At 72.5% G+C, this 56,572-nt stretch carries 51 protein-coding genes (1 of these 51 only partly in view); 25 read left to right on the top strand and 26 right to left on the bottom strand.

Annotated features, from left to right (window positions below):
• The 3 genes from hypF to HD597_RS12000 form a co-directional block, all read right to left on the bottom strand.
• On the bottom strand, positions 1-1,872 hold the 5' portion of the coding sequence (gene hypF / locus HD597_RS12010; RefSeq protein WP_253742094.1) for a carbamoyltransferase HypF. The gene continues 456 nt to the left of window position 1, outside the view; only the first 1,872 of its 2,328 coding nucleotides appear in the window; the start codon lies at positions 1,870-1,872; the stop codon falls past the left edge of the window.
• A gap of 158 nt (positions 1,873-2,030) precedes the next feature.
• Positions 2,031-3,794: a proteasome ATPase gene (arc, locus tag HD597_RS12005; RefSeq protein WP_253742093.1), complete on the bottom strand. Its 1,764-nt coding sequence runs from the start codon at positions 3,792-3,794 to the stop codon at positions 2,031-2,033.
• Between the two features lie 204 nt (positions 3,795-3,998).
• Complete coding sequence (locus tag HD597_RS12000) at positions 3,999-4,850, bottom strand: tRNA (adenine-N1)-methyltransferase (protein ID WP_253742092.1); 852 nt, start codon at positions 4,848-4,850, stop codon at positions 3,999-4,001.
• A 55-nt stretch (positions 4,851-4,905) separates the two neighbouring features.
• Between HD597_RS12000 and HD597_RS11995 the strand changes: the two genes are divergently transcribed.
• The 3 genes from HD597_RS11995 (at position 4,906) to HD597_RS11985 (ending at position 8,100) form a co-directional block, all read left to right on the top strand.
• Positions 4,906-5,997, top strand: coding sequence for a GNAT family N-acetyltransferase (locus tag HD597_RS11995; protein ID WP_253742091.1), 1,092 nt, complete (start codon positions 4,906-4,908; stop codon positions 5,995-5,997).
• A 263-nt stretch (positions 5,998-6,260) separates the two neighbouring features.
• Positions 6,261-6,764 (top strand): hypothetical protein, encoded by a 504-nt coding sequence (locus HD597_RS11990; RefSeq protein WP_253742090.1) that lies wholly within the window; start codon positions 6,261-6,263, stop codon positions 6,762-6,764.
• Between the two features lie 508 nt (positions 6,765-7,272).
• On the top strand, positions 7,273-8,100 hold the full coding sequence (locus tag HD597_RS11985) for an SDR family oxidoreductase (RefSeq protein WP_276083627.1): 828 nt from the start codon (positions 7,273-7,275) through the stop codon (positions 8,098-8,100).
• A gap of 256 nt (positions 8,101-8,356) precedes the next feature.
• On the opposite strand, the gene HD597_RS11980 is transcribed toward HD597_RS11985, so the two are convergent.
• Positions 8,357-9,790, bottom strand: a complete 1,434-nt coding sequence (locus tag HD597_RS11980; RefSeq protein WP_253742088.1) for an FHA domain-containing protein — start codon at positions 9,788-9,790, stop codon at positions 8,357-8,359.
• Positions 9,791-10,131: 341 nt separating this feature from the next.
• Positions 10,132-11,268 carry a site-2 protease family protein gene (locus HD597_RS11975; RefSeq protein ID WP_253742087.1) on the bottom strand — a complete coding sequence of 379 codons (1,137 nt, stop codon included), beginning with the start codon at positions 11,266-11,268 and terminating at the stop codon, positions 10,132-10,134.
• A 115-nt stretch (positions 11,269-11,383) separates the two neighbouring features.
• Between HD597_RS11975 and HD597_RS11970 the strand changes: the two genes are divergently transcribed.
• The 3 genes from HD597_RS11970 to HD597_RS11960 all read left to right on the top strand — a co-directional run bounded on the left by HD597_RS11970 (position 11,384) and on the right by HD597_RS11960 (position 14,293).
• Positions 11,384-12,244 carry a RecB family exonuclease gene (locus HD597_RS11970; protein WP_253742086.1) on the top strand — a complete coding sequence of 287 codons (861 nt, stop codon included), beginning with the start codon at positions 11,384-11,386 and terminating at the stop codon, positions 12,242-12,244.
• A 172-nt stretch (positions 12,245-12,416) separates the two neighbouring features.
• The gene (locus HD597_RS11965; RefSeq protein ID WP_253742085.1) at positions 12,417-13,613 is read left to right on the top strand and encodes a sensor histidine kinase; all 1,197 of its coding nucleotides are present in this window, start codon (positions 12,417-12,419) and stop codon (positions 13,611-13,613) included.
• Positions 13,610-14,293, top strand: a complete 684-nt coding sequence (locus tag HD597_RS11960) for a response regulator (RefSeq protein WP_043627946.1) — start codon at positions 13,610-13,612, stop codon at positions 14,291-14,293. Before HD597_RS11965 ends, HD597_RS11960 begins: the two co-directional genes overlap by 4 nt.
• A 22-nt stretch (positions 14,294-14,315) precedes the next feature.
• Here HD597_RS11960 and HD597_RS11955 read toward each other — a convergent pair whose 3' ends face one another.
• The 8 genes from HD597_RS11955 to metH all read right to left on the bottom strand — a co-directional run bounded on the left by HD597_RS11955 (position 14,316) and on the right by metH (position 25,352).
• A complete protein-coding gene (locus HD597_RS11955; protein ID WP_253759318.1) occupies positions 14,316-15,305 on the bottom strand; it encodes an ABC transporter ATP-binding protein in 990 nt (329 codons plus the stop codon).
• A gap of 32 nt (positions 15,306-15,337) precedes the next feature.
• Positions 15,338-16,363, bottom strand: a complete 1,026-nt coding sequence (locus HD597_RS11950) for an ABC transporter ATP-binding protein (RefSeq protein WP_253742084.1) — start codon at positions 16,361-16,363, stop codon at positions 15,338-15,340.
• A complete protein-coding gene (locus HD597_RS11945; RefSeq protein WP_253742083.1) occupies positions 16,360-17,373 on the bottom strand; it encodes an ABC transporter permease in 1,014 nt (337 codons plus the stop codon). Before HD597_RS11945 ends, HD597_RS11950 begins: the two co-directional genes overlap by 4 nt.
• Before the next feature lie 96 nt (positions 17,374-17,469).
• Entirely contained in the window at positions 17,470-19,236 is a 1,767-nt protein-coding gene (locus tag HD597_RS11940; RefSeq protein WP_253742082.1) for an ABC transporter substrate-binding protein, read from the bottom strand.
• Positions 19,237-19,285: 49 nt separating this feature from the next.
• Complete coding sequence (locus tag HD597_RS11935) at positions 19,286-20,278, bottom strand: ABC transporter permease (protein WP_253742081.1); 993 nt, start codon at positions 20,276-20,278, stop codon at positions 19,286-19,288.
• A gap of 237 nt (positions 20,279-20,515) precedes the next feature.
• Positions 20,516-21,031 carry a cellulose synthase gene (locus HD597_RS11930; RefSeq protein ID WP_253742080.1) on the bottom strand — a complete coding sequence of 172 codons (516 nt, stop codon included), beginning with the start codon at positions 21,029-21,031 and terminating at the stop codon, positions 20,516-20,518.
• A gap of 102 nt (positions 21,032-21,133) precedes the next feature.
• Complete coding sequence (locus HD597_RS11925; protein ID WP_253742079.1) at positions 21,134-21,778, bottom strand: HAD family hydrolase; 645 nt, start codon at positions 21,776-21,778, stop codon at positions 21,134-21,136.
• Positions 21,779-21,887: 109 nt separating this feature from the next.
• Positions 21,888-25,352 (bottom strand): methionine synthase, encoded by a 3,465-nt coding sequence (gene metH / locus HD597_RS11920; RefSeq protein WP_253742078.1) that lies wholly within the window; start codon positions 25,350-25,352, stop codon positions 21,888-21,890.
• Between the two features lie 130 nt (positions 25,353-25,482).
• Here metH and HD597_RS11915 point away from each other — a divergent pair, with 130 nt between their 5' ends.
• The 3 genes from HD597_RS11915 (at position 25,483) to HD597_RS11905 (ending at position 27,981) form a co-directional block, all read left to right on the top strand.
• The gene (locus tag HD597_RS11915) at positions 25,483-25,941 is read left to right on the top strand and encodes a universal stress protein (protein WP_253742077.1); all 459 of its coding nucleotides are present in this window, start codon (positions 25,483-25,485) and stop codon (positions 25,939-25,941) included.
• A gap of 450 nt (positions 25,942-26,391) precedes the next feature.
• Positions 26,392-27,246 (top strand): PAC2 family protein, encoded by an 855-nt coding sequence (locus HD597_RS11910; protein ID WP_253742076.1) that lies wholly within the window; start codon positions 26,392-26,394, stop codon positions 27,244-27,246.
• Between the two features lie 174 nt (positions 27,247-27,420).
• Positions 27,421-27,981 carry a TetR/AcrR family transcriptional regulator C-terminal domain-containing protein gene (locus tag HD597_RS11905; protein ID WP_253742075.1) on the top strand — a complete coding sequence of 187 codons (561 nt, stop codon included), beginning with the start codon at positions 27,421-27,423 and terminating at the stop codon, positions 27,979-27,981.
• 40 nt (positions 27,982-28,021) lie between these two features.
• Here the strand turns inward: HD597_RS11905 and HD597_RS11900 are convergent, their stop codons facing one another.
• Both HD597_RS11900 and HD597_RS11895 read right to left on the bottom strand, forming a co-directional pair.
• Positions 28,022-28,738, bottom strand: coding sequence for a sirohydrochlorin chelatase (locus tag HD597_RS11900; protein WP_253742074.1), 717 nt, complete (start codon positions 28,736-28,738; stop codon positions 28,022-28,024).
• 85 nt (positions 28,739-28,823) lie between these two features.
• Positions 28,824-29,990, bottom strand: a complete 1,167-nt coding sequence (locus HD597_RS11895) for a uroporphyrinogen-III synthase (RefSeq protein ID WP_253742073.1) — start codon at positions 29,988-29,990, stop codon at positions 28,824-28,826.
• 230 nt (positions 29,991-30,220) lie between these two features.
• Here HD597_RS11895 and HD597_RS11890 point away from each other — a divergent pair, with 230 nt between their 5' ends.
• Positions 30,221-30,709, top strand: coding sequence for a peptide deformylase (locus tag HD597_RS11890; protein ID WP_253742072.1), 489 nt, complete (start codon positions 30,221-30,223; stop codon positions 30,707-30,709).
• A gap of 64 nt (positions 30,710-30,773) precedes the next feature.
• On the opposite strand, the gene HD597_RS11885 is transcribed toward HD597_RS11890, so the two are convergent.
• On the bottom strand, positions 30,774-34,382 hold the full coding sequence (locus tag HD597_RS11885) for an nSTAND1 domain-containing NTPase (protein ID WP_253742071.1): 3,609 nt from the start codon (positions 34,380-34,382) through the stop codon (positions 30,774-30,776).
• 161 nt (positions 34,383-34,543) lie between these two features.
• Here HD597_RS11885 and HD597_RS11880 point away from each other — a divergent pair, with 161 nt between their 5' ends.
• Positions 34,544-34,972: a hypothetical protein gene (locus HD597_RS11880; RefSeq protein ID WP_253742070.1), complete on the top strand. Its 429-nt coding sequence runs from the start codon at positions 34,544-34,546 to the stop codon at positions 34,970-34,972.
• A gap of 13 nt (positions 34,973-34,985) precedes the next feature.
• Entirely contained in the window at positions 34,986-35,627 is a 642-nt protein-coding gene (locus HD597_RS11875; RefSeq protein ID WP_253742069.1) for a tetratricopeptide repeat protein, read from the top strand.
• Positions 35,628-35,631: 4 nt separating this feature from the next.
• On the opposite strand, the gene HD597_RS11870 is transcribed toward HD597_RS11875, so the two are convergent.
• Genes HD597_RS11870 through HD597_RS11860 form a run of 3 tightly spaced genes read right to left on the bottom strand, consistent with a single transcriptional unit; the run spans position 35,632 to position 37,427 of the window.
• Positions 35,632-35,889 carry a WhiB family transcriptional regulator gene (locus tag HD597_RS11870; protein WP_253742068.1) on the bottom strand — a complete coding sequence of 86 codons (258 nt, stop codon included), beginning with the start codon at positions 35,887-35,889 and terminating at the stop codon, positions 35,632-35,634.
• 30 nt (positions 35,890-35,919) lie between these two features.
• Positions 35,920-36,840: a glycosyltransferase gene (locus HD597_RS11865; RefSeq protein WP_253742067.1), complete on the bottom strand. Its 921-nt coding sequence runs from the start codon at positions 36,838-36,840 to the stop codon at positions 35,920-35,922.
• A complete protein-coding gene (locus HD597_RS11860) occupies positions 36,837-37,427 on the bottom strand; it encodes a D-glycero-alpha-D-manno-heptose-1,7-bisphosphate 7-phosphatase (protein ID WP_253742066.1) in 591 nt (196 codons plus the stop codon). The genes HD597_RS11865 and HD597_RS11860 overlap by 4 nt, the downstream gene beginning before the upstream one ends.
• Positions 37,428-37,599: 172 nt before the next feature.
• On the opposite strand from HD597_RS11860, the gene HD597_RS11855 reads away from it, so the two are divergent.
• The 9 genes from HD597_RS11855 to HD597_RS11815 are packed head-to-tail and all read left to right on the top strand — an operon-like array spanning position 37,600 to position 46,843.
• A complete protein-coding gene (locus HD597_RS11855) occupies positions 37,600-39,231 on the top strand; it encodes a carbamoyltransferase family protein (protein ID WP_253742065.1) in 1,632 nt (543 codons plus the stop codon).
• On the top strand, positions 39,228-40,172 hold the full coding sequence (locus tag HD597_RS11850; protein WP_253742064.1) for a glycosyltransferase family 2 protein: 945 nt from the start codon (positions 39,228-39,230) through the stop codon (positions 40,170-40,172). Before HD597_RS11855 ends, HD597_RS11850 begins: the two co-directional genes overlap by 4 nt.
• Complete coding sequence (locus tag HD597_RS11845; RefSeq protein ID WP_372513366.1) at positions 40,169-41,248, top strand: glycosyltransferase family 9 protein; 1,080 nt, start codon at positions 40,169-40,171, stop codon at positions 41,246-41,248. Before HD597_RS11850 ends, HD597_RS11845 begins: the two co-directional genes overlap by 4 nt.
• Positions 41,245-42,438 carry a glycosyltransferase gene (locus HD597_RS11840; RefSeq protein WP_253742062.1) on the top strand — a complete coding sequence of 398 codons (1,194 nt, stop codon included), beginning with the start codon at positions 41,245-41,247 and terminating at the stop codon, positions 42,436-42,438. Before HD597_RS11845 ends, HD597_RS11840 begins: the two co-directional genes overlap by 4 nt.
• 2 nt (positions 42,439-42,440) lie before the next feature.
• Entirely contained in the window at positions 42,441-42,986 is a 546-nt protein-coding gene (locus HD597_RS11835; protein WP_253742061.1) for a D-sedoheptulose-7-phosphate isomerase, read from the top strand.
• Positions 42,983-44,335, top strand: a complete 1,353-nt coding sequence (locus tag HD597_RS11830; RefSeq protein ID WP_253742060.1) for a PfkB family carbohydrate kinase — start codon at positions 42,983-42,985, stop codon at positions 44,333-44,335. The genes HD597_RS11835 and HD597_RS11830 overlap by 4 nt, the downstream gene beginning before the upstream one ends.
• Positions 44,332-45,006 (top strand): SDR family oxidoreductase, encoded by a 675-nt coding sequence (locus tag HD597_RS11825; protein WP_253742059.1) that lies wholly within the window; start codon positions 44,332-44,334, stop codon positions 45,004-45,006. The genes HD597_RS11830 and HD597_RS11825 overlap by 4 nt, the downstream gene beginning before the upstream one ends.
• A complete protein-coding gene (locus HD597_RS11820) occupies positions 44,997-45,884 on the top strand; it encodes a glycosyltransferase family 9 protein (RefSeq protein WP_253742058.1) in 888 nt (295 codons plus the stop codon). Before HD597_RS11825 ends, HD597_RS11820 begins: the two co-directional genes overlap by 10 nt.
• Positions 45,881-46,843: a UDP-glucuronic acid decarboxylase family protein gene (locus HD597_RS11815; protein ID WP_253742057.1), complete on the top strand. Its 963-nt coding sequence runs from the start codon at positions 45,881-45,883 to the stop codon at positions 46,841-46,843. The genes HD597_RS11820 and HD597_RS11815 overlap by 4 nt, the downstream gene beginning before the upstream one ends.
• Before the next feature lie 66 nt (positions 46,844-46,909).
• Here HD597_RS11815 and HD597_RS11810 read toward each other — a convergent pair whose 3' ends face one another.
• The 6 genes from HD597_RS11810 to HD597_RS11785 all read right to left on the bottom strand — a co-directional run bounded on the left by HD597_RS11810 (position 46,910) and on the right by HD597_RS11785 (position 51,993).
• Entirely contained in the window at positions 46,910-47,875 is a 966-nt protein-coding gene (locus tag HD597_RS11810; protein ID WP_253742056.1) for an NAD-dependent epimerase/dehydratase family protein, read from the bottom strand.
• Positions 47,876-48,061: 186 nt separating this feature from the next.
• The gene (gene mshC / locus HD597_RS11805; RefSeq protein ID WP_253742055.1) at positions 48,062-49,288 is read right to left on the bottom strand and encodes a cysteine--1-D-myo-inosityl 2-amino-2-deoxy-alpha-D-glucopyranoside ligase; all 1,227 of its coding nucleotides are present in this window, start codon (positions 49,286-49,288) and stop codon (positions 48,062-48,064) included.
• A 10-nt stretch (positions 49,289-49,298) separates the two neighbouring features.
• Positions 49,299-49,952, bottom strand: coding sequence for an NRDE family protein (locus HD597_RS11800; protein WP_253742054.1), 654 nt, complete (start codon positions 49,950-49,952; stop codon positions 49,299-49,301).
• 32 nt (positions 49,953-49,984) lie between these two features.
• Positions 49,985-50,752, bottom strand: a complete 768-nt coding sequence (locus tag HD597_RS11795) for an SCO1664 family protein (RefSeq protein WP_253742053.1) — start codon at positions 50,750-50,752, stop codon at positions 49,985-49,987.
• Complete coding sequence (locus tag HD597_RS11790) at positions 50,749-51,297, bottom strand: DUF3090 domain-containing protein (RefSeq protein WP_253742052.1); 549 nt, start codon at positions 51,295-51,297, stop codon at positions 50,749-50,751. Before HD597_RS11790 ends, HD597_RS11795 begins: the two co-directional genes overlap by 4 nt.
• A gap of 9 nt (positions 51,298-51,306) precedes the next feature.
• On the bottom strand, positions 51,307-51,993 hold the full coding sequence (locus HD597_RS11785) for an MSMEG_4193 family putative phosphomutase (RefSeq protein ID WP_253742051.1): 687 nt from the start codon (positions 51,991-51,993) through the stop codon (positions 51,307-51,309).
• 64 nt (positions 51,994-52,057) lie between these two features.
• Here HD597_RS11785 and HD597_RS11780 point away from each other — a divergent pair, with 64 nt between their 5' ends.
• From HD597_RS11780 to HD597_RS11765, 4 genes are all read left to right on the top strand, one after another.
• On the top strand, positions 52,058-53,005 hold the full coding sequence (locus HD597_RS11780) for an aldo/keto reductase (protein ID WP_253742050.1): 948 nt from the start codon (positions 52,058-52,060) through the stop codon (positions 53,003-53,005).
• 148 nt (positions 53,006-53,153) lie between these two features.
• Positions 53,154-54,002: a hypothetical protein gene (locus HD597_RS11775; RefSeq protein ID WP_253742049.1), complete on the top strand. Its 849-nt coding sequence runs from the start codon at positions 53,154-53,156 to the stop codon at positions 54,000-54,002.
• A gap of 121 nt (positions 54,003-54,123) precedes the next feature.
• On the top strand, positions 54,124-54,540 hold the full coding sequence (locus HD597_RS11770) for a hypothetical protein (RefSeq protein WP_253742048.1): 417 nt from the start codon (positions 54,124-54,126) through the stop codon (positions 54,538-54,540).
• 87 nt (positions 54,541-54,627) lie between these two features.
• Positions 54,628-54,984 carry an STAS domain-containing protein gene (locus tag HD597_RS11765; RefSeq protein ID WP_253742047.1) on the top strand — a complete coding sequence of 119 codons (357 nt, stop codon included), beginning with the start codon at positions 54,628-54,630 and terminating at the stop codon, positions 54,982-54,984.
• Between the two features lie 5 nt (positions 54,985-54,989).
• On the opposite strand, the gene HD597_RS11760 is transcribed toward HD597_RS11765, so the two are convergent.
• A complete protein-coding gene (locus tag HD597_RS11760) occupies positions 54,990-56,303 on the bottom strand; it encodes a cobalamin B12-binding domain-containing protein (RefSeq protein WP_253742046.1) in 1,314 nt (437 codons plus the stop codon).
• Positions 56,304-56,572 lie beyond the last annotated feature (269 nt).

Below are 56,572 nucleotides of genomic sequence, written 5' to 3'. Positions count from 1 at the left end.
GACGGCGTCGAACAGGCGGCCGGCGCTGGAGGTGAGCGGCGAGTCGAGCCCGGTGGCGGCGAGGTGGAGGGCGTCGTCCCAGCGTTCGGCGTTGCGCCGGGCGACGTCGAGCCCGGGGTGGTCGTCGCGCAGGTAGGCGGCGGTCATGCGCCAGGGCTGCCTGATGGCGGCGGCGCCGCCGGGCATGGGCACCTGGGCGAGGTGGCCGAGGCGTTCGTAGCCGGCCAGGTCGGCGCGGAGGAACTCGCCGCCCCACAGGGTGCCGTCGGCGCCGTGGCCGAGCCCGTCGAAGGCGACGCCGATCACGGGCCCCGGGTCACCGTTGTCGGCCAGGCAGGCGGCGATGTGGGCGTGGTGGTGCTGGACGCCGACGTGTTCGACGCCGGTGATCTCCAGGGCGTGCCTGGTGGAGAGGTAGCCGGGGTGCAGGTCGTGGGCGACGATCTCCGGGCGGATGCCGAACAGGCGGCAGTAGTGGTCGATGCTCTCCGCGAAGGCGCGCAGGGTGTCGTGGTTCTCCAGGTCGCCGATGTGCTGGGAGACGAACGCGCGCCGCCCTTGGGCCAGGCAGAAGGTGCTCTTGAGCTCGGCGCCGCAGGCCAGGACGGGTGCGGAGACGGGCCGGCGCAGGGCGAGCGGCTCGGGGGCGTAGCCGCGGGCGCGGCGCAGCATGGTGATGGCGCCGGGCAGGGGGCGGATCACGGAGTCGTCGGTGCGCTGGTGGATGGCGCGGTCGTGGGTGAGGAAGGCGTCGGCGATGCCGCCGAGGCGGGTGAGCGCGTCGTCGTCCTCGTACGCGATGGGTTCGTCGGAGACGTTGCCGCTGGTCAGGACGATCGGTTCGGCGAGCTCGGCGAGCAGGAGGTGGTGCAGGGCGGTGTAGGGCAGCATGAGGCCGAGGCTGCGGTTGCCCGGCGCGACGGACGGGGCGACGGACGGGACGACGGACGGGGCGACGGCGAGCGGGCCCGCGGGAGCGCCTGTGGGGACGCCGGCGGGGGCGGCGTCGCGGCGGGGCAGCAGCACGATGGGGCGGGCGCGGCCGGTGAGGAGCGCGGCGGCGGTGTCGTCGATCTCGGCGAGCAGGCGGGCCTGGGCGAGGTCGGCGGCCATGACGGCGAACGGCTTTTCCTCTCGGTGCTTGCGGCCGCGCAGGGCGGCGGCGGCGCGTTCGTCGGAGGCGGTGACGGCGAGGTGGTAGCCGCCGAGGCCCTTGACGGCGACGACGCGGCCGGCCCGCAGCAGGACGGCGGCGCAGGCGATGGGGTCGCCGCACAGCTCGGTGCCGCGCGGGTCGCGCAGGCTGAGCCGGGGCCCGCAGGCCGGGCAGCAGGTGGGCTGGGCGTGGTAGCGGCGGTCGCCGGGGTCGTGGTACTCGCGGGCGCAGTCGTCGCACATGCCGAAGGCGGCCATGGTGGTCGTGGGCCGGTCGTAGGGAACGCCGCGGACGATGGTGAAGCGGGGGCCGCAGTTGGTGCAGTTGATGAACGGGTAGCGGTGGCGGCGGTCGGCCGGGTCGGCGAGCTCGCGCAGGCAGTCGTCGCAGGTGGCGGTGTCGGCGGAGACGAGGGCACGGCGGGGGCCTGCGGGGTCGCTGGTGGCGATGGTGAAACCGCGGTGGCCGGCGGGCTCGCCGCTGACGACGGTGACGCGTTCGATGGCGGACAGGGCGGGGGCGTCGCGTTCGAGCGCGGTGAGGAACTCCTCGACGCCGGCGAGTGCTCCTTCGACCTCGATGTGGACGCCGTTGACGTCGTTGTGCACGCGTCCGGCGAGGCCGAGCCGGTTGGCGAGCGAGTAGACGAAGGGCCGGAAGCCGACCCCTTGGACGATGCCTTCGACGTGCACGTCTACTCGTTTGAACGTGGTCACAGGGCCAGTGTGCGCCTCATCGGGGAGGTGTGCATGCGTATCGGCCGTGTCGCCGCACGTTCGGCGGGTCCTCGCGGTCGCCGGGCGTGGCGGCGGACGGGCCCGGACAGGCGGCAGGGCCGGGCGGGGAGTCCCGCTCGGCCCTGCCGTCCAGGGGTTTACAGGTACTGGCCGGTGTTGGCGACGGTGTCGATGGACCGGCCGGCTTCGGTGCCCTGCTTGCCGGAGACGAGCGTGCGGATGTAGACGATCCGCTCGCCCTTCTTGCCGGAGATGCGGGCCCAGTCGTCGGGGTTGGTGGTGTTGGGCAGGTCCTCGTTCTCGGAGAACTCGTCCACGCAGGCCGAGAGCAGGTGCTGCACCCGCAGGCCCTTCTGGCCGCTTTCGAGGAACTGCTTGATGGCCATCTTCTTGCCCCGGTCGACGATGTTCTGGATCATCGCGCCGGAGTTGAAGTCCTTGAAGTAGAGGACTTCCTTGTCGCCGTTGGCGTAGGTCACCTCGAGGAAGCGGTTCTCTTCGCTCTCGGTGTACATGCGCTCGACGACGCTCTGGATCATGCCCTGGATGGTGGCCGCGCGGGAGTCGGAGTGCTCCGCGAGGTCATCGGGATGCAGGGGCAGGTCGGAGACGAGGTACTTGGAGAAGATGTCCTTGGCCGCCTCGGCGTCCGGCCGCTCGATCTTGATCTTGACGTCCAGGCGGCCGGGCCGCAGGATCGCCGGGTCGATCATGTCCTCGCGGTTGGAGGCGCCGATGACGATGACGTTCTCCAGGCCCTCGACGCCGTCGATCTCCGAGAGCAGCTGGGGGACGATGGTGTTCTCCACGTCGGAGGACACGCCGGAGCCTCGGGTCCGGAAGATCGAGTCCATCTCGTCGAAGAACACGATCACCGGGGTGCCCTCTGAGGCCTTCTCGCGGGCCCGCTGGAAGACCAGGCGGATGTGCCGCTCGGTCTCGCCGACGTACTTGTTGAGCAGCTCCGGGCCCTTGATGTTGAGGAAGAAGCTCTTGCCGGACTGGCCGGTCTTCTCCGCGACCTGCTTGGCCAGGGAGTTGGCGACGGCCTTGGCGATGAGCGTCTTGCCGCATCCGGGCGGCCCGTACAGCAGCACGCCCTTGGGGGGACGGAGCTTGTGCTCGCGGAACAGGTCGGCGTGCAGGTAGGGCAGCTCGATGGCGTCCCTGATCTGCTCGATCTGCCGCATGAGGCCGCCGATCTCCTCGTAGGAGATGTCGGGGACCTCTTCGAGCACGAGCTCTTCGACTTCGGACTTGGGTATGCGCTCGTAGACGTAGCCGGAGCGAGGTTCGAGCAGGAGCGAGTCTCCTGCCCTGATGGGCTGGCCGACCAGCGACTCGGCCAGTCGCACGACGCGCTCTTCGTCGGCGTGCGAGATCACCAGGGCGCGCTTGCCCTCGTCGAGCAGTTCCTTGAGCATCACGATCTCGCCGACCTCTTCGTAGCCGAGTGCTTCGACCACGTTGAGCGCCTCGTTGAGCATGACCTCCTGGCCACGCCTCAGCGAGTCGACGTCGACGGCCGGGCTGACGTTCACGCGGAGCTTGCGCCCTCCGGTGAACACCTCGATCGTGCCGTCTTCTCTGGCCTCGAGGAAGGTGCCGAAGCCGGATGGCGGCTGCGCCAGCCGGTCGACCTCCTCCTTGAGTGCGACGATTTGGTCCCTGGCCTCCTTGAGGGTTGCCACCAGACGCTCGTTCTGGCCTGTCACGGCCGCGAGATTCGCCTGTGCCTCATGGAGACGCTCTTCGAGGACCCTGGCCTGACGGGGTGACTCGGCCAGCTTCCGCCTCAGCGCGGTGATCTCCTCCTGGAGGAAGGAGACCTGTGTTGAAAGATCAGCGACCTCCCGTTCGCGCTGCGCGGCTCGAGCCTCAGCATCATCGCGAGCTGCCACGCCCCGTCACCTCCTTCCCAGTCGAGGGCGACTACTAAGGACCTTACCTATCTCGGGCCCCTCCGTAACCTGGCCGGGCAGTGTTCGTAGAGTGACATTCAGTATTCGTTGAATAATCCCCAATAGTGCGTTTAATACTCCCAGCATATGAACACGGCGATCTGTTCCCGTGTCACGCACCAACGCACCCTCGTGGCCAAATTGTCATAGTTCTTCAGTGGTCCCCTTCGGTCGACGACGGCGCGGCGGCGGGGTCACGCCGTCGGCCATGCGCCGGGCGATGACGAGGAACCCGGTGTGGCCGATCATCCGGTGATCGGGCCGTACGGCGAGCCCTTCGACATGCCAGTCGCGAACCAGGGTCTCCCACGCATGCGGCTCGGTGAAACACCCGTGATCGCGAATCGCCTCGACCGTCTTGGACATCTGGGTCGTCGTGGCCACGTAACAGCAGATCACGCCGCCGGGCGTGAGCGCCTTCGCGGCCGCGTCGACGCACTCCCAGGGGGCCAGCATGTCGAGGATGACGCGGTCGACGTCCACCTCGTCGATGGAGGCGACCAGGTCGCCGACGACCAGGCGCCAGTTGTCGTCCATGGGCCCGCCGTAGAACTTCTCCACGTTCTTGCGCGCCACGTCGGCGAACTCCTCGCGCCGCTCGTAGGAGGTGACGTGCCCCTCGGGGCCGACGGCGCGCAGCAGGAAGCAGGTCAGGGCGCCGGAGCCGACGCCGGCCTCGATGACGCGGGCGCCGGGGAAGATGTCGGCCATGCCGACGATCATCGAGGCGTCCTTGGGGTAGATGACGGCCGCGCCGCGCGGCATGGCGAGCGTGTAGTCCTGCAGGAGGTGGCGGAAGGCGAGGTACTGGGTGCCGCCGGAGGAGCGCACGACGGAGCCTTCAGGCTGCCCGATCAGGTCGCTGTGGGGGATGGCGCCCTTGTGGGTGTGGAAGACGCCGTCCTCCTTGAGCGTGATCGTGTGGCGCTTGTTCTTGGGGTCGGTGAGCTGCACCTGATCCCCTGCCTGGAATGGCCCATGCCTGCGGAAACCCATGGCGGCAAGGTTATAGGGCTTTCGAGCCCGTCCGGACGCGCGATATCTATGGGGGATGCTCCCGCGTGACGTGATCTCGTCCGGCTCCCTGATCCTCCGGCCTCCGGCGGAGGACGACGCCGAGGCGATCGTGAAGATGTGCGACGACCCGGTGACGGCCAGGTTCGTGCCGTCGTTGCCGCAGCCGTACGAGGCGGGTCACGCCCTCGACCACGTACGCCGCTCGGCGGGCGCCTGGCAGGACGGCGGTGCGCGGTACGCCGTCACGGAGGGCGGCCGGTTCGCCGGGCTCGTCTGGCTGGAGCCGCCGGACCGCTGGGACGTCTCGGGCGTGGGCTTCATGGTGGCGCCGTGGGCGCGCGGCAGGGGCGTGGCGGCGACGGCGGTGCGGGCGCTGACCGACTGGGCGCTCGACCACGGGGTGCGCAGGGTGGAGCTGCAGGCCGAGGTGGAGAACGTGGCGTGCCTGCGGGCCGCGTACCGGGCGGGTTTCCGCGAGGAGGGGCTGCGGCGGGAGGCCAGGCGGCTGCGCGACGGGCGCTTCGCGGACTACGTGGTGTTCGCCAGGCTCAGGGGGGAGGCGGCGCCGGCGGTGGAGCCGTTCCTGCCACTGCTGGAGGGCGGGGCGCTGGACGACGGCGTGGTGCGGCTGGAGCCGATGGCGCCCGGCGACGCCGCCGACTACCACCGGATGATGGCCGAGCCGAGCGTGGCGGCGTACTCGGTCACGCCGCCCGCCTCGCTGGAGGACGCCGAACGGCGCTGCCGGTACACCGGCTACTGGTGGCTGTCGGGGCAGCGGGCGGAGATGGCGGTCAGGGACGCGGGCTCGGGGGCGTTCGCCGGGCACATCCAGCTCATGCAGGTGGTGCCGGCGCTGGGCCAGGCCATGGTCGGCTACTCGCTGCTGCCCGGCTTCCGCGGGCGCGGCTTCATGACGCGGGCGGTCGGGCTGGTGGTGGACTGGGCGTTCGCGCGTACGGCCCTGCACCGGATCGTGGCGGGCACCGACGCGGACAACACGGCCTCGCACGCGGTGCTGGAACGATCGGGGTTCCTGCGGGAGGGCGTGCACCGGGAGCTGCTGCCGCGGCCGGACGGCACGCGGGCCGACGACGTCCAGTGGGCGCGGCTGCGGCCGGCGTAGCCCGCGGGGCGGGCGCCCGCCCCGGGGGCGCGTTGGGCCCCGCTGGGGCGCGATCGCCGTCGTGGGAACGCTGTGGCCCGCCGGAGGATCACGGCGGTGTTGCGGCGGGACGGACGGCTGGTCCGAAATTGGCAAAAATCCTGATTTCCTGTTGAGGGGTAGTCAAGGGCCGCGTCGAGGGCGATAGTCAGGGCACCCGCTGGCGAGTTTCGCGCGATCGGGCTGCGCGATCTCGCCCCCTCCGCCTCCGAGGGGATCTCGCGATGCCATACAACCGTGTCGACGTCGCCATGCGCGAACTCCTCTCCGCGTTCTCCTGCCTGCAGGCCGCGGAGCTGACCGACCGGCTGGCGCGCACCGCCGCCGCCGTCGCGGGCACCGCCTATGCCGGGTTCGTCCGGGTGGACGCGCTGCGGCAGGAGGCGTGCCCGGTGCACGTGCACACACCGCCCGGAGACCCGCTGCGCCTGCGGCAGTGGCTGGTGGAGTCGGGGGTGCTGAAGGAGCTGGCCGCGTCCTGCGAGGCGGTGCGGCTGCCGCCGGACGTCTCGATGGGCGAGCCGGGCTTCCTGGCCACGCCGGTGCCGGTGGCGGCGCGGGACCACACGTTCGTGTGGGTGGCGGGGCGGGGGTTCTGCGACGGGGACGAGCATCTGCTGGGGCGGTTCGCGACGGCGGCGGGGCGGGCGATGGAGGCGGCCAGCGGGTGTGAGGCGGCGGTGCGTCTGTTGCGGGGCGTACGGGCTTTCCGACCGGTCCCGCCGTGATCGCCCGGTTTCGAGGCAGGCCGGATCCCGGGGAATGGGGCGGCCGGTACGAGGGCGCGTTGACGCCTTCTCCGGCACCATTCCACGCTCCAGATATCCGAAGGATCTTCACGATTTAGTGGGCCGGGCGAAATATTGCCGACATTTCACGATTAGGCGGAATACAACCTCCGCCGCCTCTTCCCCGCCGCCCACACCCCTGCCGGAAACCGCGGTTCCGGGCCTTCGCCCGCGACGAGCCCCCCTGCGCCGCACTCCGGAAACGCCTCACCCACCTCGCCTCGCGCACGCCCGGCCGCGTGACGACGGGGCCTCACACGCGGACGCGTCACGTCATCGCCGGACACCTCATCGGGATCGATGGACACCTCATCGGGCCGGCTCGCACCTCCCGCACAACCTCCTTATGGCCCTTTGTCGCCTTTCTGCCTAAATGCCGCGAGAAGCTCAGTAAGTGATCACCGTCTGGATTCCGCGGCGAGCTCCGGTAACGTGGCCGGTCGTGAAGATGCTGATCGTGGGCGGGAGCGGGTTCCTCGGCGGCGAGCTCGTACGGCGCTGCGCCGCCGAGGGCCACGACGTGGCGGCGACCTGTCTGAGCCGGCCCGGAGAGCGCGCACAGGCGACGTGGCTGCGCGTGGACGTGCGGGAGAGGCGGGACGTGGCCGCCGCGATCGACACGTTCCGGCCGGAGGTGACGATCAACGCCGCCTACCGCCAGGGCGACTGGGCGATCACGGCGGAGGGCGCCGCGAACGTGGCTGCGGGGGTGGCTCGCGTGGGCGGGCGGCTGGTGCAGGTCTCCAGCGACGTGGTCTTCTCCGGGGCCGCGAAATGGTACGACGAGACGTGCCCGCCCGACCCGATCACCCCGTACGGGGCGGCCAAGGCGGCGGCGGAGACGGCCGTGCGCGCCGTGCTGCCCGAGGCCGCGATCGCCAGGACGTCCCTGATCCTCGGGCACGGCCGATCGGGGCACGAGGCGCTGGTGCGCTCGCTCGCGACGGGGGCGGGTGAGGGGGTGCTGTTCACCGATGACGTGCGCTGTCCCGTCCACGTCGGCGACCTGGCGGCGGCGCTGGTGGAGGCGGCGGTGGGCGGCCTGTCCGGCGTGCTGCACGTGGCGGGCGCCGACGCGGTGAGCCGGTACGAGCTGGGCGTGCTCGTCGCCCGCCGCGACGGCCTGGACGCGGCCCGCCTGCGCACCGGCCGCCGGGCAGGCTCCGGGGTGCCGGGGCCGCTGGAACTGCGGCTGGACTGCTCGGCGACGCAGCAGCGGCTGAGCACCCGGCTCCGGGGCGCCCGCGAGTTCCTGGCACCGTCCGACGCCCCCTGAGCACCACCGCGCCGAGCCGGCGGCACCGTACCAACCGGGGCACCGCACGACAGCAGGACCGCACGACAGCAGGACCGCACGACGGGCGCGGCGAGCGCGGCGAGAGGCCAGGCGGCCGACGGCGGGCAAGGGCGCAACCTACCGGGGCCGCGGCGAGCGCGGCCGCACGACGGGCGCGGCGGAGCGGCATGCGGCCGTCCTGCCGCTCCTTCCGCGGCCGCCCGCGCCCCACCTCCGGGACGCGGGCGAGGCGAAGCTATCCCCGGTGCGCCTCGAAGCGGAGCGTCCGGGACACCCCGACGCGGACCGTGGTCCCCGGGGCGATCGTGACGGGCTCGTTCGGCGGGATGTCGTAGAAGTTGGGGTCGCCGGGCGGCTGGATCTGGGTGCCGTTGACGGAGCCCAGGTCCACCAGGTTGACGTCCCACCCGTCGAGCGCCACCCGCAGGTGGCGGCGCGAGACAGAGCCGTCGGGGCTGGTGACCTTGGCGGGCCTGGCGGTGCCGCCGGCCACCTCAGGCGCCCGCTCGGGGTCGCGGCCGAGGAGGTAGTCGCTCTCCAGGGGCAGCGCGGTGCCGTCGTCGAGGATGAGCACGCCGAGCGAGGGCCGCGGCCCCTTGTAGGGGACGAGCGTGCGCTGCACCAGCGCGATGCCGCAGACGGCGCAGTAGGGCACGCGGGGGTCGTTGAAGTGGTCGTTCTTGCAGTCGACGCCGTAGACCAGCGGCCGCTCGCCGTGGTCGGGGTGCTGCTCCTGCTGCGGCGGGCCCGGCTGGTCGTAGTGGTCGGGCGGGCCGAGCACGGGCGGCGCGGGCGGGTCGTAGTGGTCGGGCGGGCCCATGTGCTGACCGACCGGCTCGCCGATGCCGTTGCCGGACAGGGGAGGCTCGTCGTAGGAGGGGAACTGCTGCTGCTCGGGCAGCGGCGGCGGCTGCTCCTGCGCGGGCTGGTAGAGCGGCTCCTGCGGCGGCAGGTAGGGCGGCGGCTCCTGCGGCGTGTGGTAGGCGGGCGGCTCCATCGGCTGGGGGCCGGAGGGCGGGCCGGGCACGATGGGCGGCTGGTCGGCCATCGGGTACGGCGGGCGCTCGACGGGCTGCTGCTGCTGGGGCTGCTGGGGCTGGGGCTGGACGAGGTCGGGCTCGAGGTGGAAGCCGGTGGCGGGCAGCTCGCTGGTGAGCAGCCTGGGCTCGGCGGGGGCGGCGGGCCGGGCGGCGAACTCGCCGGTGAGGTCGCCGACGAGGCCGCCGCCGTGCACGATGCCGCCGGCGAAGCGGACGGCGGGGTGGGGGCTGCCGGCACCGGGAAGGCTGAGCTCGACGCGCTCGACCGGGCCGCTGACGAGGCGGTCGGCCCAGGTGAGGGAGTCGCTGCCGGCCAGGCGGGTCTCGCCGCCGGAGGTGACGATGGTGGCCGAGGCGGAGCCGCTGACCAGGACGGCGACGCCGCCGCCGACGGGGCCGGCGACCGCGCAGGTGGCGGGGTCGGAGGCCATGTTGGCGGCGAGCACCTGCGCGGCGCGGCGGGCCAGCGCCCGGCCGTCGCCGCCGGAGGCGGCGGTCTCGCGCAGCGCCTCGATCAGGGCGTCGGCGGCCGACTCGGCCGAGTCGCACACCAGCAGCAGCCCGCCCTCGTAGGCGACAAGCCCGTTTCCAGGAAGCGGACGCACCACTCCGAAGCCTTGGTCGGTCATGCGTCCTCCCTCATGACGACCGTGCTGCGCTCATCGGTGCCCTCGCTGCGCTCGGTCACTCAACTCTCCTCCCCGGAAGCCGGCGTTGTTACGGCACCCGCACTGCCGTGCCGGCCACCAGCCATACGCATACCCAGCCGACGAGGCCGTGTCGCGGCCCCCTCGTCTCGATTCGGTGAACCGGTGGACCCGCAACAAACCCCTCAACTGTGCAAGTTTGGCCAAACAGAACACTATCGGCCAGGCGTGGCATCGCAGAAATCGCGGGGGTTGGCTCCGGCCACCCGAAACTGCTGGACACGACCCTATCGAGGGGCCGACGGTTAAACGAGTGGGACATATCAGACGCCGGTGAAAACCCTGTTCACGTCGGCCGTGGACAGCACGCCGTAGATCTCCCCGCCGTCCTCGACCAGCAGGTACTCGCTGCCGGGAGCCTCGCGCATGGCGTCGATGAGCGGCTCCCCGGTCAGGCCGGCGGCGAGCACCATCTGGGGCTCTAGGGACTTGGCCAGGGAGCCGACGTTCACCCAGGGGCGGCGGTGCTCGGGAGTGGCCTGGACGGCGGCCTCGCTGACGATGGCCAGCGGCCTGCCGTCGTGGTCGACGACGACGAGCGCGCCCGCCCGCTGCTCGGTGGCCTGCCGCAGCGCCTCCGACAGCGGCGTCTCGGCCGTCACCGGGATCGCCCTGCGGGCCAGGGCGCGCGCGTTGACCTGCGGGATCCTGGCCCTGATCTTGGCGACGCGCAGCGACTGGCTGGCGCCCATCCAGATGAACGAGGCCAGCACCAGCGGCCAGATGACGTTGGTGAAGTCGAGCTCCCGCCCGCTGGACAGCATGCTCACGATCGGGAACGCCACCAGCAGCACGGCCAGGACGCGCCCGCCCCAGGCCGCCACGACGGTGCCGGAGCCGGGGTTGCGGGTGACCTTCCACACGCCGGCGCGCAGCATCCTGCCGCCGTCGAGCGGCAGCCCTGGCAGCAGGTTGAACACGCCGACGATGAGGTTGGCGAACCACAGCTGCCAGGTGAGCACCTCGAGGATGCCGCCGTCGTTGATCAGGTAGACGTCGGCGACGAGGCCGATCCCGGCCAGGCCGAGCGAGAGCGCCGGGCCCGCGGCGGCGACCATGAACTCCTTGCCCGGCGTGGGCGGCTCCTTCTCGATCTCCGACACGCCGCCGAGCAGGTAGAGGGTGATCCTGCGCACCGGCAGGCCGTACGCCTTGGCCAGCACGCTGTGGGCCAGCTCGTGCAGCAGCACCGAGACGTACAGCAGCACCGCGAACAGGAACGCCACCCCGTAGGCGGCGAAGTCGTCGAGCTGGGGCAGCATCTGACGCATCTGCGGCCCGAACATGACGGTGATGAAGGCCGCCACGAGGAACCAGGTCCATGAGACGTACACCGGAATGCCGAACGGCTTCCCCATCCGGATGCCTGAGGACTCCTGCCGCGGGCTCTGCTCGCTCACCGCACTCCTTGAACGTCCATTACGTGCTGTTGCTGCCTTGATGCTACGCGCCCGATCACGTGATCCTCGTTCCGCGGCGGTTATTCTGTCGGGGTCTTGACCTAGAGTGCGGTGCATGACGTTGACCGAGCCGGTGATCATCGGAGCTCTCTCCCCGTCCCGGGCGGGCGATTTCATGACGTGTCCGCTGCTCTATCGCTTCCGGGTGATCGACCAGCTCCCGGAGAAGCCGTCGCAGGCGGCGGTGCGGGGCACGGTGGTGCACGCGGTGCTGGAGCGGCTCTACGACCTGCCGGCGCCGGGCCGCTCGGTGGAGGCGGCGCTGGAGCTGCTGGAGCCGCAGTGGGAGCGGCTGCTGGCCGACGACCCGCAGTACGCGCGGATGTTCGCCGACGAGGCGGAGCAGGCGCAGTGGCTGGGGCAGGCGCGGGAGATGCTGCGGCGCTACTTCACGCTGGAGGATCCGACGCGGCTGGAGCCGGCCGAGCGGGAGCTGTACGTGGAGGCGGTGCTCGACGGGGGGCTGATGCTGCGGGGTTACGTCGACCGGCTCGACGTGGCGCCGACGGGCGAGGTCCGGGTGGTCGACTACAAGACGGGCAGCGCGCCGGGGCCCGACTTCGAGGCCAAGGCGCTGTTCCAGATGAAGTTCTACGCGCTGGTGCTGTGGCGGCTGCGCGGCAGCGTGCCGCGGCTGCTGCAGCTCGTCTACCTGGGCGGGCAGGGAGAGGTGCTGCGGTACGCGCCGGACGAGGCCGACCTGCTGGCCACCGAGCGCAAGGTGATGGCGCTGTGGGCGGCGATCGAGCGCTCGCTGGTGACGGGCGAGTGGCGGGCGCGGCGCAGCCGCCTGTGCGACTGGTGCGACCATCAGGCGCTGTGCCCGGAGTTCGGGGGCACGCCGCCGCCGGTGCCCGACCGTCAGCCGGGCGACACGGTGCGCAGCAGCCGCCGCTCGGCCACGGACGAGCTGTAGGCCGCGCCCGCCCTTCAGAGCGCACGTCCGCAAAAGGCGCACGTCCGCGAAGCGCTGGTCCGCGAGCGCCCGCCCTCCGAGTGCTCGTCCTCCTGGAGGGCTGGTCCTCCAGGAGTGCTAATCCTCCCGGAGTAGGAGGTTCCAGGCTCTCACCTGGTCTTACAGTGAAGCGGTGCGCATAGATCGGAGCAGGCTCCACGACACGGTGCTCGCCGGGGTGGTGGCAGTGGCCTCCGTGGCGCTGTACGCGCTGTACGGGCCCGATCGGCTGCAGGCCGAGGGGATTCCGGTCGAGGGCATGCGGCATCCGGACGTGTTCGGGGCGCTGCTGCTGGTGGCGGCGTCGGCGCCGGTGGCGGTGCGCCGCCGCTGGCCGCTGTCGGCGCTGTGCGCGGGGCTGGTGCCGGAGACGCTGCTCAACGGGCTCGGCTACGGCACGGGCATGTCGAGCCTGGCGGGGATCGTGCTGCTGTATTCGGTGGCGTCCTACCGAGGGCTGGCGATCGCGCTGGCGGGGCTGCTGCTGTCGCTGGTGACGTACCTGGCGGGCGCGGTGTCGAGCCCGGTCAGGGTGGGCAGCGCCAGCGAGTACGTGGTGACCGCCGTGGTGCTGGTGGCGGTGTGGGGAGCGGGCCGGAGCCTGCGGTTGCGCAGGGCGTACCTGGAGGAGCTGAAGGACCGGGCGGCGCGGCTGGAGCGGGCGCACGCGGCCGACACGCGGGCGGCACGGGCGGAGGAGCGGTCGCGGATCGCGCGTGAGCTGCACGACGTGGTGGCCCACCACGTGAGCGTGATGACGGTGCAGGCGGCGGCCGCGCGGCGGGTGCTGGCCTCGGACCCCGATCTGGCGCGGGAGGCGCTGTCGGCGATCGAGCACACGGGGCGGCTGGCGATGACGGAGATGCGTAACATCGTGGGCGTGCTGCGTACCGACACCAGGGCCGACGCGCGGGCGGAGCTGGGGCCGCAGCCGGGGGTGCGGGATCTGCCGTCGCTGGTGGAGCAGATGCGGGAGGCGGGGCTGCCGACGCGGCTGCGGGTGGAGGGCGAGCCGGTGGTGCTGCCCGCCGGGGTGGACCTGGCGGCGTACCGGCTGGTCCAGGAGGGGCTGACCAACAGCCTGCGGCACGCGGGCGCGGGGGCGGAGGCGGTGGTGACGATCCGGTACGAGCCGTACGAGCTGGACGTGCGGGTGGAGGACGACGGAAAGGGGGCGGCGCAGGAGATGGAGCTGTCGTCGCCGTCAGGGCATGGTTTGGTGGGCATTCGTGAGCGGGTGGCCCTCTATGGTGGAATCCTGAACATCGGTCCGCTACCGGGGGGCGGTTTCGAGGTGCGGGCGAGGCTCCCGTTGAAGGACGGCCAATGACGATCAGAGTGCTGCTGGTGGACGACCAGCCGCTGCTGCGTACCGGTTTCCGCCTGATACTCGAGGCCGAGCCCGACATCACGGTGGTGGGGCAGGCGGGCGACGGCAAGGACGCGCAGGAGCAGACACGGGCGCTGCTGCCCGACGTGGTGCTGATGGACATCCGGATGCCCGGGGTCGACGGCATCGAGGCGACCCGCAGGATCGTGCGGGAGGCGGCGCCGTCGGCGCACGTGCCGAAGGTGCTGGTGCTGACGACGTTCGACCTCGACGAGTACATCGTGGAGGCGCTGCGCTCGGGGGCGTCGGGGTTCCTGCTCAAGGACGTGCCGCCGGACGAGCTGGTGCAGGCGATCCGGGTGGTCGCGGCGGGCGACGCGATCGTGGCGCCGAGCGTGACGCGGCGGCTGCTCGACAGGTTCGCCACGCGGCTGCCCTCGGCGTACGAGCAGGCGGCGCCGGCGCGGCTGGACCGGCTGACGGAGCGGGAGCTCGAGGTGCTGCGGCTCATCGCCAAGGGCATGTCGAACGCGGAGATCGCGGCCAAGCTCGTGGTGAGCGAGACGACGGTCAAGACGCACGTCGGCAACGTGCTGACCAAGCTGGGCCTGCGTGACCGCGTGCAGGCGGTGGTGCTGGCCTACGAGACGGGCCTGATCACGCCGGGCGCCATCTCCTAGAGGACGCCCGGCGCGGCGGGGTTCAGCCGGTCGTGACGGCGGGGGTGCTCGGCGCCTGCTCGGGGGCGTTCTCCGGGAAGTGGCAGGCCACCCGGTGGCCGTCGGCCAGCTGAGCCAGCGGCGGCTCGACCTGCTTGCAGATGTCCTGAGCCTTCCAGCAACGGGTGTGGAAGCGGCAGGCGGGCGGCGGGTTGAGCGGGCTGGGCACGTCGCCGACGAGGCGGATGCGCTCGCGATCCTTGCGCGACTTCGGGTCGGGCACCGGCACGGCGGACAGCAGCGCGTTGGTGTACGGGTGCATGGGCGACTCGTACAGCCGCTTGCGGTCGGCGATCTCGACGATCTTGCCGAGGTACATGACGGCGACGCGGTCGCTGATGTGCCGCACCACCGACAGGTCGTGGGCGATGACGACGTAGGTCAGGTCCAGCTCGTTCTGCAGGTCTTCGAGCAGGTTGACGACCTGGGCCTGGATGGACACGTCGAGCGCGGAGACGGGCTCGTCGGCGATGATCAGCTTGGGCTTGAGCGCGAGGGTGCGGGCGATGCCGATGCGCTGGCGCTGCCCGCCGGAGAACTCGTGCGGGTAGCGGTTGTAGTGCTCGGGGTTGAGCCCGACCAGCTCCAGGATGTCCTGGACGGCCTTCTTGATGCCGTTCTCGGTCTTGACGCCCTGGATGCGGAAGGGCGCGCCGACGATCGCGCCGACCGTGTGCCGCGGGTTGAGCGACGAGTAGGGGTCCTGGAAGATCATCTGCATGTCGCGGCGCAGCGGCCTGAGCCGGCCCTGCGACATGTGCGTGATGTCCTCGCCCTCGAAGACGATCTTGCCGGCGGTGGGCTCGAGGAGCCGGGTCACCAGCCGCCCGGTGGTGGACTTGCCGCAGCCGGACTCCCCCACCAGGCCGAGCGTCTCGCCCTTGAACACCTCGAAGTCGATGCCGTCGACCGCCTTGACGGCGCCGACCTGCCTTTTGAGCAGGCCCTTGGTGACGGGGAAGTGCTTCTCCATGTTGTGCACGGAAAGAAGCGGCTCGTTGTCGCTCACTGAGTCTCCAGCGCTGGCTTGATCTCGTTCTCCCACAGGTCCCGCCGTTCGGCCCGGTCGAGGTGGCAGCGCACCAGGTGGCCGCCCTCGGTCTCGGCCAGCACGGGCACCTCGGTCCTGTCCTTGCCGCCGGTCTTCTCCGCGTACGGGCAGCGCGGGTGGAAGGCGCAGCCCGGCGGCACGTTGATCAGCGACGGCGGGGAGCCCTTGATCGGCAAGAGGCGGTCGGTGGGCTCGCGGTCGAGGCGGGGCATCGAGCCCAGCAGACCCCACGTGTAGGGGTGCTCGGGGCGGTAGAAGATGTCCTCGGTGGTGCCGTACTCGACGCACTTGCCGCCGTACATGACGAGGATGTCGTCGGACAGCTCGGCGACGACGCCCAGGTCGTGGGTGATGATGATGAGCGCGGAGTTGAACTCGCGCTGCAGGTCGCGCATGAGGTCGAGGATCTGCGCCTGCACGGTCACGTCGAGCGCGGTGGTCGGCTCGTCGGCGATGAGCAGCTCGGGGTCGCACGACAGCGCCATGGCGATCATGGCGCGCTGGCGCATGCCGCCCGAGAACTCGTGCGGGTAGGCGTCGACCCGGCGCTGCGGCTCGGGGATGCCGACCCGGCCGAGCATGTCGATGGCGTGCTTGCGGGCGACCTGCTTGGAGACGTTGTTGTGGATCCGGTACGCCTCGATGATCTGGTGGCCGACCGTGTAGAACGGGTGCATCGACGACAGCGGATCCTGGAAGATCATCGCCATCTTCTTGCCGCGCAGCCTGCGCACGTGCTCGGCGGAGGCGCCGACGAGCTCCTCGCCGTCGAGCCAGATCTCGCCGGAGACCCTGGCGCGGCCGCCCTTGTGCAGGCCGAGCACGCCGAGGCTGGTCACGCTCTTGCCGGAGCCCGACTCGCCCACGATGCCGAGGGTCTTGCCGCGCTCGACGCTGAACGACAGGCCGTCCACGGACTTGACCAGACCGTCGTCGGTCGGAAAATGGATCTTCAGGTCCTTGACGTCAAGGAAGCTCATGACAACCTCACCCTCGGGTCGACCACGGCGTACAGAAGGTCGACGACCAGGCTCGCGACCACCACGAAGATGGCGGCGACGAGCACGACACCCATGACCTGGGGCAGGTCCTGATTCCTGATGGCCAGAATGGCGAACTGGCCGAGCCCGGGCAGAGTATAGGTGGTCTCGGTGAGGATGGCGCCGCCGATGAGCAGGCCGAAGTCGATGCCGAACAGGGTCAGGATCGGCGTGAGCGCGGCGCGCAGGCCGTGCTTGGTCACGACCTGGTTCTCGCGCAGGCCCTTGGCCCTGGCGGTGCGGATGTAGTCCTCGCCCATCGTCTCCAGCATGCCCGCGCGGGTCAGCCGCGCGTAGGTCGCGGCGAACAGGAACGCCAGCGTGATCCAGGGCAGCAGCAGGTTGTAGGCCCACTGGGCGGGGTTGACGGTGAAGTCCGTCCAGGCGCCGCCCGGCGGGGTCCAGCCCAGGCCGTAGCTGAAGACGACCAGGGAGATCATGCCGGTGAAGAAGATCGGCAGGGACACGCCGGCGAGGGCGGTGCCCATCGAGATCCGGTCGAAGATGCTGCCTCTGCGCAGCGCGGACAGCACGCCGACGCTGACGCCGCCCAGCACCCAGAGGATCGCGGCGCCGATGGCCAGGGAGAAGGTCACCGGCATGCGGTCCACCAGGTCGGGCCAGACGGGCTGGCCGCTGATGAAGGAGTAGCCGAAGCAGGGCGCGGGGCACTGCTCGACGCCGGCGCCGTAGTCGTACTCGGCTCCGGTGAACAGGCCCTTGACGAACCTGCCGTACTGCACGACCACCGGGTCGTTGAAGCCGAGCCGCTCCGCGACCAGCGCCACGGTCTCCGGCGTGGCCGCGCGCCCGACGTAACGCGAGGCGAGGGCCTCGGGTGTCGCCCCCGCCCACTGCGGCACCACGAAGAAGATGCCGAAGGTGACCATGCTGATCACGATCAGCATGGCGAAGGCGCCGATCAGACGCCTGATGATGTATGTGACCACCGCTGTCGGCCGAGTGGCCCGCCCGCCGCGGGCGGGCCACTCCTGCCTTCACCTGCCTTCGCTAGATCCCCGAACCTGGTTCAGTGATGGAACGCGTCACTGAACGCCGAGCATGACGTAGTCGTACATGCTCTGGCCTTCGTTGTAGGCGAGGTTCGTCACGCCCTGACCGCGCATCAGCAGCGACTTGGCCCACACCACCGGAAGGATGGAGGCGTCCTCCATGACCTTCTTGTCGACCTCGACCCACAGCTTGGCGCGGGCCGCGGCGTCGAGCTCGGCGGAGGCCTGGTCGATCAGCTTGTCGACCTCGGGGTTCTTGACGCTGAGGTTGTAGTTGCCGGCGTCGCGGATGGTGCGGCTGTCGACGATGGCCTGCATGAAGCCGTAGCCGTCGGGCCAGTCGGAGCCCCAGCCGTGGGTGGCCAGGCCGATGCCGTTCTCCTTGACGTAGTTGACGTTACCCGCGTAGTCGGAGAAGTAGCTGGAGGCCGGGAAGCCCTTCAGCTCCAGCTTGATGCCGACGCGGGCCAGCGCCTGCTGCATTGCCTCGGCCAGCGCCTTCTCGCGCGGGCGGTCGGAGCGGAACGACATGTTGGTCGTGAAGCCGTTCGGCTGGCCACAGGCGGCGAGCGCCTCCTTGGCCTTGGCGACGTCGCCCTTGTTCTCGGGGCTGGCGTACAGGTCGAACTTCTCCTGGCCGACGATGGGCGGCGGCATCACGTTCGTGGCGATGTCGCCACCGGCCACCGGGCCGCCGAAGGCGGTCTGGTTGGCGACGCGGTCGGCGGCCCACATGACGGCCTTGCGGCAGTCGACGTTGTCCAGCGGCTTGGTGTCGGGGATGACCGACACGTACCAGAGCCTCGGGATCGTCGGGTTGTCCGTACGAGCCTTCAGCGTCGGGTCCGGCAGCACCTTGCCGAGTGCGGCGGGCTGCATGCCGGTGCCGGGGATGTCGAGCTGGACGCTGCCCGAGATGAGCTGGTTGTCCAGGTCGTCGGCGTTGACGTTGAGCTGGACCTCGATGCGGTCCGGCAGCGCGGGACGGTTCGGGTCCGTCGCCGGGTCCCACTGGTCGTTGCGGACCAGCGCGAAGCGCTTGCCGATCTCGTTCGTCTCGAACTTGTACGGGCCGGAGGAGACGACCTTCTCCTTGTACTTGGCGCCCGTGTCCTTGTCCTTCGGCACCGGGGCCGTCATCGGCATCTGGACGACGTAGTCCATCGACGCGAACGGCTTCTTCAGGTGGAAGACGACCGTGGTGTCGTCGGTGGCCTCGACCGCCGACTTGTAGTCCACGTCAGGGGTCTCGTAGACGCCCTTGAAGTCCTCCGGCCAGGCGAGCAGCTCGTTGAGGTAGGAGGGGCCGTGCGTGAAGGTCTTCTTGTCGAAGGAGCGGGCCACCGCGTACGCCACGTCCTTGGCGGTGATCGGCGTGCCGTCCTCGAACTTCAGGCCGCTCTTGAGCTTGTACGTCCAGGTCTTGCCGTCGGGGCTGGGCTGGCCGAGCCCCTCCGCCAGGTCGGGGACGACCGTGTTGCCCTCGGGGCCGGGACCCGGCTTGTACATCGTCAGCGTCCGCCAGTAGAACCGGCCGAAGTTGAACGAGTAGCCGTAGTAGGTGTCGGCCGGGTCGAGGCTGTCCCAGTCGGAGGAGTGGGCCGCCTTGAGCGTCCCGCCCTTCTTCGTGGACGGGTTGTACACCTGCGTCAGAGCGACGTTCGCCGCGGGTTGCGCGGCGCCGCCCGCCGCCGACTGGGCGGGCTGGCTGGGAGTGCCGCCACCTCCGCCGCCACAGGCGGAGAGCACCAAGGCGAGCGCCGCTGTCGCGGCTCCTGCCAGTGCGTGTTTCCTTCTCATTGACTAACCCCTTGATGAGTGGGATGCGGGGGATGAAGCGTTGGCGGGCTCAGTGCGCCCGCGGGTCGAAGGCGTCCCTCAGCCCGTCGCCGAACAGGTTGAACGCCAGGACGGTGATGAAGATCGCCAGACCCGGGAAGAGCACGAAGTGGGGCAGCGTGTAGAAGCGGACCGCCTCGGAGAGCATGCCGCCCCAGGTCGGGGTGGGCGGGTTGATGCCGACTCCGAGGAAGGACAGCGCGGCCTCGAACAGGATGTTGGTCGGGATGAGCAGGGTCGCGTACACCAGGATCGGCGCCACCAGGTTCGGCAGCACCTCGCGGAACAGGATGTAGCCGTGGCGCGCGCCGAGGCTCCTGGCGGCGTCGACGAACTCGCGTTCACGCAGCGAGAGCGTCTGGCCGCGGACGATGCGGCCGATGCTGGGCCAGCTGAAGAACCCGATGATGAAGATCAGCATGGCGATGCGCAGGCCGTCGCCCTGGAGCCCGAACCCCTCGTTGGGCATGACGCCCACCAGCGCGATCGCGAAGACCAGCAGGGGGAAGGCCAGGAAGACGTCCATGATGCGGCCGATGACCTGGTCCACCCAGCCGCCGAAGTAGCCGGCGACGACGCCCATGACGGTCCCGATGATGACCGAGACCATGGTGGCCAGGAAGCCGATCAGCAGCGAGATCCAGGCGCCGGCGACGATCCGGCTGAAGATGTCGCGGCCGTTGACCGGCTCGACTCCGAGCAGGTACTCGCCGCTCATGCCGCCGAAGCTGCCCGCGGGCAGGAGCGTGTTCGGGTCGATCTTGTCCTGGTGGAACTCCAGCGGCGGGTGCCCGAACAGGGAGATGATCGGTGTGGAGAAGATCGCCACAAGGATCAGCAGGAGCACGACGACGCCACCGCCGAGTGCCACCTTGTCGCGGCGCAGGCGCATCCACGCGATCCTCGTCAGCGATCGGCCCTGGATGGCCTTGCCCGCTCCCTTGAGCACCGACTCCGGATGTGCCTCCGCCGCGGAACCGGAAACGTCTAGCGGTGCGGTCATGCCGAGATGCCCCCTGGTACAAGACAACGCTGTCTTAACGCGTGGTTACTGTAGACCCGACTCGCGGACCTCAGGAGGCAGAATCTATGGCCTGAGCTGCTATGACTAGTCCCTCAGACCGCTATGTGGCTAATCTGTGATTGTTGCGAAACTCATTCGTATCGATCTTGAACGAATGTCGTGAACAGATCCCGGTTGCGTCTCGGAACCGTGACACAAAGACCCCCGGCGAGTGGATCAGCTGATGCCGCGCCGCTTGAGGAGCTCCTCGATGTCGCTGAAGTCGTCGTCGCCCTTGCTCGCCGGCTTCTGGGAGACGGCCGGCCGCTGCGGCTGACCGGCGGCCTGCTGCGGCTTGCCGGCGGCGGGCGCCTGCCCGGCCGGGCCGCCCTGCGCGGGCGCGCCGGCGGTGTCGCTCTTCTTCTTGCGGTTGCGGCCGAGCGACAGCTTCCTGCCGCGCATCACGCCGGACACCACGAACAGCACCGCCGACAGCCCCGCCACGGCCACGCCGGCCCACACGGACGGGTTGAACACCAGGCCGGTCACGAAGCCGACCACCGTGGTGCCGATCCTCCACAGGGCCTGCAGCGCGTCCGTGAGAAAGGCCGCGACCGGCAGCAGCGCCCACGCCGTCACCCTCAGGCCCGCGGCCGCTCCCCTGCGCCTGAAGGCCAGGAACGCCAGTGCCAGCCCGGCGATGGTCACGCCGGCGCACAGCGGCAGCCAGGCGATCGCCTCGAAGTTACCCATCTCGCCGCCCCCTCGTCATCGCTCGCTCGTGCCCTCCATCCTGGCACGCGGAGGCTGGACCGCCTCCTCCGCGAGAACCACATTTCCCTTAGGGGTAACGCGTCAGGACGGCAGAAGATCCCTGAGATCGGCGACCCCGACCTCCGTCAGGGACGAGACCACCAGGCGGCCGGGCGCCGGCTCGATGGGCAGCAGGCTCGGCACGGCCACGACGGCGCAGCCGGCCGCGGTCGCGGCGGCCACGCCGTTCGGGGAGTCCTCCAGGACCACGCACCGCACGGGCTGCACGCCGAGCAGCCGGGCGGCCGTCAGGTACGGCTCCGGGTCGGGCTTGGTGCGGGTGACGTCGTCGGCGGTGACCACGACGTCGAACCGGTCCCTGCCGACGCTCTTGAGCACCGCGTCGGCGATGTCCTTGAGCGAGGAGGTGACCAGCCCCACCGGCACCCCTTCGGCGCGCAGCGCGTCGAGCAGCTCGGAGGCGCCGGGCATGACGTGCACCCCGGCCGTCAGCCGGCTCACCATGCCGGTGACCATCCACTCGCGCACGGTCCGCGGCGGCACGTCCGCGCCCGACACGGCCAGCATGTAGTCGACGGTGCGCTCCATCGAGCCGCCGACGAGGTGGACCTGGTGCTCGGGCGTCCACTCGGCGCCGAGCCTGGCCATCACCTCGGTCTCGATGCGCAGCCAGACGCGCTCGCTGTCGACCAGCAGGCCGTCCATGTCGAAGAAAACCGCTTGCATTCCTGCCCCCGATCGGTGCTGTCACCCGCCATGGTGGGTGTCCGGGCTGAACGGCGGGCGGAATCGTGCCCGCCCGCGCGTGAACGGCGGGCGGGCGGGACGTCTGCTGTCAGACGTTGAAGTACTTGGCCTCCGGGTGGTGGGCCACCAGCGCCGAGGTGGCCTGCTCCGGGTGGAGCTGGAACTCCTCCGACAGCGTCACCCCGATGCGCTCGGGCGCGAGCAGCTCGAACAGCTGCTTCTGGTCCTCCAGGTTCGGGCAGGCCGGGTAGCCGAAGGAGTAGCGGCAGCCCTGGATGTTGACCTTCAGCATGTCGTCGAGCGACTCGTCGCCGCCGATCCCCCACTCCGAGCGCACCCGGGCGTGCCAGTACTCGGCCAGCGCCTCGGTGAGCTGCACCGACAGGCCGTGCAGCTCCAGGTAGTCGCGGTAGGCGTCCTTGGCGAACAGCTCGGCCGTGGCCTGGGAGATCTTCGAGCCCATGGTGGCCACCTGGAAGCCGACCATGTCGACCTCGCCGGAGTCCTTGCCGCGGAAGAAGTCGGACAGGCACAGGTGCCGGTCGCGGCGCTGGCGCGGGAAGGTGAAGCGGGTGCGCTCGCCGCCGTCGTCGTCGAGGATGATCAGCGAGTCGCCGTCGGCGACGCACGGGAAGTAGCCGTAGACGACGGCCGCCTCCAGCAGGCCCTCGGTCTGCATGCGCTCCAGCCACATGCGCAGCCGCGGCCGGCCCTCGGTCTCGACCAGCTCCTCGTAGCCGGGCCCGTCGCCGCCCCTGGTGGGCTTGAGGCCCCACTGGCCGAGGAACAGGGCCCGCTCGTCGAGGAAGGCGGCGTACTCGTTCAGCGAGATGCCCTTGACCACCCGGTCGCCGTGGAACGGCGCGAGCGGCAGGGGGTTGTCGGCGGCCACGTCGGAGCGGGCGGGCAGCTCCTCGACGGGCGTGCGGACCAGCGTCGCGCCGGTCTTGACGCGCCGCTCGCGCAGCGGCGGCAGCGTCGCGCCCTTCACGCCGCGCTTGACGGCCATGAACGCGTCCATCAGCCGCAGCCCCTCGAACGCGTCGCGGGCGTAGCGCACCTCGCCCTCGAACAAACCGGCCAGGTCCTGCTCGACGTAGGCGCGGGTCAGGGCGGCGCCGCCGAGCAGCACCGGGTACTTCTCGGAAAGGCCCCTGGAGTTCATCTCCTCCAGGTTCTCCTTCATGATGACCGTCGACTTCACCAGCAGCCCGGACATGCCGATGACGTCGGCCTTCTGCTCGTCGGCGGCCTCGAGGATGGCCGAGACGGGCTGCTTGATGCCGAGGTTGACGACCTGGTAGCCGTTGTTGGACAGGATGATGTCGACGAGGTTCTTGCCGATGTCGTGCACGTCGCCCTTGACGGTGGCCAGCACGATGCGGCCCTTGGTCTCGCCCTCGACGCGCTCCATGTGGGGCTCGAGGTAGGCGACGGCGGTCTTCATCACCTCGGCCGACTGCAGCACGAACGGCAGCTGCATCTGGCCGGAGCCGAACAGCTCGCCGACCGTCTTCATGCCGTCGAGCAGCACGTCGTTGATGATCTCCAGGGCGGGCCGCTGGTCGAGCGCGGTGTCGAGGTCGGCCTCCAGGCCCTTGCGCTCGCCGTCGATGATGCGCCGCTTGAGTCGCTCCCACAGCGGCAGCGCGGCCAGCTCCTCGGCCTTGCCTGCGCGCATGGCGGCGGCGTCCACGCCCTCGAACAGCTCCATGAACCGCTGCAGCGGGTCGTAGCCCTCGCGGCGCCGGTCGTAGACCATGTCGAGCGCGACCTGGCGCTGCTCGTCGGGGATGCGCGCCATGGGCAGGATCTTGGAGGCGTGCACGATGGCCGAGTCGAGCCCGGCGTTGACGCACTCGTTGAGGAAGACCGAGTTGAGCACCATGCGGGCGGCCGGGTTGAGGCCGAAGCTGATGTTGGACAGGCCCAGCGTGGTCTGCACGCCCGGGTAGCGGCGCTTGAGCTCGCGGATGGCCTCGATGGTCTCCAGGCCGTCGCGCCTGGTCTCCTCCTGGCCGGTGGCGATGGGGAAGGTCAGGCAGTCGACGATGATGTCCTCGACGCGCATGCCCCAGTTGGTGGTCAGGTCCTCCACCAGGCGGGTGGCCACGCGCAGCTTGTGGTCGGCGGTGCGGGCCTGGCCCTCCTCGTCGATGGTCAGCGCGACCACGGCCGAGCCGTGCTCGCGGACCAGGCGCATGATCTTCTGGTAGCGGGAGTCGGGGCCGTCGCCGTCCTCGTAGTTGACCGAGTTGACCGCGGCGCGCCCGCCCAGCATCTCGAGGCCGGCCTGCAGCACCGCGGGCTCGGTCGAGTCGAGCATGATCGGCAGCGTGGAGGCGGTGGCGAAGCGGAAGGCCAGCTCCTTCATGTCGGCCACGCCGTCGCGGCCGACGTAGTCGACGCACAGGTCGAGCATGTGGGCGCCGTCGCGGGCCTGGTCGCGGGCCGTCTCGACGCAGTCGTCCCAGCGGCCCTCCAGCATGGCCTCGCGGAAGGCCTTGGAGCCGTTGGTGTTGCAGCGCTCGCCGATGGCCAGGTAGGAGGTGTCCTGCCGGAACGGGACGGTCTGGTAGAGCGAGGAGGCGCCCGGCTCGGGGTGCGGGCGGCGCTGGGCGACCTCGTTGCCGCGCACCCGCTCGACGACCTGGCGCAGGTGCTCGGGGGTGGTGCCGCAGCAGCCGCCGACCAGGGACAGGCCGTAGTCGCGGGCGAAGGTCTGGTGGGCGTCGGCCAGCTCCTGCGCCGACAGCGGGTAGTAGGCGCCGTCGGAGGTCAGCACGGGCAGGCCGGCGTTGGGCATGCAGGACAGCTTGAGCCGCGAGTGGCGGGCCAGGTAGCGCAGGTGCTCGCTCATCTCGGCCGGGCCCGTGGCGCAGTTGAGGCCGACGATGTCGACGCCGAGCGGCTCGATCGCCGTCAGCGCGGCGCCGATCTCGGAGCCGAGCAGCATCGCGCCGTTGGTCTCGATCGTCACCTGCGCGATGATCACGATGTCGCGGCCGGCGGCGTCGATGGCCTGCCTGGCGCCGACGACGGCGGCCTTGACCTGCAGCAGGTCCTGGCAGGTCTCGATGATCAGCGCGTCGGCGCCGCCCGCGATCAGGCCGGCCGCGTTGTCGCGGTAGGCGTCGCGCAGGCTCGCGTACGGCAGGTGGCCGAGCGTGGGCAGCTTGGTGCCGGGGCCCATGGAGCCGAGCACGAAGCGCGGCCGGTCGGGCGTGGCCCAGTGGTCGGCGGCCTCGCGGGCGATCCTGGCGCCGGCCTCCGAATACTCGAAGACGCGGTCGGAGATGTCGTACTCGCCCAGCGCCGCCAGGTTGGCGCCGAAGGTGTTGGTCTCCACGCAGTCGACGCCGACGGCGAAGTAGGCGTCGTGCACGCCGCGCACGATGTCGGGGCGGGTGACGTTGAGCACCTCGTTGCAGCCCTCGTGCCCGTGGAAGTCGTCGAGCGTCGGGTCCTGGGCCTGGAGCATCGTGCCCATCGCCCCGTCGGCGACGATCACACGCTGGGCCAACACTTCTCTGAAGGTCGGGGAGATGCTCATGAGGTGAAGCTTATCGGGTGCGCCTCGAGCGCTGCTCGGGCGCGGGCGGTGGCGGCCCTTTTCCCGCATCCTGCGAGAAACGCTATCGTACGAGACGTCAATTGTACGCGGCGTCCAATTGGAGGCTCGTATGGCCTACCGCACCGTCCTCGTCGGCACCGACGGCTCCGCCTCCTCCTTCCGCGCCGTCTCGGCCGCCGCCGCCCTGGCCGGGGCCACCGGCGCCACGCTCGTGCTGGCGTGCGCGTACCTGCCCATGCGGGAGAGCACCCGGGCCGCCGCCGCCGACCGGCTCGGGGAGCTGGCGTACAAGGTGAGCGGCTCCACCCCCGCCGACGACGCGCTGCGGGCGGCCCGCGAGCACGCCGTGGCGGCGGGCGCGCCGGACGTGGTGCTGGCGGCCGAGCAGGGGGAGGCGGTGGACGTGCTGGTGTCGCTGGCGGCCCGGCACGGGGCCGATCTGCTCGTGGTGGGCAACCGGGGGCTCAACAGCCTGGCGGGGCGGCTGCTCGGGTCGGTGCCGTCGGGGGTGACGCACCGGGCCTCGTGCGACGTCCTCATCGTCCACACGACGGACGGGGGCCGCTGACGGCCGTGTTCCCCCGGCCGCTGCGTACGCCCGGCACGCGGGTGCCAGGCACGTCACCGCGTCCGCCGGCCGGCTGTCCAGCACGTCCTGCGGGGCCCCGCCGGTTGTTCGCCGACGCGGGGCGGAGTTCGCGGGGCGCGAACGCCCGGCGGCGCCGGGCGCGTGGCGGGAGCGGAGGGGGCGCGGCGCGGCGGCCGTCCGACACGCCCGCGCGGGGACGAGCGGGCGCGCCGAGCCCGCCCCCCACGGGCCCTCCACCAGCCGTTACACGGCGTTCAAACCCGTACGCAACCGCCGGCCCCGCCATCGCGCACCGCTCACCCGCCCGGCTCCCCCGCCACCCCGCACACCCCGGGTGCCGGCGCCGGGCGGCGTTCGGGGGGAGATCGGTGACGGCGATGCCTCCTTACCGCATAGGCTTAGCGGGACGATGGAGAGAGGAGGCGACACGTGATAGAGCTCGAAGGGCTCCCCGAGCTCGTCGACCCGGTGCTCATTGCCGCGTTCGAGGGGTGGAACGACGCGGGCGAGGCTTCCAGCGGTGTGATCGCCCACCTCGAATCGGCCTGGAAGGCCGAGCCGCTCATCGCGCTCGACCCCGACGACTACTACGACTTCCAGGTCACCCGGCCGGTGGTCGAGATGAGCGACGGCCTGGCCCAGTCCATCGTGTGGCCCACCACGCGGCTGCTGCGCGCCCGCCCTCCGGGCGTGGAGCGCGACGTCGTGCTGCTGCGCGGCATCGAGCCCAACATGCGCTGGCGCTCGTTCTGCGACGACATCATCTACATCTGCCGCGAGCTGGGCGTCGAGCTGGCCGTGATGCTCGGCGCGCTGCTCAACGACTCGCCCCACACCCGGCCCGTGCCGATCCTGGGCGGGGCGACCAACGAGGGCCTGGCCCGCTCGACGAATCTGGAGCTGAGCCGCTACGAGGGCCCGACGGGCATCGTGGGGGTGCTGCAGCACTCGTTCGGCAAGGCCGGGCTCGACGCGATCTCGCTGTGGGCGTCGGTGCCGCACTACGTGGCCCAGCCGCCCAACCCCAAGGCCACGCTGGCGCTGCTGCGCCGGCTGGAGGACGTGCTGGAGATCCCGATGCCGCTGGGCGACCTCGACGAGGAGGCCCGGGCGTGGGAGCGCGGCGTGGACGAGCTGGCCTCCCAGGACAGCGAGGTGGCCGAGTACGTCAAGGAGCTGGAGGAGCGCAAGGACGCGGCCGAGCTGCCGGAGGCCAGCGGCGATGCGATCGCGGCCGAGTTCGAGCGCTATCTGCGGCGCAGAGATCGCGACACTGACAGCTAACCCTCAGGATTCAGGCTCGACATCTTTTCCGGCTTTCGGGTAATAATCGGGGACCCGTAGAAGTTTGCACCATGTTGGGACCCCAGATTTAAGCATCCATAAATCCCGGCACCGTCCGGGACATCGGCTTCGCACGTGATGCCTGCTCAACTGACCGCGCACGTTAGGCATGCCATGGCGACACCTCACGTAGACCCGCACCACAGGAGCCAGGACACCAGGCAGCGGGTCCTCCAGATGGCCGTCTCACTCAGGGAGGACCGCGGCGGCGGCTCGGTGGACTACTTCCTCGCCCTGCTGCAGGACCGGCTCCCCTTCTGGCTGAGCATTCTTCACGATCTCTCCCATCGCACCGGCAAGGGGTCCGTTTCGGACAACCTTCTGCCGATCGCTCGTGCGGGGATTGATTACTACATAGATGTGCAAAGTGCGGCGCTGCCCGCCTTCACCTCCCCGAACGTGACCGTCCGCTTCCGCCAGGCCATCCGCGACAACGGGCTCGGGCCGCACACGGAGACCGCGCCGCTGGCCGCCTACCTGGCGGCCGAGCAGCGGCTCGGGCGGGTGCGGCCCGACGTGGACCCGGAGGCGAGCGCGCGACTGCTGGTCGCGGGCTGCTTCCACCGGGCCTACATCGAGATGTTCGTCGGCGCGGACGCCGGGCCCGCACGTGAGGCCAGCGCCCGCGAGATCGTACGGGAGCTGCGGCTGGAGCCCGTCCCCCAGCCCGCCTGACCAGGAGGCCGCCCGCCCAGGGAACCCTGGCCGGGCCGGTTCAGGCATGGCGCAAGGGCTGGGGCTGCGTGGTGGTGTGGTGGCGGTGCAGGGCCTGGTCGTAGCGGTGCCAGATGAGGGCCGCCACGTCCGGGTCCGCTCCCAGCGGCTCGCTGACCAGGCCGGCGCCGGCCGAGGCGAGGCGGTCGTGGAAGAAGCCGGGCGCCAGTACGTACGAGGCGATGGCCACACGGGCGGCCGGGGTCGAGCCGAGCCGTTCCATGGCCTCCTCCAGCGACGGCGTGCCCGCCGAGGCGAAGGCCGCCGTGACCGGGCGCGCCAGGCGTACGGCGAGCCCGTGAGCGGCGGCGCGCACGTCGGCCAGCGCCGAGGGGTCGGAGGAGCCGGCCGCGCCGAGCAGCACGGCGTCCGTGGAGCGCAGGCCCGCCCGCGCCAGCTTGCGCGCCAGCGCCGAGGTCAGGAGCCGGTGCGGGCCGAGCCAGCCGGCCACCACCGCGTCAGGGCGGTGCTCGGCGATGACCTCGGGCAGGTCGATGTGCACGTGGTAACCGCCCGCCAGCAGCAGCGGCACCACGACCACCGGGCCGCGGACCTCGGGAAGCACCTCCGCCAGGAGGGGCGAGCTGATCTCCAGGTAGCTCAGCTCCACGCGCTGCCCCGGGCGGGCCCTGCGGGCCGTCTCCGCCAGCGCCGACAGGGTCCGCTCCCCCTCGGCGCTGCGCGTTCCGTGTGCGGCCAGGACGAGTGCGGGCGTCACCGGCTCCCTCCGGCGCGCCTGCCGCGGCCGGAGCACGGGGTGCCCCAGGGCATGGTGTTCTCCTCGTGACGGTGGTGAAGGGGGATCAAAGGCCGGCCTCGTACAGGCAGGCGAGCCGGTAGCCGCGCTTGACCACGGTCTCGACGATGCCGCTGGGCCCGAGGGCGCGGCGCAGCCGGGTGATGGCCATCTCGACGGCGTGCTCGGCCGAGTCGCGCGCGACGCTGCCCGGCAGCACGGTGCGCAGCTCGGCCCGCGACACCACGTGCCCCGGCTTGTCGGCCAGGCGTTTGAGCACCGCCATCGGGGCGGGCGGCAGCGGGCGCAGCTCGCCGTCCACGACCACGGCGTGGCCGCGGATCTCGAGCCGGTGGTCGCCGGCCGTGAGGCGGGTGACGCCGTGCTCGGGCAGGTGGCGGGCCAGGGCGCGGGCCAGCGCGCCGAGGCGGGAGCGGTCCGGCTGGAGGGTGGGGACGCCGCGCGAGGCGAGCGGCTCGGCGGTGACGGGCCCGACGCAGGCGGCCACGACCGATCCGCTGAACGCGGCCAGCAGTGCCTCCTCCAGCCCTTCCGACCTGGCGGCGCCGAGCATGGCGTGCACGGCGGGCGCGCTGGTGAAGGCGACCGCGTCCACCGAGCCGGAGATGGTCTGGCTGATCAGGCGGCGCAGCGGCGAGATGTCGCGGTACGGCAGCCACCGGTAGACCGGGATCTCGATCACCTCGGCCCCGGCCTCGCGCAGCGCGGCCACGAAGTCGCTGAGCGGCTCGCCGTGCTGCTGCACCGCGATGCGCCGCCCGTGCAGGTCCTGGGCCAGGAGGTACTCCTTGACCTCGTTGCACGACTCGGTCGAGGGGGTCCAGTGGTCGTTGAGGCCGGCGGCGCGCACCGCCCCCCTGGCCTTGGGGCCGCGGGTGAGCAGGCGGGCTCCGGCCAGGTGCTCGCCCAGGTCGGCGGACAGGCCCCAGCCCTCGGCGGCGGCCATCCAGCCGCGGAAGCCGACGCCGGTGGTGACCACGACGTCGTCGAGCGGCTCCTCCAGGCTCTGCCGGGTGGCGGCGAGCAGGTCGGCGTCCTCGGCCAGCGGGACGAGCCGGATGGCGGGGGCGCTGACCACGCGGGCGCCGCGGCGCTCCAGGAGCGCTCCGAACTCCTCGCGCCGTCTCGTCGCGGTGACGCCGACGGTGAAGCCCGCCAGGGCGTCGGGCGCCGTCTCCGGGGACGAGCCGCCCTCTAGGGGAAGCGCGCTCATGCCTGCACCTCCAGGTAGTCGAAGATGCCTGGCCGGGCCCCGAGCACCCGGCCAGGCATCACAGGCGCGTGTGACGCAAGTGAGATCACCCTCCGATACTGCTTTCGGGTGGTTTCGCCGCTGGGTCTCTTCTGTTACCGCTGTGCTACAAGGCATGACCTTCGCGGTTGGCGGGGCGCACTCCAGGGAAGCGTTCATCGTGACGATCGCGGCCTATCGGGGAGTTGCGGGTGACGGTCCGGCCTATTCGACTGTTCGACGATCCGGTGCTGCGCGCGGAGTCGGCGCCGATCCAGGATTTCGATCGGGAGCTGAGACAGCTGGTCAAGTCGCTGACCGCGACCATGCGGGCGGCGTCGGGGCGGGCCGGGCTGGCGGCTGCGCAGATCGGGGAGCCGGTGCGGGTGGTGGTCTACTCCTACGACGGCAGGTCCGGCCACCTGGTCAACCCGCGGCTGGAGCTGTCGGAGCGCAAGGTCACCGCCGACGAGGCGTGCCTGTCGGCGCCCGGCGTGTGGTGGCCACTGGAACGCTCCTACATGGTCACGGCGCGTGGCCGCGACATGTTCGGCAAGCAGGTCACGGTGCGGGCGCTCGGGGTGCTGGCCAGGGTGTTGCAGCACGAGGTCGACCATCTCGACGGGGTGCTGTTCAGCGACCACCTGGAGGCGGCCGAGCGCGAGCGGTTCCTGGCGGAGGCCCTGCCCGCCGGCCGCTGAGCGGCGCCACGGCGCACCTCCGGCAGCCGGGCCTGTCAGCGGCCGGTCCTGCCGGCGGGCGGCGTCAGGGGCAGGTCCGGCGGTAGGGCAGCTCCGGGATGTGCCGCCGCCACTCGGCCGGGGTCAGGGCGCCGTCACGGCGGCAGATCGAGGCGGCGGCGGTGCCGGGATCCACGGTGATCTCCCGTAGGGCGCCGTCGCCGGAGGAGATGAGCAGAGCGGTCCGGTTGAACGCCACGGCCGGCACGGACGGGGTGTGGTAGCTGATGGGGTAGGCGATGGGCAGGTATCCCCGCCAGTCCCAGAGCTGGATGCCCAGCTCCCCCTCGCCGCCGACGGTGGCGAGCAGCCCGCCCCGCGGGTAGGAGGCGAGCGCGGCGACCGATGTCGTGTACGAGGTCTGCGGCGGGGCCAGCGGCGTGCGCAACCCCTTGTCCCAGAACGTCAGGCGCCCGTCCCTGTCGCCGACCGCGGCCGTGTCGCCCGCGAAGAGGATCTTCCCCTGGGCGCGGGCGTCGGAGGAGTGCGGGCGGACCTCCCCGGTGGCCGTGTCGACCAGGACCCGCCCCTTGGTGGATCCGTCCACGAGCAGCCGGCGCCCGTCCGGCTCGAAGACCATGAGCTGTGCTCCCGCGTCGGGGACGGTGCGCAGCCGCCTCCTGGCTCGCACGTCCCACAGCTCCAGATCGCCGATGAGCAGGCGGCCGGGCTCCTTCCCGCCGCCGGGTTCGGCTGTGAGGAGGGCGATCGCGACGGTCCCGCCGTCGGGCGAGAAGGCCGCGGACAGGACTCCGGCCGCGGGGCCGCCGGCACGCAGCGCGCCGAGGTGGCGGCCGTTCGCGGCGTCCCACAGGCTCACCACGGGGGACGCGGGGTGGGTGAGCGCGAGCGTGCGCCCGTCGGGGCTGAACACCGGCGAGTACGCCGTCTCCCGGGGAGGATCGCCGGCGGGCAGCGGGCCGCTCACGGGCCGGCGCGCGGCGACGTCCCACACGCGCACCTCCCGCTGATCGGCCGTCACCAGGAAGCGGCCGTCGGCGCTGAACAGCCGCTCGCCGCCGCCCGGCGCAAGGGTCTCCGGGTGGGTGTAGGGGGAGATGTCCAGGACGTTCACCGTGCCGTACCGGCCGGGCACCCGGAGCAGCCGGGCGTCCGGCGAGAACCGGGGCCCGGCTCCGCCCGTGTCCGCGTGGACCGAGGTGTTCAGCAGCAGGGTCCCGTCGTCCACCCGCCACAGGGCCACCCATCCCTCACGCCACACCCCGGCCAGGAACCGGCCGTCGGGGCTGAACTCGACCCGTTCCGCGGGCGGGACGAGCTGGTCGTGGATCTCCTTGCCCGAGGGGACGTCCCACAGCCGGACGCCGTCGGCCGTCGCGACGGCCACGTGCCTCCCGTCCGGGCTGAACTCGCCCCCGACGGCCGTTCCCCGCAGCGAGGGCGCCCGGATCGGCTCGCGCCGCTCCAGGTCCCAGAGCCGCACCCGGCCTGACCCGGCCGGCGGGACGACCAGGGCCAGCCGGCCGTCCGGGCTGACGGCGGCGACCGGCTCGTCGAGCACGCGCGTGCGGCCGGCGTGGTTCCAGGCCTCGTAGGCCCCGTCGCGAACCCCGATGAGGACCCGCCCGTCCGGGCTGAATCCGGTGGGATCGAGGTGGGGAAAGGCCACGCCGAGGTCCGTCAGGCCGCCGGCGCCGACGGCCCACACCTGGGCGTTGGTCCCGTCGTGCACGGCCAGCGTGCGGCCGTCGGGGCTCCACACCACCTCCGAGACGGGCGGTCCCGTCCAACTGGCGCTCGCGATCTCCTTCTTCGTGGCCAGGTCGAGCACGCGCAGCGCGCCCGGCTCGGAGGGCGCGCCGCGCGTGTAGACGGCCAGCCTGGCGCCGTCCGCGCTGAGCCCGTGCACCAGGTCCGCCGGATCGTACGGGGCGGTGACGACGTCCACCAGGGGCAGCGCCATGGAGTCGATCAGCTCGCCCCTGACCTCGGGAACCGAGGCGATGCGCCAGGCGGCGGCGCTCAGCCGGCGGGCCAGCTCCGGGTCGCTCGTGCGCAGGGTGGACGCGCGCCTGGCGGCCAGCCGGGCCGTCGCCTCCTCCAGCCGGTCGTCGGCCACGCCGGCCTGCCGGACGGCGACTCCCGCCGCGATCATGGAGGCGACCAGCAGGGCCGCCAGGACGGCGGAGACGGCGACCCGCGTCCGGGAGGCGCGCCGGGCCAGTGCCGCGCCGGCGTCGAGGAAGCTCCGCTCCGCGGGCGTGAGGTCGCCCGGCTCGGCGAGCAGCTTCCCGGCGGCGGCCAGGCGGGCGCCGCGGTAGAGGAGCCCGGCGTCCCGGCCGTGCGCCTCCCAGGCCTCGGCCGCGTCGGTGAGCTGCCGGTGGGCGCGCAGGCGGTCGCGGCCGTCCTCCACCCAGCCGCGCAGCCGCGGCCACGACTCGATCAGGGCCTCGTGGGCGAGCTCCACCGTGTCCTGGTGCAGCGTCAGCAGCCGGGCTCCGGCCAGCCGCTCGACGACCAGCGCGGTGTCCGCCCCGCCGTGCGGGTCCAGCTCCGCCCTGGCGGCGGGGCGGCGGGTCGCCTGGGCCTGCTCGCCCGGGTCGATCAGCCGCAGCAGGATCCGCCGGGCGATCCTCGCCTGCGCCGGCGACAGCCCCGCGTACAGCTCCTCCGCGGTGTGGCTGATGGCCCCGTGGACCCTGCCCACGCTCTCGTAGGCGTCCAGGGTCAGCAGCTTGCCGGTGCGGCGGCGCCAGACCTCCCGGAGGGCGTGCGACATCAGCGGCAGCGCCCCGGGCTCGCCGGCGACGTCGGCGACGATCGCGACCGTCAGCGCCCGCTCCACGGTCACGCCCTCGGCCGCGGCGGGGCGGACGATCGCCTCCCTGAGCTCGTCCTGGTGCATCGGCCCGACCAGCAGGTTGGCCTCGCGCAGGGCCGCGGTGAGCTCGCGGTGCTCGGCGCACCGCCCGTAGAAGTCGGCGCGCACCGCGATGACCACGCCGGCCCGGCCGCGCGCGCCGAGCAGCAGGTCGATGAACTGCTCGCGCTCGCGCTGGTCCTGGCAGAGGGTGAACACCTCCTCGAACTGGTCGACCACGATCAGTGTGCCGCCGCCGCCCTCGCCGGTCGGGATCCGGCCGGCGAGCCGCATCGGATGCTCTCCCGGGGTGAGCATCAGGCACTCCCGCCCGTCCTGTACGGCGGGCACGAGCCCGGCGCGCAGCAGGGACGACTTGCCGCTGCCCGAGGAGCCGAACACCGCGGCGAACCGGTGCCGCGCCAGCAGCTCGCGCAGCTCCCCGACGAGCCGGTCCCGCCCGAAGAACCGACCGGCGTCGCGGGTGTCGTAGGAGGCCAGGCCGGGGTACGGCCCGGCGTCGCCGTCCTCGCCGGCCCTCTCGCGGGCCAGCTCCCCTGCGACCCGCCGCCAGTCTCGCTCCCACGCGGAGACGTCCCCGCCGCAGGCCCGCACGAAGGCGAGGACGACGGGCAGCGACGCCAGCCGCTCCCCCGCCGCCGCCTGGGACAGCGTGGTGACCGAGTAGCCGGCGCGCCCGGCCATGGCCCGGTAGGTGAGGCCGCCCGCTTCCTGGCGCAGCTTGCGCAGCTCGAAGGCGAAGCGTTGCACCGGCCCTGCGGCCGGGTCCACCGGGCTCTCGCGACGGCCCACCACCGTTACGGAGCTCCCGCGAAGGAGTCGTGCGCCGGGAAGAGCATTGTTTGCCTGCCTGATGAGGGATGCCGAACAATTGTGCCGCCATGATCCTGGTGCCAACGGGGCCTCAGCGGCAAGCGGCCGGTCTCGTGACCTTGTCGGCAGGAAGGATCTTCATGCGTACGAACAGCGAGAGCGCCGGACGGGCGGCCAGGCGCGGCATCACGCTCCTGGGGCTCGTCACGGCCGCGACCGTGGCGCTGGCCACGGTGAGCGCGACCCCCGCCGCGGCGCTCACCGGCTGCACGTCCTACGGCTGCTCCGGCGGCTGGGGCACCGGCTACGGCTACTGGGCCGCCGACGGCGACAAGATGACGGTCTGCGACGAGTACGCCGACGGGTACTCGGTCGTCGTCATGGCCGACATCGGCACCCGCCCCCACCCGGACAAGTGGCACACCGGCGGCGCCGGCAGGTGCACCGAGCGGTCCTACGGCGACGTCGCGGAGCGTCAGACCATCTACTTCCACACGTGCCTGGGCAAGCAGAGCACCGGCTACATCCTCCCGGGCTCGTGCGGTCGTGTCGTCTCCGGCACCACCTGACCGGCGGTTCACCGTGGGGGGAGCCGGGGAGGAGGGCAGGCGGGCGCGGTGGCTCATGGAGCGGGTGCACCTCGGGGAGTGGGGGCACGCGGCCGAGGCGCTGGAGGCCGAGCGCGAGGCGATCGCCATCTACCGGCGGCTGGCCGCCGGCTCCCCCGGGGCCTGCCTGCCCGAGCTCGCCACCTGCCTGACCAGTCTCGGCGTGACCCTCTCGGAGCTCGGCAGGCACGGTGAGGCGCTGGAGGCCGAGCGGGAGGCGGTGGCCGTCCACCGGCGGCTGGCCGCCGAGTCCCCCGGCCGCTACCTGGCCGACCTCGCCGACACTTTGATCAACCTGGGGACGACCCTGGCGGAGCTGGGCCGGCGGGACGAGGCGCTGGAGGCCGAGCGGGAGGCGGTGGCCGTCTACCGGCGGCTGGCCGCCAAGTCCCCCGGCCGCTACCTGGCCGACCTCGCGGCCGTGCTGGTCGATCTGGGAACGACCCTGACCGGGCGCGGCCTGCCGGTCGAGGCGCTGCCCCTGGTGGTGGAGGCGGTCACCATCCGGCGGGATCTGGCCGCGGCCTGCCCCGAGCGGCACCGAGCGGCCCTCGGCCGGGCCCAGGACTGCCTGGGCACGATCCTGTCGGCACTCGGCCGCCCGGCGAAACCCTGAGCCTCTAGCGCCGTGCGGCCGCCTCGGCTCGCAGGCCGAGCTCGCGCCGCTGGCCGGGGTCGGTGCCGCCCCAGACGCCGTACGCCTGCCTGGTGTCCAGCGCGTACGCCAGGCACGGCTCCCGTACGGGACAGCCGTCACACACGTGTTTGGCCCGCTCGACCTGCGACTGGCTCGGACCTTCCATGGAGATCGGGAAGAACAATTCCGGGTCCAGGTCGAGGCAGGCGGCCCTGCGGGTCCAGTCGAGCATCATCATCATGCTCTTCGCGCCTACCCATCGCCCCGGGCGTCATACCTCGCTGAGCAGCACATCCCAATCGGCGAGGAACCGGCCGAGCCCGTAGCGTGACAGAGCGGCGGCCCTGGCGGCCTTGCCGGCCTGGCTCGCGCGCTCCGGATCCCGGGCGAAATCGTGCAGCGCGTCGGCCAGCACGTGCACCTTCGTGGACAGCACGCCCGCCTCCGGCGGCACCGCCTCGATCGCCTCGGTGGCCGCGAGCGCGACCACGGGCATGCCGAGCGTCATGGCCTCGATGAGCGCCAGGCCCAGCGAGGTCCACCGGTAGGGGTGCAGGTAGACGCGCCTGCGGGCCAGCTCGGCGTGCATGACGTGCTGCGGCAGGTCCTCGTGGGTGCCGTACGGCAGCTCGCGGACCTTCATCCCGAACACGTCGAGCGGCACCCGCTCGGCGAAGCGGGGCAGCAGGTCGGTCCCGGCGACCCTGGTGCGGCGCACCGGCTCGTTGACCACCACGCCGGCCCTGGGCAGCTCGCCCGTGTAGAGGTGGCCGGGGTCGGGGATGCCGTGCTCGACGACGCGGGTGCGGGCGCGGCCGTTGTCCCAGTACAGCTCGTTGAAGTGGGTGACGTGCACGAGCGTGATGTCGCTCCGGCCGGCGAGCCAGTGGCGGGTGCGGGGCACGTCGCCCGCGGGCGCGTTGTGCTCGACGTACAGGCCGGGCACGTCGCGGCCGAGCCACTCGCGGGCCAGGTCCAGCTCGTGCGGGCGCTGGTAGACCACGACGTCCACGGGCTCGTCGCGCAGCCGGTCCCAGGGTACCTCGCGGGCGCGTTCGGGCCAGTCGTAGGTGGCCGCCCGCCCCCGGCCATCGGGACCACGGCCGGGAACGAGCGGCAGCAGGTACTCGTGGGACCCCCTGATGAACGCGCTGGTCCACGAGCCGTGCACGTGCCAGATGAGGATCCTCACCAGCGGCTCCAGCCCATGGCGCGGGCCCAGGGCGCCGCCGCGGCCGGCACGGGACCCTCGGCGTCGCTCAGCACGCGGTCCACGACGTCGATGAGGTCGTCGGCGACCTCGGCGGCCTGCCGGATCTCCTCCCGCAGCGTCTCCTGGGTCGGGACGAGGATGCCCCTGGCGCCGGCGGCCCTGGCGGCCTCCATGTCGCGGCCGATGTCGCCCACGACCACGCAGTCGCGGGGGCTGACGTCGAGCACGGCGGCGGCTCTGATCACGAGCCCGGGCGCGGGTTTGCGGCAGGTGCAGCCGTCGGCGTCGTCGTGCACGCAGATCGCCCACGCGTCGAACGGGCCGAGCAGCTCCTCCACCTTGGCGTTCACCTGATCCATCTCGTCAGGGGTCAGCAGGCCCTTGGCGACACCCGACTGGTTGGTGACCACGGCCACCGGGACGTCGGCGCGTCTGAGCCTGCCCAGCGCCTCGAGCGCGCCCGGCATGGGCTCCACGCGGTCCGGATCGCCGTTGTACGGCACATCCCTGATCAAGGTTCCGTCCCGGTCGAAGAGCACGGCGCCGGGACGTCGCTTTTCGAACACCTTTCACCTCCGTCGCGTGTCCGGCAGCTACCCGGGGCCTCACCTGGCAAACAACTACTTGGAGTGACCAAGTGCAGGAGCCAGCGCCTGTTTCCGCATCTCGCGGCATCACCCGATGTTTGGGAACCGCTTCTCTCGGTAGCGGTTCTCGACATCCTTAGGGGGAGGAAGCATGAAGTTTCTCGGCATCAACGCGATCTTCCACGACCCGGCCGCCGCCCTGGTGGTCGACGGGAAGATCGTGGCAGCGGCGGAGGAAGAGCGCTTCAGCCGCCGCAAGCACGGCAAGAGGCCGCTGGCCTTCTCCGCGTGGGAGCTGCCCGAACAGGCCGCCGCGTGGTGCCTGCACGAGGCGGGGCTGTCCCCCGAGGACATCGACGCTGTGGCCTACTCCTACGACCCGTCGCTGGTCGTGGGGAAGCCGGAGGGCGACTGGGAGGACCTGCGGACCAGGTACGCGGTGCGCGCCCCGGCCTTCCTCGCCACGGCCCTGCCCGGCCTGGACCCCGGCCAGGTGAGCTACGTGCCGCACCACGTGGCGCACGCCGCCTCGGCGGGCCTGGCCGCCCCGTGGCGCGACTGCGCGGTGCTGGTCGCCGACGGCCGCGGCGAGAACGTCTCCCACCTGGCGGGCCGCTACCGGGGCGGCGAGCTGGAGGTGCTGGCGGCGCAGGAGCTGCCGCACTCCCTCGGCCTCATGTACGAGGACGTCACCGAGCATCTGGGTTTCCTGCGCTCCAGCGACGAGTACAAGGTGATGGCGATGGCCTCCTACGGCCGGCCCCGCCACCTGGAGGCGCTGCGCGAGCTGATCTACACGACCGGCGACGGCGGCTTCCGCGTCGAGCCGATCGACTGGAGCGGCTACGCCAAGGCGCTGAAGAAGGGCGCCCCGTGGACCTCCGACCACGCCGACCTGGCCGCCAGCGTGCAGGCCAGGCTGGAGGAGGTGCTGCTAGAGCTGGTGCGCTGGCTGCACGAGCGGACCGGCGAGCGGCGGCTGGCGCTGGCGGGCGGCGTCGCCCTGAACTGCGTGGCCAACACGAGGCTGCAGGACGAGGGCCCGTTCGAGGAGATCTGGGTCCAGCCCGCGGCGGGCGACTCCGGCACCGCGCTCGGCGGGGCGCTGCACCTGGCGCAGTCGTACGGCGAGCCGGCCGCGCCCATGCCGGACGCGGCGCTCGGGCGCGGGTTCACCGACGAGGAGCTCGGGGCGTGGCTGGACGTGGCCCGCGTGCCGTACACGCGCCCCGCGGACCTGGCCGCCGCCGTGGCCGCCGAGCTGGCGGCCGACCGGATCGTGGCCTGGTTCCAGGGGCGGGCCGAGTACGGGCCGCGGGCGCTGGGGCAGCGGTCGCTGCTGGCGCATCCGGGGCACGCCCGCAACACCGAGCGGCTCAACGACGTCAAGGGGCGCGAGCAGTTCCGGCCGATCGCGCCGATGGTGCTGGAGTCGCGGGCCCGCGAGATCTTCGGGCGGGGGCCGGTGCCGTCGCCGTACATGCTGTTCGTCCACGACGTGCACCCGGACTGGGCGGGGCGGATCCCCGCGGTCGTGCACGTGGACGGGACGGCCAGGATCCAGACGATCTCGCCGCGGGAGCAGCCGCTGATGGCGCGGGTGCTGAGCGAGTTCGAGGCGCGCACGGGGCTGCCGGTGGTGGTCAACACGAGCCTCAACACCGCCGGGCGGCCCATGGTGGACGATCCGCGTGACGCGCTGGAGTGCTTCGGTTCCTCGCCGGTGGACGTGCTGGTGCTGGGGCCGTACGTGGTGCGACGGGGGGAGGTGTTCGCTTCGTGATCACCGTGGTGATCCCCACCATCGGGCGGCCCACGCTGCGCGACACGCTGGCGGCGGTGGGGCCGGGTGTGCCGGTGGTCGTGGTGGACGACAGGACGGGCGGTCCTCCCGCGCTGGGGCCGCTGCCGGGGAACGCGCGCGTCGTCCGGTCGGGCGGCCGCGGGCCCGCGGCGGCGCGCAACGCCGGGTGGCGGGCCGCGGACACGCCGTGGGTGGTGTTCCTCGACGACGACGTGGTCCCCGCGCCGGGGTGGGCCGAGGCGGTCTGGAAGGACCTGGTGGACCTGCCCGACGACGTGGCCGGCAGCCAGGGGCGCATCGTGGTGCCGCTGCCCGCGGGGCGGCGGCCCACCGACGGCGAGCGGCACACCGCCGGGCTGGCCGACGCGCTGTGGGTGACGGCCGACATGGCCTACCGGCGGGCCGCCCTGGAGGCCGCCGGCGGGTTCGACGAGCGGTTCCCGCGGGCGTACCGGGAGGACGCGGACCTGGCGCTGCGGGTGACGCGGGCCGGGCACCGGCTGGTCAGGGGCGAGCGCGTGACGGAGCATCCGGTCCGGGCCGACGGGTTCTGGGCGAGCGTGCGCTTCCAGCGGGGCAACGCCGACGACGCGCTGATGCGCCGCCTGCACGGCCCGTCGTGGCGCGCCGGCATCGGCGGCGGCCGGGGGCGGCTGCGCCTGCACGCCCTGACGACCGCCGCGGGCCTCGCGGCCGTGCTGCTCGGCACCGCGGCCGTCGCGGCCCGGCCCGGCGCCCGGGTGGCGGCGTGGGGTGCGGGGGCGGCGTGGGCGGCGTTGACCGTGGACTTCGCGTGGCGGCGGATCGCGCCGGGCCCGCGTACCCCGCAGGAGGTGCTGCGGATGGCCGTCACGAGCGTGCTGATCCCGCCGGTCGCCTGTGCGCACCGGATTCGGGGGGAATGGAGGGTGCGGCGATGACCAGGGGCCGGCAGGAACGTTCCGCCAAGGACAGGACCGTGAGAGACCGGGGGCGCGTGCTCGTGGCGCGGCTGGACGACGCCGGCGACGTGCTGCTGGCGGGGCCGGCCGTGCGGGCGGTCCGTACGAGGGCCCGCGAGGTGGTCTTCCTGGCCGGCCCGAACGGCAGGGCGGCGGCCGAGGTGCTGCCCGGCGTGGACCGGGTGATCGTGTGGCGGGCGCCGTGGATCGACCACACCCCGCCGCCCGTCACCGGCGAGGGGGTCGAGGAGCTGGTCGAGGCGGCCGGCGGGATCGACGAGGCGGTGCTGCTGACGTCGTTCCACCAGTCGGCGCTGCCGCTGGCGCTGCTGCTGAGGCTGGCCGGGGTGAAGCGGATCACCGCGATCAGCAACGACTACCCGGGCTCCCTGCTCGACGTGCGGCACGTGGTGGACGAGAGCGTCGACGTGCCGGAGGCGGAGCGCATGCTGGCCGTGGCGGAGGCGGCCGGATTCGCGCTGCCGGAGGGCGATGACGGGAAACTGGCTGTTCAACGACCGTTGCCGGATATAGGGAAATTTACGGGGCACTGTGTAGGCGTCGGCGGTGTAGCCGACAAAGGCGCGTATGTCGTGGTGCACCCCGGGACATCGGCCCCCGCCCGCACGTGGCCTGCCGAAAGGCACCGGCAGACCGTGCGGGAGCTGGCCGACGATGGGCACCAGGTCGTCGTGACCGGCACAGAACGGGATCTCACCGCCTACGTGGCCAGCGACGTCGCGGTCGACCTGGGCGGCGTGACCACATTCGCAGAACTGGCTGCCGTGATCGAGCGGGCCGGTGTGCTCGTGGCGGGCAACACCGGCCCCGCGCACCTCGCCGCGGCTGTCGGAACGCCGGTCGTGAGCCTGTTCGCCCCCGTTGTCCCTGCGGTGCGGTGGGCCCCGTACGGCGTGCCCGCGGTGCTTCTGGGCGACCAGGAAGCGCCCTGCCGTGGAAGCAGGGCGCGCGTCTGCCCGGTGCCGGGGCACCCGTGCCTGTCCCAGGTGACTAGTGAGCAGGTGGTCAAGGCAGTGAGGGAGCTGACGCAGTGAAGGTCGATCTCATCTCGGAGCACGCGGACCCGCTGGCAGCGGTCGGCGGCGTCGACTCCGGCGGCCAGAACGTCCACGTCGCCGCGCTGGCCGTGGCCCTGGCCGGGCGGGGGCACACCGTCGTCGTCCACACCCGTCGTTCCTCCGAGTCACAGCCGGAGTCGGTGAGCCTGGCGCCGGGCGTCACGGTCGAGTACGTGCCCGCGGGCCCCGCGGCTCCCGTTCCCAAGGACGAGCTGCCGCCGTTCATGCCGGAGTTCACCGAGTGGCTGGCCGCGCGCTGGGCCGCCCGCCCGCCGGACGTCGCGCACGCCCACTTCTGGATGAGCGGGCAGGCGGCGCTGCGGGCCGCGGCGGCCGCCCACGTGCCCGTGGTGCAGACGTTCCACGCGCTGGGCACGGTCAAGCGGCGCTGGCAGGGCGCGGCCGACACCAGCCCCGCGCACCGTGTCGACACCGAGCGCGAGATCGCCCTGCGGGCCGACATGGTGCTGGCCACCTGCAGCGACGAGGTGAACGAGCTGTGCTCGATGGGGGTGCCCGAGCACCGCGTCGCGGTCGTGCCGTGCGGGGTGGACCTGTCGGCCTTCTGCCCGGAGGGGCCGGTGGCCCCGCGCGCGGACGGCCCGATCGTGCTCAGCATCGGCCGGATGGTGCCGCGCAAGGGCGTGGACACCGTGATCGCGGCGCTGCGCCAGGTCCCCGGGGCGAACCTGGTGATCGCCGGCGGCAGCCAGGACGACGAGGAGGCGCTCAGGCTGCGCGAGCTGGCCGAGGGGTACGGGCTCGCGGACCGGGTGCACGTCATCGGCTCCGTGCCGCGGCAGCACGTGCCGGCGCTGATGCGCTCGGCCGACGTCGTGGTGACGGTGCCCTGGTACGAGCCGTTCGGCATGGTGCCCGTGGAGGCCATGGCGTGCGGCACGCCGGTCGTCGCCTCGGCCGTCGGCGGCCACCTGGACACGGTGGCGGGCTGCGGCGTGCTCGTGCCGCCGCGCCGCCCGCGCGCGCTGGCCAGGGCGCTCAAGGACGTGCTCGGCGACCCGGACAGGCGCGGCGCGCTCGGCGCGGCCGGCGCCCGCCGGGCCAGGGAGCGGTACGGCTGGCCCCGCGTGGCCGAGCTGACCGAGGCCGTGTACACGCAGGTCATCGACGGAAAGGTCTGCCGTCTGGCGGCCCTGGGGGGTTGATCGTGGACGCTCATCTGGAGAAGCTCTGGAACACCCTGGAGAAGGTCGATGACCACGCGGTCACCGTCCGGGCCTGGGGAGGCAAGCTGGCCGGCGTGCTGGCCGCCGGGGGCAGGCTGCTGGCCTGCGGCAACGGCGGGTCGGCGGCCGAGGCGCAGCACCTGACGGCCGAGCTGGTCGGCCGGTTCAGGGACGACAGGCAGCCGTACGCGGCGATCCCGCTGCACGCGGACGGCTCGTCGCTGACGGCGATCGCCAACGACTTCGGCGCCGATGAGATCTACGCCCGCCAGGTGCGCGCGCACGGCCGTACCGGAGACGTGCTGCTGTGCCTGTCCACCAGCGGAGGCAGCCCGAACGTGCTGGCCGCGGCCAGGGCGGCGCAGGAGGCCGGGCTCGTGGCCTGGGCCATGACCGGCCCCGCCCCGAACCCGCTGGCCGGCCTGTGCGACGAGGCGGTCACCATCCCGGGTGAGACCGCCACCGTGCAAGAGGTGCACCTGGCGCTGATCCACCTGCTGTGCGACGCGGTCGAGGAGGCGCTGTGACGGAGAGGCCACTGGTCGTCATCGGTGACACGCTGCTCGACGTGGACGTCGAGGGCGAGGCCGACCGGCTCTGCCCGGACGCGCCCGTGCCGGTGGTCGACGTCTCCACCGAGCAGGCCCGCCCCGGCGGGGCCGGGCTGGCGGCGCTGCTGGCCGCCCGCGACGGCGCCGGCGTCGTGCTGATCACCGCGGTCGGCGACGACCCCGACGGGCAACGCCTGTGCGGGCTGCTGTCGGAGGAGCTCGACCTGGTACGGCTGCCGCTGCGTGGCGGCACCGTGCGCAAGACCAGGGTCAGGGCTCGCGGCCAGACGCTGGTCAGGCTGGACACCGGCGACGGCACGGCCAGGTACTCCCCCGCCGCGGAGGCGATCGAGGCGATCAGGAGTGCCGGCGCGGTGCTGGTCTCCGACTACGGCAGGGGCGTGGCCAGGATGGCTCGCGAGCTGCTGCGTGACGTGGACGTGCCGGTGGTGTGGGATCCTCACCCGCGCGGTGAGCAGCCGATGCCCGGCTGCGCGCTGCTGACGCCCAGCGAGGCGGAGGCGCGGATGCTCTGCCCGTCCGGCTACCACGGCCCCGACCAGGCGGCCCGCCGGCTGGTGCGGGCGCTGCGGGCCAGGGCGGTGGCGGTCACGACCGGCGAGCGCGGGGCCGCGCTCGCCATCGAGGGCGGCCCGCTGACCAAGGTGCCGCCACCCGTGCGGGCGGGCGGCCCCATCGTGGTCGGCGTGGACGCGTGCGGCGCGGGCGACAGGCTCGCCGGGGCCGCCGCGCTGGCCCTGCGCGACGGCGCGGACGTGGAGGAGGCGGTCACGATCGGCGTGGGCGAGGCCTCCCGCTTCGTCGAGCGCGGCGGGGCCGCCACCGTGAAGGTGCAGGAGCAGCGGCTCGGCGACCGGCCGCGCACGGCGCTGGAGGTCGCCAGGCTCACCCGGGCCTACGGCGGCCGGCTGATCGCCACCGGCGGCTGCTTCGACCTGCTGCACGCGGGCCACGTGAGCCTGCTGCGGCGGGCCAGGGCGCTGGGCGACGCGCTGGTCGTCTGCGTCAACTCCGACGACTCGGTACGCCGGCTGAAGGGCCCGTCCAGGCCCATCGTGGACGTGCGCGACCGGGTCGAGGTGCTGCGGGCGCTGAGCTGCGTGGACGCGGTGCTGGTGTTCGACGACGACACCCCGGCCGCCGCCATCGAGCAGCTGCGCCCGAGCGTGTGGGTGAAGGGCGGCGACTACGAGGGGGAAGTGCTGCCCGAATCCGAGGTCCTCGGCAGGCTCGGCGCGGAGATCGTCGTGCTGAGCACCCTGCCGGGGCGTTCGACAACCAACCTGATCAGGGAGATCCAGTGAACGTATTGATCACCGGGGGCGCGTCCGGGCTCGGCCTGGCCACCGCCGAGGCCGTGGAGAAGGAGGGCTGGAAGGCCCTCGTCGTGGACGTGCGAGCGCCCGACCAGCGCTTCGAGCACGTGACGGCGGACCTGGCCGATCGGGCGCAGGCCGAGCGCGCGGTGCGCGAGCTGGCCGAGCGGGCCGGCGGCCTGGACGCCGTCGTGACGGCCGCGGGCATCGACGCGTGCGGGCGGCTGGAGGACGTGCCCGCCGACGACTGGGAGCGGGTCATCAAGGTGAACCTGCTGGGCACGGCCTCGGTCGTGCGGGCGGCGCTGCCGTACCTGAAGCACACCCGCGGCAAGGTCGTCACCTGCGCCTCGACGCTGGGGCTGCGGCCGCTGAGCGACGCGTCGGCGTACTCGGCCTCGAAGTTCGGCGTCGTCGGCTTCACGCGGGGGCTGGCGATCGAGACGCGCGGGGAGATCGGGGTGACCCTGCTGATCCCCGGCGGCATGCGGACGGGCTTCTTCGACGGCCGTCCCGAGCAGTACAAGCCGGGTCCTGAAGCGGGCCTGAACGATCCGGCCGACGTGGCCCAGGCGGTCGTCTTCGCGCTTCGGCAGCCCGCCGGATGCGAGGTGAGAGAGCTCGTCGTGTGCCCGTCCACGGAGACGTCATGGCCCTAGAACTCCTCGCGCTGCGCGGGCTCGGCCTGGGCGACCTGCTCACGGCCGTGCCCGCCCTGCGCTCGCTGCGCCAGGCCTTTCCCGCGCACCGGATCACGCTGGCCGCCCCGCGCTACCTGGAGGCCCTGCTGCCGCTGATCGGCGCGGTGGACGACCAGGTGGACGTGTCGGGGCCGGGCCCGATCCCGGCGCGGGCCCTGCCGTTCGAACGCCCGGACGTCGCGGTCAACCTGCACGGGCGGGGGCCGCAGAGCATCGAGGCGCTGCGGCGCACGGACCCGGGCCGGCTGATCAGCTTCGGCACCGGGCCTCCGTGGCCGGAGGGGGTGCACGAGGTTCGGCGATGGTGCGACCTGCTGGAGTGGCACGGCATCCCCGCCGATCCCGGTGACCTGACGCTGGGCATCTCCGACCGTACGGGGCCGGCGATCGTGCATCCCGGCGCCGCCTTTCCCGCGCGGCGCTGGCCGCCGGACCGCTTCGCCGAGGTGGCCGCGGCGCTGGACGACGTGATCGTGACGGGCAACGCGGAGGAGGTGCCGATCGCCGCGCGCGTCGCCGAGCTGGCGGGGTTGCCCCCGGAGCGGATGCTGGCCGGGCGCACCTGCCTGGCCGACCTGATCGACCTGGTCAGCAGGGCGAAGCTGGTGGTCTGCGGCGACACGGGCGTGGCCCACCTGGCGACGGCGTTCTGCGTGCCGTCGGTGGTGCTGTTCGGCCCGGTCTCGCCGAAGCTGTGGGGCCCGCCGCCCGGCTGGCGCCACGTGGCGCTGTGGGCCGGGCAGAACGGTGATCCGCACGGCGAGCGGCCGGATCCCGGGCTGCTGAGGATCGAGGTTTCCGAAGTCGTCGACGCTGCCATGGAGGTCATCTCATGAGGGCTCTGGTCACCGGAGGCGCCGGGTTCCTCGGCTCCTACCTGTGCGAGCGGCTGCTGGAGGAGGGTGCGGAGGTGGTCTGCATGGACAGCTTCCTCACCGGGGGGCCGCGCAACGTGGAGCATCTCCTCGAACGGCCCGAGTTCCGGCTCATCGAGTGCGATCTGACCGGGTACGTGCATGTGCCCGACCGGCTGGATCTCGTGCTGCACTTCGCCTCGGCCGCCTCGCCGGCCGACTACCTGCGCTATCCGATCGAGACGCTGCGCGTGGGCAGCGTCGGCACGCTGCACGCGCTGGGGCTGGCCAGGGAGAAGGGGGCCAGGTTCGTGCTGGCCTCGACCAGCGAGGTGTACGGCGACCCGCTTGAGCATCCGCAGAAGGAGACGTACTGGGGCAACGTCAACCCGGTCGGGCCCCGCAGCGTGTACGACGAGGCCAAGCGCTTCGCCGAGTCGCTGACCACCGCCTACCGGCAGTCGCGTGCCACCGACACGGGGATCGTGCGCATCTTCAACACCTATGGCCCGCGCATGCGCCCGTTCGACGGGCGGGCGATCCCGACGTTCATCCGGCAGGCGCTGACCGGCGAGCCGATCACGATCACCGGTGACGGCTCGCAGACGCGCTCCGTCTGCTACGTCGACGACACCGTCACCGGCATCCTGGCCATGGCCCGCAGCGACTTCGCCGGGCCCGTGAACATCGGCAACCCCGACGAGCTGACCATGCTGGAGCTGGCCACGCTCATCAAGGACCTGACGGGCACGTCGTCGGAGATCCGGTTCATCGACCGGCCGGCCGACGATCCGAAGGTCCGGCGGCCCGACACCTCGCTGGCCGCCGAGCGGCTGGGCTGGCGGGCCGCGGTGCCCGCCGAGGAGGGGCTGCGCCGCACGATCGAGTGGTTCTCGGCCGAGCTCGCCGCGATCGAGCAGCTCGAACGCCTCCAGGTCTGACCCGCCTTCAGTGAGGCCGCAGCACGACGTGGCCCCCGCCGGAGCGCCGGCGGGGGTCGCCGCCGTCTAGCGCTCGTTGCCCGCGCGCAGCCACTCCAGGTACTCGGCGACCGCCCGCTCGGTGTCGTAGGCGGGCTCGAACCCGGTGTCCTCGCGCAGCCGCGTGATGTCGAGGGGGTTGCCGACGGGGCCGGGAGCGCTCCCTTCCGGCAGCTCCACGCGCGCGCCGGGCACGAGCTTCGTGATCGCCGCGATCAGGTCGCCGTTGGTGGTGATCCGCCCCGACGCCACGTTGTAGGTGCGGTGCCGCAGCCGCCCGGCCGTCTGCAGCAGCGCGAGCGCCCGCCCGCAGTCCTTGACGTAGCACACGTCTAGCCCGTCGCCCGCGCGGGCCCCGCCCGGCAACGCGGACAGGTCGGGCTCGGCGCCTCGGGCGGCGGCGTGCACGAGCTGCGGCGCCGGGAAGAACGGGTCCGGGTTGTGCCCGAGCGGCCCCCAGATGCCCCCGATGCGGTAGTTGACCGCCTCGACGTCGTCGAGGACCTCGTTCAGGTGGTCGGCCAGCAGCTCGCCGATCTTCTTGAAGCGGGGGATCACGTGCGGGGCGTTCATCGTCAGCGGCAGGTCCTCGCCGAGCGGCCCGTCGGCGGTGATCCCGGCGTACACGCCGATCGTGCTGGCCAGGCCGAGCCTGCGGACCTGCCAGGCGCGGGCGGCGCGGAACAGGGTGAGCAGGCTGCGCACCGCCCGCTCGGTGTGCTCGATCGGCTCGTACGCCCCGGCCGGCCAGGGCATGGAGCCGGCCAGGTGCAGGATGCCGGTGATCTTGTGCCGGTCGCCGATGTCGAGCAGGGCCCGCTCGTCGGCGACGTCGGCCCGTTCGACGAAGAGCCGCTCGCCGGTCTCGGCCGCGAAGGCCGCGGGGATCTCGGCGGGGCGGCGCTGGACCAGCACGCAGGACTCCCCCAGGTCCAGGAGGGCGCGGGTGGTGTGCGTGCCGATGAAGCCCAGGCCGCCGGTGACCAGAATCATGTACATGCTCCCTGATAATCAGCTCTACTGATAATCAGAGTATCTCTCTGCTGGTGCCTCCGCAACGAAGAAAGCGGCCGCCCTGGTCGGGCGGCCGCTCGGGTGAGGGGCGGGTCTCTCGTGACCCGCCCCTGACAGGCGGGGTGTGGGGATCGTGGCCGAGCCGGGGACCGGCCCCCGACCGGATCAGCGGAGGGCGACTCCCAGGAGGGCGTCGGCGAGGTCGCGGACGAGGCCGGGGGCCGACTCGTCCAGGCCGCCGCCCGCGAGGGCCTGCTCGGCCCAGGCGTCCACGGCGGCCAGCGCGCCCGGAGAGTCGAGGTCGTCGGCCAGCCGCTCGCGCACCTTCGCCAGCAGCTCGCCGGCGGGCGGCCCCGCCGCGAGCGCGGCGGCCGAGCGCCACAGCTCCAGCCGCCGCTCGGCCCGCTCCATCAGCTCCGGCACGTACTCCCAGTCGGCCCGGTAGTGGTGGGCCAGCAGCACGAGCCTGATCGCCATCGGGTCGTGCTCGCGGCGCAGCCTGGAGACGAAGACCAGGTTGCCCTTGGACTTCGACATCTTCTCGCCGTCGAGCGCCACCATGCCGGCGTGCGTGTAGAACTTCGCGAACGGCCACTCGCCGGTCGCGGCGTGCCCCTCGGAGGCGCCGCACTCGTGGTGCGGGAAGATCAGGTCGGAGCCGCCGCCGGCCACGTCGTAGCCGGCGCCCAGGTGGTCGAGGGCGATCGCGGTGCACTCGATGTGCCAGCCCGGACGGCCCCGGCCCAGCGGCGAGTCCCAGGCCGGCTCGCCGGGCCGCTCGGCCCGCCACAGCAGCCAGTCGAGCGGGTCGCGCTTGCCCTCCCGGCCGGGGTCGCCGCCGCGCTCGGCGAACAGGGCCAGCATCTCCTGCTCGCTGTAGCCGGACACCTGGCCGAACTTGGGGGCGTCGGCCACGCTGAAGTAGACGTCGCCGTCGAGGTCGTAGGTGACGCCCTTGGCGGCCAGCTCGGCGATCAGCTCAGCCACCTGGCCGACGACCTCGGTGACGCCGACGTACTCGCGGGGCGGCACGATCCGCAGCGCCTCCATGTCGCCGCGGAACAGCTCGATCTCCCGCTCGGCCAGCTCCTGCCAGTCGATGCCGGTCTGGGTGGCCCGCTCCAGCAACGGGTCGTCCACGTCGGTGGCGTTCTGCGTGTAGTGCACCTCGTGGCCGGCGTCGCGCCACACCCGGCCGACGAGGTCGAAGGCGTGGTAGGTGTTGGCGTGGCCGAGGTGGGTGGCGTCGTAAGGGGTGATGCCGCAGACGTACATCCTGGCGGTGGGGCCGGGGTCGGTCTGCCGCACCTGCTTGGCCGAGGTGTCGTAGAGACTGAGCGGAATGCTCTCACCTGGGAGTCTGGGAACGTTCGGGGCAGACCACGATCTCATGCCTTTGAGCCTATCCGTCCCGATCGGCGGTCAGGTCGGTGAAGTCGTAGGTCACGCCTTCCCGCGCGATCGCGACCTCCATCACCGACAGGGAGGCGAAGACGCGGCCGTCGGGCAGCTCGTGCCGGACGATGAGCGCCCCGGGGTCGCAGGACGGCTCGGCCGTGATCAGCTCGCCCCATCGCTCGGAGTCCCTGAAGCGGGGCAGGTACGCGACGACCCGCTCGCTGTCGGGGTCGAGGCCGGTGTTGACGACCATGCTGGTGCCCTGGGGCAGCTCCGACACGGCCGCGCGCTCGCCGTCCCAGCTCAGCAGCCGCACCCGCGACAGGCCGGCCAGCACGAGGTGGAAGGGGTCGTAGTCGCCCAGCCCGGCCTCGGCGGGGAGCTCCCCCGTGTACGCGGCCCGCAGCGCCAGGTCGCCCCGCGAGACCCTGGTCCTGTCGTCGGCGGCCCGGCCGCGGCCGTTGAGCAGCGCCGCCGCGCGCCGGCCCGCCGGGTCGACCGCCAGCCAGGTGCCGCCGGCCTTGAGGTCACGCCCCCCGATCACGCCTGGATACTCGGGCCAGTGCTCCCCCGGCCCTTCCCAGGGCCGGTCGGTGAGCTCGTCCCGGACGCCCATGAGGCTCAGCCGCCGCCCGGTTCTCACGATCAGCGTGCACATGGGCAAAGGGTATTAAACGGCTCCCCGGTCTTTCATATGGGGGGCCAGGGTATGGCCGGCCAGCCCTCTGACGGGTACGGATGCACGCCGGTGTCGAGCAGCCGCCTGACCCGCTGCCAGGTGGCCTCCACCTCCGCCAGCGTCAGCAGCTCGCGCAGCCTGCGCCCGAGCGAGCCCGACTCGATGTCGCGCTCCAGCTTGGCCAGCACCGCCACCGCCTCGCGGGCCAGCGGCTTGCCGCGCCACTGCCACAGGACCGTGCGGAGTTTGTCCTCCACGGAGAAGCAGACGCCGTGGTCGACGCCGTACACGTGGCCCGTGGGCAGCGGCAGCAGGTGCCCGCCCTTGCGGTCGGCGTTGTTGACCACCGCGTCGAAGACCGCCATCCGCCGCACGACCGGGTTGCGGCTCTTGACCAGCCGCATGAGGTCGATCTCGCGCTCGGTGTCGATCCAGAGCTGGCACATGCCGGGGCCGAAGGGCCCGTCGCGGTAGACGGTGGGCGGGACGATGCGCCAGCCGGTGGCCTGGGAGACCTCGAACGCGGCCACCTCGCGGGCGGCGAGGGTGCCGTCGGGGAAGTCCCACAGGGGGCGCTCGCCGCGTACGGGCTTGTAGACGCACGCCGCCGATCTGTCGCCCAGCTTGACCGAGCAGTAGAGCGTCATGTTGGTCGCCTCGACGAGGCGGCCCGCGACCTCCAGCGTGCCGTCGCGCAGCAGGGCGAGCGCGTCCTCGTCATGCAGGGACGGCGGAGGGGAGGGGGGCTTGATGGCCGGTTCGCTCTCGGGAGCGGTCATGAAGCCGCCTCACCCCCGCGATAGCCGTTGAGACGGACGCAGACGTGACCGGCGGCGTCGAGCGGCTGCCCGCACAGAGGGCACGGCGGTCGGCCCGCCGCGACGATCTGGAGGGCCCGCTGGGTGAACGCGCGGGCCGCGCCGGCGCTGATGCGCACGCGCAGCACCGCGGGATCGGGCCTGTCGAGATCGTCCTCGTCGATGACCTCCTGCGCCTCTATCACCACCTGCGCCTTCTCGGCATCCCAGGTCAGCGCCATGGTGCCGACGCGGAAGTCCTCCGCGACCGGCGTGTCGAGAGGAGCGTCGTCGGACAGGTCGGACGGGGCCAGTGCGGGCACCTGGGCGGTGCCCCCGCTGAGCCGCAGCACCTCGTCGAGCAGCTCGTCGAGCCTGCCCGCGAGCGCGGCGACCTGCAACTTCTCCAGCGCCACCGTGGTCAGTCTGCCCTCGGCCCTGGCCTGCAGAAAAAAGACCCGCGCGCCCGGCTGCCCCAAGGCACCGGCGACGAACCTCTCTGGTGGGTCGTAGTCGAAGACCGGCATAGCCTGACCTTACGTGGTTCCGGGTCCGCCGCCGACGGCGGCATCGCTCCCGGTGATGTTTTCTCCCCCGTCTTTCTCCTCCGAATCCTCAGGAAGCCGCAATTCCCCCATATCGTTGAGCCTGAGAACAAAGGGACGCAAGGGGGCATAGCGAATGACGGTGAGCGCCGCCGGATCGGCCGTTATCCGCTGAAACTGATCGAGGTGAAGGCCCAGGGCGTCCGCGACGATCGCCTTGATCACGTCGCCGTGGCTGCAAACCAGGTAGACACCCTTACTCCCGAGGGTTCGATTCCACTCCCGGACCGCCGCGACGGCCCGCTGCTGCATCGCGGCCAGCGACTCCCCCCCGGGGAACGTCACCGCGCTCGGATGCGCCTGCACCACCTGCCACAACGGCTCCTTCGCGAGCTCGGCCAGGGGCCGCCCGGTCCACTCCCCGTAACCGCACTCGATGAACCGGTCGTCGACCCGCACGTCCGTTTCCCGGCCTTGAGCGACCGCTTCCGCCGTTTCCCGGCAGCGCTCCAGCGGACTGGAGACAATGGCGTCGAGCCTGACGCCCGCGACGCGCCCGGCGAGCGCGGCGGCCTGCGCCCTTCCCGCCTCGCTCAGATGCACCCCCGGGGTGCGGCCGGCCAGCACCGGCCCGGTGAGGTCCGTCAGCCCGTGCCGGGCCAGAAGCAGCGTGGTCATCCAGCAAGTGTCGCAGGCGTCGATCACAACGTTTCATCGGCCTGGACGGTAACCTGGCGGGATCATGGAGCAGCGCTATGTCGGCCACAGCGGCCTGTCGGTGTCCCGACTGGGGCTCGGCACGATGACCTGGGGTCGTGACACCGACGCGGACGACGCCGCGGCCCAGCTGCGCACGTTCATGGACGCGGGCGGCACCCTGGTCGACACGGCCGACGTCTACACCGGCGGCGACGCCGAGCGGCTGCTGGGGCGGATGCTGCGCGACTCGGTGCCGCGCGCGGAGCTGGTGATCTCCACCAAGGCCGTCGTGACGCCGGCGGGCCGCCGCCCGCGCGACGCCTCCAGGCGCCACCTGATCGCCGCGGTGGACGACTCGCTCAACCGGCTCGGGCTCGACTACGTCGACCTGTGGCAGCTGCACACCTACGACGCCGAGGTGCCCCTGGAGGAGACCCTGGCCGCGCTCGACGCCATCGTCTCCTCCGGGCGCGCCGTCTACGCGGGCGTCTGCGACTACACCGGCTGGCAGCTCGCCACCGCCGCCGTGACGCAGAAGATGATCCCGGGCCGCATCCCGATCACCTCGGCCCAGGCCGAGTACTCCCTGCTGGCCCGCGAGCCGGAGCGCGAGCTGCTGCCCGCCGCCGCGCACCTGGGGGTGGGCGTGCTGGCCTGGTCGCCGCTGGGGCGGGGGGTGCTCACGGGCAAGTACCGCACCGGCATCCCGGGCGACTCGCGCGCCGCCACCCCGCACTTCGCCGACTTCGTCCGCCCCTATCTGGACGAGCGCAGCAGGAGGGTCGTGGAGTCCGTGATGACAGCCGCCGACGGGCTGGGCGTGTCGCCCCTGGCCGTGGCCCTGTCGTGGGTGCGGGACCAGCCCTGCGTGGCCTCCGCCATCGTGGGAGCCCGTACGCACGCGCAGTTGAAGGGCGTCCTGCCCGCCGAGGACGTCGTCCTGCCGATAGAGATCCGCGAGGCCCTCGATGACGTGTCGTCCCTCGACTGACCGGCCGCGCGAGCGCCGCGACATGGAACGAGAGACCTTCTCGCGTATCACTACTCGATACCGAATCGCAACTTTACCCGGCAAACGCCTGCGTCCGGCGGCCGGAGTCCATAAAGATTTCCCCCGGAAGCGACGCAGGAGGGGACGGATGGGGAGCAGGACCGCGATCTCGGCTGGAGTTCTCGCGGTGGCGCTGGTGGCCGTCCCGGTGGGTGCGCCTGCCGCCTCGGCCGCCGCCCAGGACTGCACGCGCGACGGGGGCCTGCTCTCGGGGGTGACCAACACGCTGTGCGACGTGGTGGAGGCCGTCACCGGCACCGTCGACACGCTGACCGGCGGCGCCACCGACCCGGTGACCGACGGCGTGGACAAGGTCACCGACGAGGTGCTCGGCCGGGTCGGTGAGGCGGCGCCCACCACCAGGGCCACCCCCTCCACGACCTCCCCCGTCAGACCGTCCACCACCTCGCCCGCCACGCCGAGGCCCAGCAGGACGGGGCTGGTGCCGGAGACGCTCGGCGAGGTGTGCCTGCCGGTGCTCGCGTGCGAGGGCCAGGACACCACCGGCCGGCCGTCCGCCCGATCCACGCCCTCGGCCACGCCGACGGAGGTCCGTACGGGGCGGGGCTGGGAGAGCGACGCCTCGGCCGCCCCGTCCGTGCCCCGCACCACTCCCCCCCAGAGCCGGCCGCAGACCGTCGGCACGGGCACGCCGGTCGAGGAGAAGAAGACCGCCCACGCGGAGGAGCCCCGGGTCGACCTGCTGTGGCCGAACCCGTTCGTGCACGAGCTCGCGGTGCCCATGCAGGACCAGCGGGTGGTACGGCCCACCCCGCCCGCCTCCGACGTGCTGGGGACGGCGCTGACGATCGCGCTGCTGGGCTCGGCGGTGCTGGCCACCCGGATCGTGCAGCAGCGGCGGCAGCGCACGGAGCCCACGGAGTCGATCCCGTTCGAGCCGGCGCGGGCCGGGAACGGGCGGCACCGCCTGGCGTGACGCGATGTGTTGCATCGGACACGATGAGGTCTATCGTGGTGATCGGGCGCGCCGATGGTCCCGATGGCGGAGTGATGAGGTCACCGCCGCTGTGGGGGGCGCACTCGTGGGAGGAGCCGCCATGTCCGCCCTGGAGCACCCTTCGCTGGACCGCCACGGACGGCCTGACACGCGGCCGGAAGTGAGCGGGGGGTTCCTGCGGCTGGCGAAGGCGGCGGCCGAGCGGGCCGCACGAGCCGCGGAGCGGGCCCGCCGGGCGGACGTCCGGTTGCGGCACCTGCGAGCCGGCCTGCCGCCCGCCCGCCTCGGCTCCGGCCCCGTTCCCGTGCCGTTGCGGGCCGAGCTCGACCGGTCCCTGAGCTACCACGTCCTGATCGCCGTGCACGAACGGGCGGCGCGCCACTTCGAGGCGCTGGCGGAGCGCGGCTTCGGCGACACCGCCCGCCACCGCGAACGTGCCGCCTGGCACGGCGCCGCCGCCTCGCGGGCCCGCGAGGCCGGGGCCGCCTGGGCGGCCTCGTTCCGCGCCTCCTCCTGATCTTCTGCTCCGCCGGATGAAAGTCGCCTCAGCGGGCAGGGTGGAGTCACCCCCATCCATGCCGAGACAGTGGAACGATCAGGGGTCGTGGCGGAACGCCGGGATGTTCCGGACTTCAGACGCGCCTGGGCGATCATCGCCCTGAGCGGAAGCCTTGACGACGCCACCGTGGACCAGGTCGAGCAGGAGATCCAGCAACTGAGCGGCCAGGGAGCGCGGCTGATCGTCGACGTGAGCGAGCTGCACTTCCTCGACGACTTCGGGGTGGACATGCTGGTGCTGCTCGCTCACCACATGCGGCGGCAGGGCGGCCTGATGGCGCTGGCCGACCGGCGCGGCCACGTCCGGCAGGTGCTGGGGGAGGCCGGGCTGGAGGACCTGCTGCCGCTGTTCGGCAGCGTGGCCGAGGCCGTGCGCGGCCTGGAGGGCGAGGCCTCCGGCTGAGCGCCTCAGAACGGATGCCCCGGCTTGGCCCTGCCGTGCTCGCGGCGCAGCACCTCCTGCCCCCGCTCCACCGTCTCCAGCGCCCGCGGGCAGCCCTTCAGCCCGGCGGCGATCAGGTCCAGGGCCGGGAGGAGGGTCTCCTCCGGTACGCCGCGGGCGGTGAGCACGCCCGCCATCCAGAGGAGGAACCGGGAGAACAGGACGGGGTCGCCCACGTACGACGAGATCGCCAGGTGGTCGAGGAGGTGGGTGATGTCCTCTCTGGTGTGTTCGAGCTGCCGGTCGTTGTAGGCGGCCATCGCGGGGATCCGCTCCCCCAGCCGCCACATCACGGAGTCGACCAGGCTCTGCGTCATTCCGATGAGATGGCCGTACTCCTGGTCGGGTGGAGCCTGCTGCCCTCCGCTTCCCACACCGCCCGGCCCGGCACCCTGCCCGGCACCCTGCCCGGCACCCTGACCCGCGCCCGGCTCGGCCCCCTGCCCAGCGCCCTGACCCGCGCCTGGCTCGGCTCCCTGCCCGGCAATCGGCTCGGGCCCCTGACCGGCGACCGGGCCGACGGTGCTTCGCCCGGGAGTGGCTGTGCCCGCACTGGTGTCCAGCCCGTCGGATGCCCGGCCGTCCGGAGTTCGGCCGTCGGGAGTTCTGCCTGCGGTGCCCGGCAGGCGCGTGTACGGAGGGCCGTCGCTCAGGCGCTCGGCCGTACGCCGCCCGTCCGGGGCCCAGCCGTCGGCGCCCAGCAGACGCGCGTACCGGCCGTCAGCGCCGAAGGCGGCGCCGCCCGCCAGCACCGGCCTGCCCACCTGGCGGCAGGCCGCGATGGCCTGGTGGGCGGCCGGCAGCCGCGTGGGCAGCGACGCCGACAACAGCACCACGTCCGTGCCCGACTCGCGCGCGTGGATGGGCAGGAACGGGGTTGGCACGTGCGGGCCCAGGTAGTCGACCCGCCAGCCGTCCAGGCGCAGCACCTCGGCCAGCAGCCGGGCCGGGAAGGCATGCCACTCGCCGTCCACGCACGCCACCGCGGCCCGTCCCTTGCCACCGGCGTGGCGGGCGCGCGCGGCCGGGTGCCGGGCCGCGGCGGCCAGCACCCGCTCGCTCACGGCGGTCACGATGTGCTCCTGGGCGACGGTCACAGCGTTGGCGGCCCAGGCGTCCCCGACCCGCAGCTGGACGGGCGCCAGCACGTTCAGAAGCAGCTCCTCCACGGGGAGGCCGTCGTCGAGCGCCGCCAGCGCGACATCGGCCGCGCCGTGGTCGTCTCCGTCCAGGGCCGCGGTCCAGATCCGGCCTCTGAGGTCTTCGAGGTTGTCCGCCATGCGGGCGCCTCCTCGTCACGGACGACTCCAGGCCAACATCGCGCGCCGGGAAGCCGCGGTCAAGCCACCTCCCCCGACCCGACGTGAACGCCACCCGCCTCACCCCGTCCGCGCGCCGGTGCATGGCACAGCACGGCCGTGGGCAGTGGTCCGGCCGTGGCCGTGCATGGCGCGGCGCAGCATGGCGGTATGCGCGGGTGCGTGGCGGGCGTGGCGTGGACGCTGCCTGGCACGGCGGTGCGTGGCTGGCACGGCACGGCGAGGGGCAC

This window comes from Nonomuraea thailandensis (genome assembly GCF_024172165.1).
In the GTDB taxonomy this organism is placed as follows: Bacteria; Actinomycetota; Actinomycetes; order Streptosporangiales; family Streptosporangiaceae; genus Nonomuraea; species Nonomuraea thailandensis.
Note: the sequence above shows the minus strand (reverse complement) of the source record. Positions and strands in the feature narration are given on the sequence as shown.

What these genes read in the sequence shown, in the direction of transcription:
- HD597_RS11990 (WP_253742090.1), top strand. Translation starts at nt 6,261, where the DNA reads ATGCCATACAACCGTGTCGACGTCGCCATGCGCGAACTCCTCTCCGCG.
- HD597_RS11795 (WP_253742053.1), bottom strand. Translation starts at nt 50,752, where the DNA reads ATGACCGCTCCCGAGAGCGAACCGGCCATCAAGCCCCCCTCCCCTCCG.
- HD597_RS11760 (WP_253742046.1), bottom strand. Translation starts at nt 56,303, where the DNA reads ATGGCGGACAACCTCGAAGACCTCAGAGGCCGGATCTGGACCGCGGCC.
- HD597_RS11960 (WP_043627946.1), top strand. Translation starts at nt 13,610, where the DNA reads ATGACGATCAGAGTGCTGCTGGTGGACGACCAGCCGCTGCTGCGTACC.
- metH (WP_253742078.1), bottom strand. Translation starts at nt 25,352, where the DNA reads ATGAGCATCTCCCCGACCTTCAGAGAAGTGTTGGCCCAGCGTGTGATC.
- HD597_RS11775 (WP_253742049.1), top strand. Translation starts at nt 53,154, where the DNA reads ATGGGGAGCAGGACCGCGATCTCGGCTGGAGTTCTCGCGGTGGCGCTG.
- HD597_RS11815 (WP_253742057.1), top strand. Translation starts at nt 45,881, where the DNA reads ATGAGGGCTCTGGTCACCGGAGGCGCCGGGTTCCTCGGCTCCTACCTG.
- HD597_RS11985 (WP_276083627.1), top strand. Translation starts at nt 7,273, where the DNA reads ATGCTGATCGTGGGCGGGAGCGGGTTCCTCGGCGGCGAGCTCGTACGG.
- HD597_RS11940 (WP_253742082.1), bottom strand. Translation starts at nt 19,236, where the DNA reads ATGAGAAGGAAACACGCACTGGCAGGAGCCGCGACAGCGGCGCTCGCC.
- HD597_RS11905 (WP_253742075.1), top strand. Translation starts at nt 27,421, where the DNA reads ATGGCGACACCTCACGTAGACCCGCACCACAGGAGCCAGGACACCAGG.
- HD597_RS11845 (WP_372513366.1), top strand. Translation starts at nt 40,169, where the DNA reads ATGACCAGGGGCCGGCAGGAACGTTCCGCCAAGGACAGGACCGTGAGA.
- HD597_RS11880 (WP_253742070.1), top strand. Translation starts at nt 34,544, where the DNA reads ATGCGTACGAACAGCGAGAGCGCCGGACGGGCGGCCAGGCGCGGCATC.
- HD597_RS11955 (WP_253759318.1), bottom strand. Translation starts at nt 15,305, where the DNA reads ATGGAGAAGCACTTCCCCGTCACCAAGGGCCTGCTCAAAAGGCAGGTC.
- HD597_RS11895 (WP_253742073.1), bottom strand. Translation starts at nt 29,990, where the DNA reads ATGAGCGCGCTTCCCCTAGAGGGCGGCTCGTCCCCGGAGACGGCGCCC.
- HD597_RS11925 (WP_253742079.1), bottom strand. Translation starts at nt 21,778, where the DNA reads ATGCAAGCGGTTTTCTTCGACATGGACGGCCTGCTGGTCGACAGCGAG.
- HD597_RS11820 (WP_253742058.1), top strand. Translation starts at nt 44,997, where the DNA reads ATGGCCCTAGAACTCCTCGCGCTGCGCGGGCTCGGCCTGGGCGACCTG.
- HD597_RS11785 (WP_253742051.1), bottom strand. Translation starts at nt 51,993, where the DNA reads ATGACCACGCTGCTTCTGGCCCGGCACGGGCTGACGGACCTCACCGGG.
- HD597_RS11950 (WP_253742084.1), bottom strand. Translation starts at nt 16,363, where the DNA reads ATGAGCTTCCTTGACGTCAAGGACCTGAAGATCCATTTTCCGACCGAC.
- mshC (WP_253742055.1), bottom strand. Translation starts at nt 49,288, where the DNA reads ATGAGATCGTGGTCTGCCCCGAACGTTCCCAGACTCCCAGGTGAGAGC.
- HD597_RS11970 (WP_253742086.1), top strand. Translation starts at nt 11,384, where the DNA reads ATGACGTTGACCGAGCCGGTGATCATCGGAGCTCTCTCCCCGTCCCGG.
- HD597_RS11790 (WP_253742052.1), bottom strand. Translation starts at nt 51,297, where the DNA reads ATGCCGGTCTTCGACTACGACCCACCAGAGAGGTTCGTCGCCGGTGCC.
- HD597_RS11915 (WP_253742077.1), top strand. Translation starts at nt 25,483, where the DNA reads ATGGCCTACCGCACCGTCCTCGTCGGCACCGACGGCTCCGCCTCCTCC.
- HD597_RS11980 (WP_253742088.1), bottom strand. Translation starts at nt 9,790, where the DNA reads ATGACCGACCAAGGCTTCGGAGTGGTGCGTCCGCTTCCTGGAAACGGG.
- HD597_RS12000 (WP_253742092.1), bottom strand. Translation starts at nt 4,850, where the DNA reads ATGGGTTTCCGCAGGCATGGGCCATTCCAGGCAGGGGATCAGGTGCAG.
- HD597_RS11935 (WP_253742081.1), bottom strand. Translation starts at nt 20,278, where the DNA reads ATGACCGCACCGCTAGACGTTTCCGGTTCCGCGGCGGAGGCACATCCG.
- HD597_RS11930 (WP_253742080.1), bottom strand. Translation starts at nt 21,031, where the DNA reads ATGGGTAACTTCGAGGCGATCGCCTGGCTGCCGCTGTGCGCCGGCGTG.
- HD597_RS11855 (WP_253742065.1), top strand. Translation starts at nt 37,600, where the DNA reads ATGAAGTTTCTCGGCATCAACGCGATCTTCCACGACCCGGCCGCCGCC.
- HD597_RS11800 (WP_253742054.1), bottom strand. Translation starts at nt 49,952, where the DNA reads ATGTGCACGCTGATCGTGAGAACCGGGCGGCGGCTGAGCCTCATGGGC.
- HD597_RS11995 (WP_253742091.1), top strand. Translation starts at nt 4,906, where the DNA reads ATGCTCCCGCGTGACGTGATCTCGTCCGGCTCCCTGATCCTCCGGCCT.
- HD597_RS11770 (WP_253742048.1), top strand. Translation starts at nt 54,124, where the DNA reads ATGTCCGCCCTGGAGCACCCTTCGCTGGACCGCCACGGACGGCCTGAC.
- HD597_RS11870 (WP_253742068.1), bottom strand. Translation starts at nt 35,889, where the DNA reads ATGATGATGATGCTCGACTGGACCCGCAGGGCCGCCTGCCTCGACCTG.
- HD597_RS11780 (WP_253742050.1), top strand. Translation starts at nt 52,058, where the DNA reads ATGGAGCAGCGCTATGTCGGCCACAGCGGCCTGTCGGTGTCCCGACTG.
- HD597_RS11810 (WP_253742056.1), bottom strand. Translation starts at nt 47,875, where the DNA reads ATGATTCTGGTCACCGGCGGCCTGGGCTTCATCGGCACGCACACCACC.